This window comes from Photorhabdus hainanensis (genome assembly GCF_018448965.1).
Lineage (GTDB): Bacteria > Pseudomonadota > Gammaproteobacteria > Enterobacterales > Enterobacteriaceae > Photorhabdus > Photorhabdus akhurstii.
Genome location: NZ_RCWD01000019.1, coordinates 1 through 57,671 on the forward strand (window position 1 = coordinate 1; position 57,671 = coordinate 57,671).

A 57,671-nucleotide genomic window follows, 5' to 3' on the forward strand; every position below is an offset into this window, starting at 1 on the left:
GTTGCACCGCATATGGTTGCGTCTCTGTCGCCAGCGTTGCCAGATACTTTTGCTGAGTGACGACGCAGGGGGATTGGGTATCGTCCAAAATAAACCGAACCCGCTCTAATGGATATTCAGGGGAAATAGGGACATAAGCGCCCCCGGCTTTCAGTGCCGCCAAGATACTGATAACCATGTCCAGACTGCGGTCGAGGTAGAGGGCGATGGGGGTATCCGCTTGCACAGGGGCATGATGGTGTTGCTGACAGCGTTCACGGATCACATAAGCCAGTTGGTTGACTCGTTCGTTAAGCTGGCGGTAGGTCAGGGATTCGCCTTCAAACACCAGCGCCACGTTATCCGGCGTGCTTTCCACCTGGGCTTCAAACAGTTGTGGCAGGGTTTTATCCTGTGGGTAAGGCGCGTCGGTCTGATTCCAGCGGTGCAACAGGGTATGGCGCTCCTGGGCAGACAGGATGTCAATTTCGGACAGCGATTGTGTCTGGTCTGCCACGAAGGCTGCCAGCACCCGTTGATAAATCCCCGCCAGTCTCTCGATGGCAGCCTCAGCAAACAGGCTGACGGCGTAGTTCAGACAAGCGGTAATATCAGTTTGCCCATCGGATAGAAACAGGCTCAGGTCAAACTTGGCGGGGCTGTATAACGATTCATCCAGTGTCACCGGCCTGAACGGCAGACGACTGTCTGGCGGATTTTCTTCAAAGTTCTGCAACCCGAACATCACCTGAAAAATCGGATGGCGGGCGGTGTCACGCTCAATATCCAGCGCCTCAACCAGTTGTTCGAACGGCATGTCCTGATGGGTCTTGGCCTCAGTCACTCGTTGATGGGTCTGTTGAATCAGCGCGTCCACACTGGCGGTTTGTTGAAGTGGTATCCTTAAGGCCAGTGAGTTGACAAACATCCCAATCAGGGATTGGGTTTGGGCGTGGTGGCGGTTATCGGTCGGCGTCCCCAGGACGATATCGTTTTGCCCGGACAATTTTGCCAGCGTGATATAAAAGGCGCTGAGCAGTACGGTATACAGGGTGGTTTCCTGCGCTTTTGCCAGCGTCCTTAACTGTTCAGACAGCCGGGTGCTCAGTACAAAATTGAAATCCTGTCCCTGATAATTCACCTGTGTGGGTCTGGGATAATCGGTGGGCAGGGCTAGTGATTCGTAGCCGGACAGGGCCTGTTGCCAGTAGGCGAGCTGGCGTTCACCGATGTCGCCTTGTAAATAGTCCCGTTGCCAGACGGCGTAATCGCCGTAGGTAATCTCCAGCGGGGGAAGCCGGCTGTCATGACCTTCTCGTAAGGAGTGGTAAATCTCCGCCAGTTCAGCCATAAAGATATTGACCGACCAGCCATCAATGGCGATATGGTGCCATAGCATTAATAAGTAGTGCTGACCGGCAAGCTGATAGTGGCGCAGGCGCAGGCTGGGTTCCGCGGTCAAATCAAACGGGGTGGCTATTTCTGCCCGCACCATGCTCAACAGCGTGTCAGTATTTTCACAGGGCTGGGATTGGATAACCAAATTCCCGTCCAGTTTCTGCGGGTAAACCTGTCCATCATCATCGCTGCGGTACACCATTTTCATTACAGCATGGCGTTCAGCCAGCTGGTTAATGGCGGCCTCCAACAGAGGCAGACAGGTATCATTATCCAGTTGAGCCAGATAAGGGATATGGTAGGTATCGGAGCCTTGTTCAAATTGCTCGATAAATAGCATCCGCTCCTGAGCGAACGATAAGGGATAACGCTCCTGTGTCAAATGAGGAATAACCGTATAAATCTGCTGTTCCATCTGGGTTGTCAGGCCCGCGATGGTTTTCAGAGTAAACAACTGCGCCAGTGAGACCTCGGTTGCCAGTATGCGGCGGATAGCGGTGGTCAGTTTAATTGCCGTCAGGGAGTTGCCCCCGATACGGAAGAAATTATCCTCGATGCTGACTCGCTCCAGCCCTAACACGTCCTGCCAAATGGCACACAGTTGAGTTTCCAGCGCATTGCGGGGCGCTACGTACCCCTCTTTATTTTCCCAGACAGGTTCCGGCAATGCCAGCCGATCCACCTTGCCGTTTAGGGTCAGAGGAACGGACTCAATACGGGTAAAGCTGGCAGGCACCATATGTTCTGGCAGGTGGGAAGATAAGTGCCTGACGAGTTCATCGTCTGAGAGTTTCTTTTCCGTCACCAGATACGCCGCTAGGACTTTATGGCCGTTATGATTACGGTCAATCACCACTGCCTGTTTGACTTGAGGATGAGTCGCAAGGGCAGTCTCAATTTCGCCCAGTTCTATGCGGTAACCGCGGATTTTGACTTGGAAATCATCGCGTCCGAGATATTCCAGATTGCCATCCGGCCGCCAGCGGACTAAATCACCGGTTTTATACAGACGGGTATAACCTTTGGTTTTATCTGCTGCGGTAGCAAAGGGGTTTGCTATAAACTTCTCGGTGGTGAGTTCAGGCTGGTTCCAGTAACCTCGCGCGACTCCGGCCCCACCGATATGCAGTTCTCCCGGCGCTCCGACAGGAGACAGATGACCATGACTATCAAGAACATAAAGGCGGACGTTATTAATGGCTTTGCCGATATTTGTTGGGATGACCCCAGGCTGATATATTTTTTCGGTCGCACAAACGGTCACTTCGGTTGGACCATAAGAATTGAGGACATCGCTATGACGGCTGAAATGGTCAAGAAAATCCAGCGAGGGGGATTCTCCGGCTGTTATTAATAACTGCAAGGAAGGTAAGTGCGAGCCGATTAACAGCTTGAGTATGGCTGGCGGTAAGGCAGCGATTTCAATGCCTTCTCGTTGAATGAGTTTTTCAATTGCCGGGGCATGACGTTCTGTTTCGCTGCAAAGATAAAGCGTCAGGCCATTAAATAAACTGGGGAAGAGTTCGAAAACAGAACCATCAAACACATAGGCGGCAAACATTAAGGATTTTTTTCTTTTGGCGGCATCAAAAATTTCTGCCTGTGCCGCCGCCATATGAGCCACATTTTTGTGCTCAATCATGACGCCTTTCGGCTGGCCGGTAGTGCCTGAGGTATAAATGATATAAGCCAAATCTGAGGGCTTGTTTACCGATGCCGGATTGTTTACCGGCTGGTCTGCGGTGATTGTCGGGTCATCCGTTGCTATCAGTATCGGCTGTTCCACGCGTGTCTGACTGTATGCCGTCAGCGTTATCAAGTGTCGCTGTTGGGTCAATATGCAGGAAGTTGCCGTATCATCTAAAATAAACCGAACCCGCTCTAATGGATATTCAGGAGAAATGGGCACATAAGCGCCACCGGCTTTCAGTACCGCCAAAATGCTGATAACCATGTCCAGACTGCGGTCGAGGTAGAGGGCGATGGGGGTATCCGCCTGCACAGGTACATGATGATGTGTCTGACACTGTTCACGGATCAGATAGGCCAGTTGGTTTGCCCGTTGGTTAAGCTGGCGATAGGTTAGGGATTCGCCTTCAAACACCAGCGCCACGTTATCCGGCGTGCTTTCCACCTGGGCTTCAAACAGTTGTTGCAGGGTTTTATCCTGTGGGTAAGGCGCATCAGTCTGATTCCAGCGGTGCAGCAGGGTATGGCGCTCCTGGGCGGATAGGATGTCAATTTCGGCCAGCGATTGTGTCTGGTCTGCCACGAAGGCTGCCAGCACTCGCTGATAAATTCCCGCCAGTCTCACGATAGTGGCCTCAGCAAACAGGCTGATGGCGTAATTCAGACACCCGGTAATGTCGGTTTGCCCATCGGATAAAAGCAGGCTCAGGTCAAACTTGGCGGGGCTGTATAACGGCTCATCCGGTGTCACCGGCCTGAACGGCAGACGGTTGTCTGGCGGGTTTTCTCCAAAGCTTTGTAACCCGAACATCACCTGAAAAATCGGATGGCGGGCGGTGTCACGCTCAATATCCAGCGCCTCAACCAGTTGTTCGAACGGCATGTCCTGATGGGTCTTAGCTTCTGTCACTCGTTGATGGGTCTGTTTAATCAGTGCTTCCACACTGGCGGTTTGTTGAAGTGGTATCCTTAAGGCCAGTGAGTTGACAAACATCCCAATCAGGGATTGGGTTTGAGCGTGGTGACGGTTATCTGTCGGCGTCCCCAGGACGATATCGTTTTGCCCGGATAATTTTGCCAGCGTGATATAAAAGGCGCTGAGCAGCACGGTATACAGGGTGGTTTCTTGCGCTTTTGCCAGCGTCCTTAACTGTTCAGACAACCGGGTGCTCAGTACAAATTTGAAATCCCGGCCCTGATAATTCACCCGCGTGGGTCTGGGATAATCGGCGGGCAGGGCCAGTGATTCATAGCCGGACAGAGCCTGCCGCCAGTAAGCGAGCTGGCGTTCACCGACATCGCCCTGTAAATAGTCCCGTTGCCAGACGGCGTAATCGCCGTAGGTAATCTCCAGCGGGGGAAGCCGGCTGTCATGACCTTCTCGTAAGGAGTGGTAAATCTCCGCCAGTTCAGCCATAAAGATATCGACCGACCAGCCATCAATGGCGATATGGTGCCATAGCATTAATAAGTAGTGCTGACCGGCAAGCTGATAGTGGCGCAGGCGCAGGCTGGGTTCCGCAGTCAAATCAAACGGGGTGGCTATTTCAGCCCGTACCATGCTCAACAGCGTGTCAGTATTTTCACAGGGTTGGGACTGGATAACCAAATTCCCGTCCAGTTTCTGCGGGTAAACCTGCCCGTCATCATCGCTGCGGTACACCATCTTCATGACAGCATGGCGCTCAGCCAGCCGGTTAATGGCGGTTTCCAACAGGGGCAGACAGGCATCATCATCCAGTTGAGCCAGATAAGGGATATGGTAGGTATCGGAGCCTTGTTCAAATTGCTCGATAAATAGCATCCGCTCCTGAGCGAACGATAAGGGATAACGTTCCCGTGTCAGATGAGGAATAACCGTATAAATCTGCTGTTCCATCTGGGTTGTCAGGCCCGCGATGGTTTTCAGCGCAAACAACTGCGCCAGTGAGACCTCGGTTGCCAGTATGCGGTGGATGGCGGCGGTCAGCTTAATTGCCGTCAGGGAGTTGCCCCCGATACGGAAGAAATTATCCTCGATGCCCACCCGCTCCAGCCCTAACACGTCCTGCCAAATGGCACACAGTTGAGTTTCCAGCGCATTGCGGGGCGCTACGTACCCCTCTTTATTTTCCCAGACAGGTTCCGGCAATGCTCGCCGATCCACCTTGCCGTTCAGAGTTAGAGGAATGGACTCAATACGGGTAAAGCTGGCCGGTAGCATGTAGTCCGGCAGGTGGGAAGATAAGTGACTGATTAGCTTGTCGTTTGAGAGTGCGTCTTCCGCTACCAGATATGCCGCCAGTGCTTTATTACCCTCATATTCGCGATCGATCACCACGGCCTGTTTTACCTGTGGGTGCAAAGCGAGTGCAGTCTCAATTTCGCCCAGTTCAATGCGATAACCGCGGATTGTGACTTGAAAATCGTTGCGCCCGAGATATTCCAGATTGCCATCCGGCTGCCAGCGGACTAAATCGCCGGTTTTATACAGGCGGGTGTAACCGCGTTCCTTATCTTTATTGGTGGCAAATGGGTTCTCTACAAAACGTTCGGCTGTCAGTTCAGGCCGGTTTAAATATCCCCGAGCCAGTCCCGCGCCTCCGATGTATAACTCTCCGGGTGCGCCAATGGGGACAAGGTTCCCGGAATGATTTAAGACATAGGCGTACATGTCATTTAATGGCCGTCCAATGCAAGATACTGTTGTGGCGTCGCCTTGGGTTAATTTCTTGTAGGTAACATGTACGGTTGTTTCGGTTATCCCATACATATTGATGAGAGCAGGAGATTGATCGCCGTAATGGTTCCACCAGGGTTTCAATTGAACCGGATTCAGTTTATCTCCACCAAAAATCACGTAGCGAAGGTGGGGAAATTCAGCGCCAATATTCAATGACGCATCAATAAAGGCATAAAATGCCCCGGGTGTCTGGTTTAATACGGTAACTTTCTGATCTGAACAGAGATGACTGAATCTGCCGAAATCCTTCGTACATTCTACGGTCGGAATAATTAAACGCCCGCCATAGAGCAATGCGCCCCATAATTCCCAGACACTGAAATCAAATGTGTAAGCATGGTACAGCACCCAGGTATCATTTTGAGCAAATTGATAATCCCCCTGAGTGGTTGCGAATAAACGCACGACATTATGATGTGTCTGCAACACGCCTTTCGGTTGTCCGGTTGTGCCTGAAGTATAGATAACGTACGCCAGATCTGTGGCTCCGCTGACGGATACCGGATTCTCTGTCGAGAGGTTTTCTGTCACTGTTCGATCATCCGCAGCTATCAATGCAGGCTGTTTAGTCTGTGTCTGCGTATATTTCCCTAGCGTTGTCAGATATCGCTGTTGAGTCACCACACAGGGGGATGCGGTATCTTCTAAAATAAACCGGACCCGCTCCGGCGGATATTCCTGGGAGATTGGTACATAGGCTCCCCCGGCTTTCAGCACCGCCAGAATGCTGATGACCATTTCCAGACTACGATCCAGATATAAAGCCACCAGCGTATCGGCTGGCATGGGTTTATTGCACTGCTGTTGATACTGTTCGCGAATCACTGTGGCCAACTGGTTAGCCCGTTCGTTTAGTTGGCGATAAGTCAGTGTTTTCCCTTCGAACACCAACGCTATGTTGTCTGGTTTGGCTGCTACCTGAGCCTCAAATTTCTGCTGGAGAGTGCGGTCTTGCGGATAGGATATATCAGGCTGTTTCCAGGTATGCAGTAATGTATGACGTTCCTGCTCTAATAAAATAGGTAATTCACTGACTAATGATGTAGGGTTGTTGAGTAAGCTAATAAATAGATTTTGTAATCGTTCAAGTATTCTGTTGACATCCTGCTCACTAAAGTATTTCCGCAGATAATTTATCGTTATTTTTAGTTCCTGAGCATACCCATAGTCTTTCAATCTAAAGACAATAGGATAAATATTAAATACTCCATCTATGTGATGGTGCTGATTCTCGGTGACCTCGAATTCTGACTCAGAAAAACGTTCATAGAGAATAGATATATTGGGTAAAGAAAGCTTATGTTTATGAGCAATTCGAGCAAGGTGAGATTGAGGAAATTTACAGTGATAATAACTATTTTTGAGTTCGGATTCTGTTAATTTGATCTGTTCAATCACACTAGCCGCATGAGAAATATGACAATGCGCCGGATACATATTCGCATGCATCCCAACAACATATTTTTTTGATTTATCCTCTCTTCCATGTGTGATCGTGTTAAAAACCAGCTCTTGTCGCCCTGTGAGTTCAGTCATAATAATGCTGACCAGACTCGAAAAGATGAATAGCGGATTGGTTTTGTATTCTCTACAAAAATTACGCAAATCTTCTTTAATTGGAAGAGGTAGTATTAACGTACAATCATCACTACCTGTATCTTGGTAGCAAGGTGTTAATTGATGTATTTCTTTTTGTTTCAGAAAATCAAACCAATAACTCTTATCTTTTTCATATTGAGTGCTATTTAAATATTTTCTCGACTTGATTATTGTAGTTAAATATTGTGGAATTTCTGACAACCATATTGTTGATGTTCCGTTTTCAAGACATTTGTATAATTTATGGGCATATTCATGAAGTCGATATAACCCGACACCATCAATCATAATATGATGGAATTTAGTGAAAAAGTAATGTTTTTCATTATCTAAGCGAATTAGTGTAACCTGATATGGAGTTTCTTTTAAATAATCAATAGGAATACCTACTTGTTGCTTCATCCAAAGATAGGCTTTCTTTTCAGGATCAAGCTGCATCGAAACATCGTAATACTTGATTAATTCTGGCGTACTCTGATTTTGAATATATTGAATAGCTTCATTATTCGAATTAATTGATATACGTAAACGTAACATATCAATGTGTTGATATAGTAAATTCCACACTTTTTGCAGAATAACGATATCGACATTTTTCTCTATCAATGTATACCAGCCGAGACTGTGTATTGGACTATTCTCATAAAGCACTTGTTCGTAAAACACATCTTCCTGAGAAGGATGAAGACTATATAAGTTCGAATCCAACGAACCCTCAGATGTTCTCATAATCAGTTATACGAATGTATTCCGCTTGTAAGTTATTTGTAGTTTATACCCGTTATCTTTCAAGTCGCCTCTTTGTTGGCTGCGCTCACTCACCCCGGTCACATAGTTATCTATGCTCCCGGGGATTCGCTCCCTTGCCGCCGCGATGCATCTTGAAATCCATAGGGTATATGGTGCGAATGAGTAGATTTCACTACTTTCCTGACTTTAAATTATTTATGTTGCAGCATTAATTTAATAGGCATTGGCATAATCTATCATAGCGTCATTACAGATAATCTCGCAATCTTTCAACACTCTTCCTCATGAAAAAATAGTTAATATAATAATTTATTTGCTAATGATTCACTTTCTATTAATTTTCTATACACTCAAACGCACATATTTGTCACCAGCCTTATTTTTTTAAATTTACTTTCGGAATTATTATTATCTTTATTTATCATATTATAATCATGATTTTTTGCGGCGTAATAATGATTGTTATTGAAATTGGTGTCTATATTGTATAACAAGCTTTTTAATCAGAGCAAGACCGCGAATATTTTTTAATTATGAATAAATCAGTTGATTCGGAGAAATAGCCGTGATCTTATACTCTCTTTTTGGGAGCAGATACCATGTACTTTGAGAGGGAACGCCTAAAAATTTTTCTCAGTAGCCAAATTGAATGAAATAAAGACAACGTAATTCCTGGCAAGATAATGTCGTCATTTTTTCCTGTATCTGTAGAACCGCATGTACCACAGTGATAAGGCAATATGTCGATACCAGTTCTTCCACTGCTAAACCTCGTTATGGGTTACAACTGTGGTACCAGGAAAAACATTTTCTCTCTTAAATTATATTTTTGTAAAGTTAATGTAAATAATTTGTGACTAAAAACACAAAAATAAGAAAAACATTATTCCTTGATTATTAGAAAGAAATAATATTAACAAATTGATTTATAAGAAAATAAAAATAATAACTCTGTAAATATGTTATTTTAGTTAACGATTTGGCCTATTGAATATACATGTATATACAATTATACATTTAACAAATATCCAAAGACCAACAAGGAGCCAGATCGTGACCGCCCAGAATAATAAATTTCGTAATGTCGATATCCGGGCTTTCAGAGGAACACAATTAACAGCCAAAAGTTGGCTAACCGAAGCTCCTCTGCGCATGTTAATGAATAATCTTGATCCGGAAGTTGCTGAAAGCCCTGATGAACTGGTGGTGTATGGCGGTATTGGCCGGGCTGCTAGAGATTGGGAATGTTATGACAAGATTATTGAAACACTGAAAAAGTTGGAAGACGATGAAACGTTGTTAATCCAATCGGGTAAGCCGGTTGGGGTATTTAAAACCCACCGTAATGCCCCACGGGTACTCATTGCAAATTCGAATTTGGTGCCGCACTGGGCGACTTGGGAACACTTCAATGAGCTGGATGCTAAAGGGCTGGCTATGTATGGCCAAATGACGGCGGGTAGCTGGATTTACATTGGCAGTCAGGGAATTGTTCAAGGCACCTATGAAACGTTTGTGGAAGCTGGCCGCCAACATTATAACGGTAGTTTACAGGGTCGTTGGGTGTTAACTGCTGGTTTGGGTGGTATGGGGGGAGCGCAACCGCTGGCTGCGACATTGGCTGGAGCGTGTTCGCTAAATATTGAATGTCAGCAAAGCAGGATTGATTTCCGTCTGCGTACGGGTTATGTCGATGAGCAAGCGAAAGATCTGGATGACGCCTTGGCTCGGATCGAAAAATACACTCAGGAAGGCAAAGCTATCTCTATCGCACTGTGTGGTAATGCGGCTGAAATTTTGCCGGAATTAGTCCGTCGTGGTGTGCGCCCGGATTTGGTCACTGACCAGACAAGCTCACACGATCCTCTCAACGGCTATTTGCCAAAAGAGTGGAGTTGGGAAGAATATCGCCAACGTGCTATTTCGGCACCGGCAGAGGTCATCAAAGCAGCAAAAGCTTCAATGGTGGAACATGTTGAGGCAATGTTGACTTTCCATAAGCAGGGTATTCCTGTTTTTGATTACGGCAACAATATTCGCCAAATGGCATATGAAGTCGGCGTAGAAAATGCTTTCGATTTCCCTGGTTTTGTTCCTGCCTATATTCGCCCGTTATTTTGCCGTGGTATCGGGCCTTTCCGTTGGGTAGCGCTTTCTGGTGATCCACAGGATATCTATAAAACCGACGCCAAAGTTAAAGAATTACTCCCTGATGATCAGCATTTGCATCACTGGCTAGATATGGCGAGGGAACGCATTAGCTTTCAGGGATTACCTGCTCGTATCTGCTGGGTTGGTTTAGGGCAACGCGCCAAACTGGGGCTGGCTTTTAACGAAATGGTGCGCAGTGGTGAACTTTCTGCGCCGATTGTTATTGGTCGCGACCATCTGGATTCCGGCTCTGTAGCCAGTCCGAACCGCGAAACCGAATCTATGTGTGATGGCTCTGACGCCGTATCGGACTGGCCGTTGTTAAACGCCTTACTTAACACTGCCAGCGGCGCTACCTGGGTTTCTTTGCATCATGGCGGTGGTGTCGGCATGGGTTTCTCACAACATGCCGGTATGGTGATTGTTTGTGATGGAACCGATGAAGCCGCAGAACGTATAGCTCGGGTGCTGCATAACGATCCCGCCACTGGGGTTATGCGTCATGCTGATGCAGGCTATGAAATCGCTGTCCATTGTGCCAAAGAGCAAGGATTAAACTTGCCGATGCTTAATACAAAATAAGGAACATTATGAAGCAACTAACTATTTATCCAGGCAAATTGACCCTTGATGAGCTACGTCAGGTTTATCTACAACCGGTGAAAATCACGCTGGATAGTCAGATTTTTCCTGCTATTGAACACAGTGTGGAGTGTGTTAATGCGATTCTTGCTGAAAATCGCACTGCCTACGGAATTAATACCGGGTTCGGGCTATTAGCCAGTACACGGATTGAAAAAGATGATTTAGAAAAACTACAGCGTTCGCTGGTTGTCTCTCATGCTGCCGGGGTCGGTGAAGCGTTGGACGATAGTATGACCCGGTTGATCATGGTATTGAAAATTAACAGCCTCTCCCGTGGTTACTCCGGTATTCGTCTTGCCGTTATTCAGGCATTAATCGCGTTAGTCAATGCGGAAATTTATCCTCATATTCCTTGCAAAGGATCGGTGGGGGCTTCTGGTGATTTAGCGCCGTTGGCGCATATGAGTCTGTTATTACTTGGGGAAGGGCAAGCGCGTTATCAGGGCGAATGGCTGCCAGCCAAAGAAGCGCTGGCAAAGGCCAATTTACAACCCATTACATTAGCGGCTAAAGAAGGTTTGGCGTTACTCAATGGAACCCAAGTCTCTACCGCTTTTGCGTTACGTGGATTATTTGAAGCGGAAGATCTGCTGGCGGCGGCGATAGTTTGTGGTTCTTTATCCGTAGAGGCGGCATTGGGTTCCCGCAAACCGTTTGATGCCCGTGTACATGAAGTGCGGGGGCAACAGGGGCAGATCGATGTTGCCGCATTGTATCGTTATGTATTGGAAGAGAGCAGTGAATTATCAGATTCTCATATCAATTGTCCCAAGGTACAGGACCCTTATTCATTACGTTGTCAGCCGCAAGTTATGGGAGCCTGCTTGACTCAATTGCGTCATGCCGCTGATGTTATTCTGACCGAAGCTAATGCCGTATCTGATAACCCATTGGTGTTTGCTGAGCAGGGAGAAGTGATTTCCGGTGGTAATTTCCATGCTGAACCTGTTGCAATGGCGTCTGATAATTTGGCGCTGGTATTAGCGGAAATAGGTGCGTTGTCAGAACGACGTATTGCGTTGTTGATGGATTCACATATGTCACAGCTTCCGCCTTTCCTGGTTGAGAATGGTGGCGTGAATTCAGGTTTTATGATTGCACAGGTGACGGCAGCGGCGCTTGCCAGTGAAAATAAAGCGTTGGCGCACCCGGCGAGTGTTGACAGTTTACCGACGTCGGCCAATCAGGAAGATCATGTCTCAATGGCGCCGGCTGCGGGGCGTCGTTTATGGCAGATGGCAGAAAATACCCGAGGTATTTTGGCAGTTGAATGGTTATCTGCCTGCCAGGGAATTGATTTCCGTAATGGCCTGAGAAGCAGCCCGATTTTGGAAGCAGCGCGTAGTATCCTGCGAGCGAGAGTAGATTATTATGATCAGGATCGTTTTTTTGCGCCTGATATTGATGCTGCGGTAAAATTATTAGCCGAGCAACATCTCTCCTCATTACTTCCTTCTGGACAGATATTACAGAGTAAAAATAGTCGTTAAACAAACTAATGGCCGGCGCCTGACCGGCCTGATTATCACATTTATCTTTCTCATAAAACCCAATAATAAAAGATAAGAGGGTAAATCATGCAAGCCTCATTACAACTAGAGCGAGGACTCAACGCACGCCATATCCGGTTTATGGCGTTGGGTTCTGCGATTGGTACAGGTCTTTTTTATGGTTCTGCTGAAGCAATAAACATGGCTGGTCCGGCAGTATTGTTAGCTTATTTAGTGGGCGGCGCTGCTGTTTTTATGGTGATGCGTGCTTTAGGGGAGATGGCGGTCCACAGGCCGGATGCCGGCTCTTTTGCCAGTTACGCTCATCAATATTTAGGCCCGTTACCCGGATTTATTACCGGCTGGACTTATACTTTCGAAATGATCATCGTTTGTCTGGCGGATGTGACCGCTTTTGGCATTTATATGGGGCTATGGTACCCGGAAGTACCGCGTTGGATATGGGTACTTAGCATTATTTTCATTATTGGCGCCCTCAATCTTTGCAAAGTTAAAGTGTTTGGCGAAATGGAATTCTGGTTATCGATTCTGAAAGTCGCTGCAATCAGCGCCATGATTATTGCCGGAACAGGTATCATTCTGTTTGGTTTTAGCGGCCATTTTCAGGCGACGGGAGTTCAAAATCTGTGGCAACACGGTGGCTTTATGCCTAATGGGTTGGGTGGCATTATTGAGTCTCTGGCTGTTGTGATGTTTGCTTTCGGCGGTATTGAAATCATCGGTATTACATCCAGTGAAGCTAAAAATCCGGCTAAAATGATCCCGCAAGCGATTAACTCTATCCCGTTTCGTATTCTTCTGTTTTATATATTCACTATTTTTGTATTAATGGCGATTTACCCTTGGAATAGCATCGGCCAAGAAGGTAGCCCATTTGTCGCAATATTTCAGGGGTTAGGCATTGGTTCGGCGGCGAATATTCTGAATATTGTCGTCATTACGGCGGCAATTTCGGCCATTAACAGCGATATCTTTGGCGCTGGTCGTATGATGTACGGTATGGCTGAGAAAGGATTAGCCCATAAAAAATTTATGCATTTAAGCCGTAATGGGGTGCCTTGGGTGACAATCATGGTTATAACGTTGGCATTATTGTGTGCCGTGGTTCTCAATTACTTGCTTCCTAAACAGGTATTCGTCATTGTTGCTTCGATTGCGACTTTTGCCACCGTGTGGGTTTGGTTAATGATTTTGCTATCTCAATTTGCTATGCGTAGAAAAATGTCACCGGGAGAAGTACAGAAATTACAATTCCCGGTACCGATGTGGCCTGTTGCGCCGATTCTGACCATCGTGTTTATGATATTTATCATTGCTGTTCTCAGTTACTTTCCGGCGACACGCATTGCGTTCTATGTAGGAGGAGTATGGATCGTGCTGTTGACATCCGCCTATTATTTATGGATACGAAAAAATGTCATTATTGTGAACCCTCAATCAGTCAAAGAAACACAGTGTTAAATATGTAAAACCAAACCGTCTTGTTGTTGAATAAGACGGTTTATGCCAAAAATTAATTAAGAATCTGCAATAAAACATCCAGGTTGCCTTTTTAATTGCCATTCCTTAATTCATTGCTTGCTGAACATTAGCACTGAAAATTCTATATCATTACCTGATATAAAGCTGATTTGTTTCAATGATCGTGGCAAACTAGCAGGCTAATGAATTTGCAGGGCTGGAGGCGCTTTTGGACAAGATTTTTATCGATGAGGCAGTAGCTGAGTTATATACCATTCAGGATATGTTGCGCTGGTCTGTTAGCCGGTTTAATGCGGCGAATATTTATTACGGGCACGGTACAGACAATCCCTGGGATGAGGCGCTGCAACTGGTTCTTCCATCACTGTTTTTGCCGCTGGATATCCCACAAGAGATGCTAACCACGCGACTGACATCAACTGAACGTCATCGTATTGTCGAAAGGGTACTGCGCCGTATTAATGATCGTATTCCGGTTGCTTATTTGACTAACAGAGCCTGGTTTTGTGGTCATGAGTTCTATGTTGATGAACGGGTTTTGGTTCCGCGTTCACCGATTGGTGAATTAATTAATAATGAATTTGCAGGATTGATCCCTGACCAACCTGCTAATATCCTCGATCTCTGCACGGGTAGTGGTTGTATTGCTATTGCCTGTGCATATGCTTTCCCGGAAGCAGAAATAGATGCCGTGGATATTTCCGCAGATGTGTTGGCCGTGACTGAACAGAATATTCAGAATCACGGCCTTGACCACCGAGTTATTCCGATTCGTTCTGATCTGTTCCGCGATATGCCGCCGGTTAAATACGATCTTATTGTCACAAATCCGCCTTATGTCGATGCCGAGGATATGAGCGACTTGCCGGAAGAGTTTCGCCGTGAGCCTGAGTTGGGTTTGGCGGCGGGTTCAGATGGTTTGAAACTGGCTCGCCGTATTCTGGCGACTGCTCCAGATTTTCTCACCGAACGAGGTGTGTTGATTTGCGAGGTTGGCAACAGTATGGTGCATTTGATTGAACAATATCCTGATGTGCCATTTACCTGGTTGGAATTTGAATATGGTGGCGATGGCGTATTTATGTTGACGCGTCAACAGTTGGTTGAGCATCACGAGCATTTTCGTTTATTCAAAGATTGAATAATTGAATAGGTTGTAGCTGCGGTAATAATGCAAAACGGGCAGAATCAAATAAAAGAACGATTAACAGGAAGGAATTGGGATGGCGGGAAATAGTATCGGGCAATTTTTCCGGGTCACCACTTTTGGCGAATCTCACGGTTTGGCGTTGGGATGTATTGTCGATGGTGTGCCGCCGGGCATTGCAATCACAGAAGCCGATTTGCAAGTTGATTTAGACAGGCGTCGTCCGGGAACGTCCCGTTATACAACGCAGCGCCGTGAGCCGGATCAGGTTCGCGTTCTTTCGGGCGTATTTGAAGGGGTAACAACCGGTACCAGTATCGGTTTACTCATTGAAAATACTGACCAGCGTTCTCAGGATTACAGCGCTATTAAAGATGTGTTTCGTCCAGGCCATGCCGATTACACTTATGAACAGAAATACGGTATCCGCGATTATCGTGGCGGGGGCCGCTCTTCTGCGCGTGAAACGGCGATGCGTGTTGCCGCAGGTGCAATAGCGAAAAAATATTTGTTGGATAAATATGGTATTCGTATCCGTGCCTGTTTGACCCAAATGGGCAATATCCATTGCCAATTGAAAGATTGGGAACAGGTGGAGCAAAACCCATTTTTCAGTCCTGATGAGACTAAACTTGAACAACTTGATGCCTTGATGCGTGAACTGAAAAAAGCGGGGGACTCTATTGGCGCGAAAGTGACGGTTGTCGCGGAAAATGTTCCGGCTGGTTTGGGAGAACCGGTTTTCGACCGTCTTGATGCTGATATTGCTCATGCGCTGATGAGTATTAACGCAGTAAAAGGCGTCGAAATTGGCGATGGTTTCGGTGTTATCAATTTACGCGGCAGCGAAAACAGAGATGAAATAACTGCTCTGGGATTCACCAGCAATCATGCGGGAGGAATTCTGGGTGGTATTAGCAGCAGCCAGCCAATTATTGCTCATATTGCGTTGAAACCGACATCCAGCATTATGGTGCCGGGTAAAACGGTTAATCGTCAGGGTGAAGAGGTGGAAATGGTCACTCGTGGCCGCCATGATCCTTGTGTTGGTATCCGCGCCGTACCGATTGCGGAAGCAATGATGGCTATTGTGTTGATGGATCACTTATTACGCCAAAGAGCACAGTGTGCTGATGTCGAATCCAGCCTTCCTCGCTGGTGAACTTGAGAATGAAGCTAGCCTTGAAAATCCCAGAGACTGAAATGGGTAGCTTGAATATTGATAAGCGGTTGCTGTTGATGGGATGAAATATGGACTGGTTATTGTCGTCAGGTGCGGAAGTTTACATTTTGCTCTTTCTGGTTGCAATGATGGCTGGATTTATTGACTCAATTTCTGGCGGTGGCGGTTTACTAACCATCCCGGCGCTGTTATCCGTTGGAGTCTCGCCGGTACAGGCGCTGGCGACAAACAAGTTGCAGGCAGTGGGCGGTTCCTTCTCTGCCAGCTTCTATTTTGTCCGTTATGGTGCGGTTGATCTCAAATCTCAACGCTTTGCCATATTGATGACATTACTTGGCTCAATGGCTGGTGCGATTATTGTCCAGTTTATAAAGCCGGATTTTCTCTGTCAGCTATTGCCGGTTTTGGTCATTATCATTGGTCTTTATTTCCTTTTGACGCCAGCCATTGGCATAGAAGAGCGCCATCGTCGCTTGACGCCTGTGGCATTCGCCTTGCTTGTCGGGAGTGGACTGGGTTTATATGACGGCATATTTGGCCCCGGTGTCGGCTCATTTTATGCGTTAGCTTATGTCGTGTTGTGTGGCTATAACCTGGCGAAATCCACCGCTCATGCTAAAGTACTGAACTTTGCTTCTAACGTAGGTTCACTGGCGCTTTTTATCCTTGGCGGTCAAGTTTTGTGGGTATTGGGCCTTGTGATGTTGGCAGGACAGGTGATTGGCGCACGGTTGGGTGCAAGTTTAGTTTTGACTCATGGACAGAAACTGATTCGCCCAATGATTGTCATCATCTCCTTTTTGATGAGTATTAAATTACTGAATGATAATCACGGCGATACGATCCGTAGCTGGTTGGCATTTTATTTCTGATTCAGGGTTTTGTTTTTAATTCATGATAATGCATAACTATCAACAACTTATTGATATTTTTAATCGCTGTTTTGGTGATGAATACAACACACGTTTGGTCAAAGGTGATAATGAACCTATTTACCTGCCGGCAGATGAAGAGATCTCCTATAACCGGATTGTATTTGCTCATGGTTTTTATGCCAGTGCATTACATGAAATTGCGCATTGGTGCATTGCGGGTAAAGAGCGCCGGAAATTGGTGGATTTTGGTTACTGGTATTGCCCGGATGGTCGTGACGCACAGACGCAAAGTGAATTTGAAAAAGTAGAAATTAAACCACAGGCACTTGATTGGTTGTTTTGTACTGCGGCAGGTTTTCCGTTTAATGTCAGTTGTGACAACCTTGAAGGGGATTTTGAGCCTGATAGATTAGCTTTTCAGCGTAAAGTTCATGCTCAGATCATGGACTATTTAGCGCAGGGAATACCTACGCGAGCGGAGTGCTTTATTCAGGGGCTGCAATCGTTCTACAATACGCCTCCGTTAAAAGCGGAACATTTTCCTTACCCGGAAGATATATTCGCAGAATGAAACTGAATTTGAGGAAAAATGATGCTCGCTGAGTTTGAAACGCGTATTTTAGCGCAAATTGATGGCATGGTAGATCACGCCAGTGATGATGAATTGTTTGCTGGTGGTTATCTCCGCGGGCATCTCACCTTAGCGGTAGCAGAATTGGAGCAGGAAGGCGCACATACGGCTGAACAGCTTCATGACCGTGTTGAAGAAAGTATCCAAAATGCGATTAAAGCGGGAGAATTGGCGCCGCCGGATCAGATTCTGGTTCTTAATACCTGGCAGCGTCTGCTGGATAATGCTAAAACTCAATAAGTTGAATTAAAGCAATAGAATAGAAAAAACGAGCCACCCCCTAAGAAACCATATGAATTTCTTGGGGGCCAGTGGATCAGAAACGGAGACTTAATGGCGATTTTTATTCCTTTTTCCACCATTCAAGAGCAAGCACGAAGTTTCCTTTCAATTAATTCTTGCGCTTCATCCATTATTTGCTGATGTGGGACAGGTTGGCGCGTATCGTTGAGCGCTTCTTGCACTTTAGCGTGAAACCAAGCGTCGTAAGCTTCTGGATCAGCAGTAAAATCGGCAGGTAACGTACCATATTTGGCGATATAGGTGAGTAGGATGCGTACTGCATCTGATATGGTCAATCCTAAATTTGAGAGATTTTCCGTAGCATCAGCCTTGAGTTTATCGTCTACACGAACGTGCAGTATTGATGTTTGAGCAACCATTTTGTTTCCTCCACTTGTCAGACTTTATTATGTGACGTGATATCTGCAATAGTATTGAGATGTATTGAGCTGCCTCCCAAAAGTTACACAAGCATTTTACTTCTTGGGTAGCGCAGTTCCTTAGGGTCTTTCAGTTTTCACTTTACGGCCTTTCAGTAGTTTTCTGATCCAAAAACGGTTTGGATGAAGAGCTGCCAATGTTTCATTATCCAGTGGTAATGGCTCATCAAAGATCTGCCCGGCAAGAATTTCTGCACTGAGTGGCGCAGAGCATAATCCACGAGAACCTAATGCCCCGATAACAAACAGATTGGAATAGCAGGGTGCATCTGTAATGAGGCTCCCTGTGCGGATTTTTTCTGGCAAATCTTGATAATCTGTCATTATTTTATTGAGATCCGGCACATTTCCCACCATTGGCATATGGTCACGGATAACGCAGCGAATACCTTGACGGGATTGTTTAGCAGAAACATCAACCTGATTTACCCATTCGGCATCAGGTAAACATTTCAGCAATCGATCACGGTTCTCCTGTTGTTCTGTTTCAGAATATTCACTATCAAGCCGATGCCGCTGATAACTGGCGCCGATACAGTGGTGTTGATTGGCTGGATTAGCCGGTGTCATATAACCATCGTAGCAAAGCACATTTTGCAATTGGCTCAGATCAGTTGTGGTTGGGATGTGACTGACCTGACCACGCACAGCAGTTACCGGCAGTTTCTCGGTTTGTTCAAATTTGGGGAGATGATGACCGTTGGCAATCACCACCGTTTTATGCTGTGCGTTTAATGGTTGTCCTTGATGCATGAGATGCAGTTGCCAGCCATGCTGGTTGTAATTGAGCGCGGTAACTTGATGATTGAAGCGACAGAGCATTCCTTGCTGTTGTGCCAATTCTGTTGCTGCTTTAGTGAGTTCAGCCGGGCATAGCCATCCGCCCTGTGGATAGTGAATGCCGTGGTGATGAATATCCAGCCCACATTTTTCACTCAACTGGTGACAATTCATGCCGATGGCGAGTTCATTCGGCCATTCTGTCGCCAGCATTTTCTCAATTTTCTTACTACTTTTTTCATCATAGGCAAGCTGGCTGACGCCACACCATTGATGGTTGAAATCAACTCCTTGCGCTGATAACTGTTCATATTGGCGGCGAGCAAAGGTAAATGCGGAGGTAAAAAATTTTTCTAGCCCGTTATTACTACCGTTCAGTAACGGGTAGAGTGCTCCCTGGCGATTACCAGACGCACCTTGTGCCGGAGCTGCATCTTGGCAATAAAGAGTCACCTGTGCTCCACGGCGCAGTAGCGCAAGTGCGGTGAGAATACCGGCAATTCCTCCGCCGATAATCGCGATATCATCGGTGTGGCTTGCTGCCGGTCGGGCAAACCAAGGTGCTGGTAATGGCTGATACTTCTGAGTTGCCAGAACTCCAGTCAGCATTTCTCTTTTTCGACCGAATCCTTTGATTTTACTGACATTAAAACCAGTCTGTTGTAAGCCGCGGCGGACGATGCCGGCAGAAGTAAAGGTTGCAAAAGTGCCTTCTGGATGGGCAAATTGTGCCATTGCGGCAAACAACTGCTCACTCCACATTTGCGGGTTTTTGGCAGGAGCGAAGCCGTCTAAAAACCAGGCATCTATTTTACCGTGAAGAGTGGAATCCATTGTTGGCAATAGATCATTGACGTCACCGAACCATAAATCCAATGTGACAGCGCCATTTGCCATAATCAGTCGGTGGCAGCCTGCCAGAGGTTGAGGCCATTGCTGGCAAAGTTGCTGTGAAAAAATTCCAAGTTCAGGCCAGCGTTGATGAGCGGCTTTTAAATCATTGGTTTTCAGCGGATACTTCTCAAAACTGATGAAATGTAGACGTTTCAACGGCGCATTAGGATTTTGCTGTCGAAATACATCAAATGATTGCCAGAGCGTCAGAAAATTTAATCCTGTTCCGAAGCCGGTTTCCGCGATTACACAATTAGAACGGGAATGAGTACTGAATCGTTGGGGAAAGCGGTTGCCATTAAGAAATACATAACGGGTTTCTTCCAGCCCATCCTGATTTGAGAAGTAAACGTCATCAAACTGCGTTGAAACTGGAGTACCTTGATCATTCCAACTTAGGGTTGCGGTACAGATAGCAGAATTTTTCACGGTAATGCCTGCAATATTACTGATAATAATGCGATTTTAGCGAGGTTGAGATTGATGTACCACCTGACAGAAGAAAAGAGTGAAAAAGTGCTGATTTGAACAGCAGCCAGCGCCTGTATTTGGACAAGCGCTGGACATTATTGGGCATTATATCAACAATCATTCTGTTCAGCTCTTCGCCAGGTACCCGGCGGCCAAACACAAAAGCCCTGCGGCAATGCCTTCAACCCAGCGACGGCGATGATCGCTGAATGAACCTTTTTGCCCCATGTGTTGCCAATATGAGTTACCAATCTGTACCCGAACGAAATATTGACTTTGGCAAAGAGAATTGCTGAGGAGACATTTGCTTTGATATGGAATGTTTCTCTATGGGGAAAACATTTCATATGTTCATTATTAAAGAGTAAATAATTTTACACACGATACCTTATTATGAGTAAGTTCTCCTTATAATAAAGCCGGGATGCCCAAGGAAATAATGCCCCGCCAGCGAAGCGGGGTTTGTATTTATAAATGAATGTGAAATTCGCATAATTCTTTAAATTCTTTTGATTGCCTCTCTTTTAAATGTGATGAAATCGTATCAGTCATTGATATCATTTTGCGCTTGGCCGCTTCTTATTAGCTCGTTTTAAGTAATCTGAGTTTTGCATAGGTGTAGGTATGAATACATCTTTTGAATTGAATTCGGCAATCTCCTTAATATTACTTCTGTATATAGACTCTAATAATCTCTGATTCCTACTGGATATAATCATAATTAGCCCATAAAGTGTCATGAATGCGCCAATTAGAATATGATTTTGTTGTGAAGTAATTGGTTCAGTGTTGTTAAAATTGTTGCTATATTGTGACAGAGTGTTTGTGTCCATATTAAAAGCCACTAGGACCCATATGATACCAACGCTCAGTAGAAGATAACCAAGTCCTCTCATTATTAACCCCCATTAGGATTATTGGGTAAAGTTACTTAGGTCTTACAATGAACCGACCATTTGCATATAACGTAGCATAATTACCATCATCTTTTGTGTGAATAATGGCTTTATCTGTTGATAAAGTTGAAAACTTTCTGTTCTAAAACGTTTATTGCTGTAAATTTGGTTATTTTACGTAATTCAGTCACTAATATAACATAGGGATTGATTCATTTCATGAAAATTTTATTCATCCTTATTATTCTCTGTTATTAAATTTTTTTGCTAATTAGCAAAAAAATTAATAAAAATAACAAGTATATAAACTTATATATAAATATAAGCCTACTAATCATTATTCGGATGCTTGATAAACTCATATATATTGCATTGATATTATTATCCTTAGTCTAAATTTTTGATGGAAATTAAAAGTATTTTATGATTTTATTGTTCACCAAAATAATTCCTATCTGAAATTTATTTTTGTCTATTAAAGCCCGAATGCTTTTTACTGTATTCTATGAAAGTTAACGGTTATTTTGACGTGAAAACATATTGGGGTTTTTAGAGAGATGAATTTTTCTTCGTAATTTTATCCTGATCGGACTTGTTCAGCGTACAAGTGTACGCTAGAGTGCTACATAGCATAGATAGAAATCCCGCGGATAAACACATTTAATGAGGTATTTGATGAAGCGTGTAGTGATCACTGGCTTGGGTATTGTTTCCAGCATTGGTAATAATCAGAAAGAAGTACTGGCATCTCTGAAAGAAGGCCGCTCCGGGATAACTTTTTCTGAGAAATTCAAAGAGATAGGAATGAGAAGCCATGTCTGGGGGAATGTAAAACTGGATACCGCCGGGTTAATAGACCGAAAAATTCAGCGTTTCATGAGCGATGCCTCTGTTTATGCTTATCTGGCGATGGATGAAGCAATTAAAGATTCTGGCCTGACTGATGATCAGGTTTCCAATATTCGTAGCGGATTGGTAGTGGGTTCTGGTGGTGGCTCTCCATATAACCAGGTTGCGAGTGCTGATGGTATGCGCGCTCGTGGTTTACGCGGTGTGGGGCCTTATATGGTAACCCGCGCAATGGCTTCCGGTGTGTCAGCTTGCCTTGCGACTCCTTTTAAAATCAAAGGGGTAAATTATTCTATCAGTTCTGCCTGTTCTACTTCTGCTCATTGCATTGGTCATGCGGCTGAACTTATTCAGTTAGGAAAACAGGATATTGTTTTTGCCGGTGGTGGTGAAGAGCTGTGCTGGGAAATGAGCTGTGAATTTGATGCAATGGGCGCACTTTCAACTAAATACAACGAAACTCCAGAAAAATCGTCCCGCACTTATGATAAAAACCGTGATGGTTTTGTTATTGCTGGCGGCGGCGGTATTGTTGTTGTGGAAGAATTAGAGCATGCACTGGCGCGTGGCGCACACATATACGCTGAAATTGTTGGTTATGGTGCAACATCGGATGGCGCAGATATGGTTGTTCCATCTGGCGAAGGTGCGGTTCGTTGTATGAATATGGCATTGCAAGGTGTGAAAGGTTCCATCGATTATGTGAATACGCATGGTACTTCTACTCCTGCGGGTGATTTGAAAGAGTTGGAAGCGATCAGGGAAGTCTTTGGTGATACAACACCGGCAATTTCTGCAACAAAAGCGATGACTGGTCATTCACTGGGCGCTGCCGGTGTACACGAAGCGATTTATAGCCTACTGATGTTAGAACATGATTTTATTGCGCCGAGTATTAACATTGAAGATCTTGATGATAAAGCGGCAGGCATGAATATCATCACTAAACCTACTGAGCAAAAGTTGAATACGGTGATGTCCAATAGTTTTGGTTTCGGTGGCACTAATGCTTCTTTGGTGATGAGCAAGTATTTAGGTTGATTCCCCCATCACAGATTATTTCGGACCAAAAATGGTCATTACTTGATACATCTTAGGTGACTGCGTATAGCGGATCACCTTTGTGTATAGTCCCGTTTCTGCGTGTTGTTTGTATCTTGTTTATACCCGTCATCTTTCAAGTTGCCTCTTTGTTGGCTGCGCTCGCTCACCCCGGTCACATAGTTTGCTATGCTCCCGGGGATTCACTCCCTTGCCGTCGCGATGCACCTTGAAATCCATAAGGTATATTCGTTTATATAAAGTAAATTCAAACCTATTTTGCTTAGTGTTGATTTTGTCTGAAATATAATGTGAATACGGAAATATATTCTTGTTGTGATAGAAAAGCCCATAATATCTTTATGATAATTATGATTTTTTAATATTATGGGCTTTTTCTTAATTATGCTTTATTTTCAGTAGCTACTTGCTGAATACGGCGCTTACGGACAATTCGTAATATTGGTGGAATAACCAAAACCAGAGTTGCCAGTATCAATAAACTCTGAGCAATTGCACTACTCCACAGAATGCCAAATTCCCCGTTGCTAATAGAAAGCGCGCGACGTAAGTTTTGTTCCAGCATTTCTCCTAATACGAAACCGAGGATTAATGGCGACATCGGAAAATTCATTTTCCTCAGAATATAGCCGAAAACGCCCAACCCTACCATCAATAGAAGATCAAACGTCGTGCTATGTATGGCATATACACCGACCGCTGAAACAGTCGCAATAGCTGGAACAAGCAACCAAAGTGGAATAGTGAGCATCCGTGTAAACAGACCTATCATTGGGATATTCATAATCAGCAGAATAATATTGGCAATTAATAAAGCCGCAATTAACCCCCAGACAATATCCGGCTGCTCAGTGAACATTCCCGGCCCAGGCGTAATATTGTAGAGCGTTAATGCCCCCATCATGACGGCCGTGGTACCTGAACCTGGCACTCCTAATGTTAGCATTGGAATAAAGGAGCCGCAGGCCGAGGCATTATTAGCTGCTTCTGGCGCTGCTACGCCGCGAATATCGCCTTTACCAAATGAGTCGCTATTCCCACTGAGTTTCTTCTCAGTCATATAGGTAATTGCGCTGGCAATTGTCGCTCCTGCGCCAGGTAAAATACCGACAAAGAAACCGATAAAGGATGATCTAAGCGTTGGTATGGCGCATTCAGCCGCTTCCTTGCGATTGAACAGCAGGCGGCCTGTTTTGCGAATAATGGTTTTGCCGGTTGAGGTGTTTTCTAACATCAGCAGAATTTCGCTGACAGAAAACAGACCTATTACCACAACAATAAACTGTATACCATCTGATAGATGAACACTGTCGAAAGTAAAACGATAAACCCCGGTGTTGGCGTCTACTCCGACAGTAGCCAGACTCAATCCTATTAATGCTGCTAATAGTGATTTCAGCGGATTCTGGCTCATCATGCTACCCAGACAAGCAATGGCGAAAACCATAAGTGCGAAATATTCAGCAGGGCCGAAAGCTAGTGACCACTGCGCCAGTAATGGAGCAAATAAAATAATGCCGAAAATCGCCAGCAAAGAACCACAGAAAGAACTCACCGCGGAAATAGACAGCGCCACACCCGCACGGCCCTGTTTGGCCATCGGATAACCATCTAGCGCAGTCATAATGGCAGCGGCATCACCAGGAACATTCAGCAGAATCGATGATATACGCCCACCATACTCACAACCGATATAAACGGTTGCCAATAAAATCAGGGCAGATTCAGCAGGCAGCTTTAAAGCGAAAGCCAGCGGCAGCAGAATCGCAACGCCATTAATCGGCCCAAGCCCCGGCAACAACCCAACAATCGTACCGACAAAACAGCCAATTAAAGCAATAATCAGGTTTTGCGGCACCATTGCAACTTCAAAACCTTGGCTAAGATACATCCACGTTTCCATAAGTTCTCCGTCAGTTGAGCCAGCTACCGAGAGGCAGGGTTACGTCAAGTAAGCGGTCAAAGGCGAAATAGAGCGTGACGCCAAGGAACACCCCGGAAATGATTGCGGCAGGCAGTGTTGCGTTAAACAACAGTGCGACACTGAATGTCAGCAGCGCTGTCGCGAGAGGGAACCCCAGCCACTCAAATGCCCAGCCATAGATAACTAAAGAGATAATCAACAGCATTAGGCGACGGATAACGGGGGCGCTAGGCCAATTGCTCTGTTCTGGTTTTTTGAAAAGCAGCAGTAAGGCACAGAGCGCCATCAGAGACAGAATGATCATTGGGAAAGGTCTGGGTCCCAAAGGTTCATAAGTGTATTCGCTCTGAATGCCCCAACCAATGACCATCCCAATGGCGCAGAGCACTAGCCAGATAGCAGCAAAGATACGATCGCTCATAATGATGACTCTGTTATTTGGCTAAACCAAAAGCTCTGGCTTGTTCACGATATTGTTCAACCTGTTTTTTCACATAGTTGTCCAACTCTTTGCCGGTCATGTTGAATTCGAACAACCCACGGATATCACGTTGTTTTTTAAAAGCATCTGTTTGTTGTAGTCTATTAAAAGTATCAACCCACCATTGGTACTCTTCGTCAGAAACTTTTGGACCCATGTAAAATCCGCGAATAATCGGCCACACCAAGTTATAACCTTGCTCTTTGGCAGTAGGGATATTGGCTAAATCGCCATCTAGTCGTTTATCTGCATAAACAGCTAAGACCCGGATTTTGTCTCCATTCAGGTAAGGAACCATCTCGCTCAGATCGCCAGAAACCGCTTGAATATGATTACCCAGCAGAGCGGTGACAGGTTCGCCGCCCCCTTCAAAGGCGACATAACGCATCTTGTGAGGATCAATGCCGACTTCTTTTGCCAGCAGTGCGGTTTTCATCCAGTCCTGACTGCCAATGGAGGCTCCGGCGCCAAATACAATGTTATTAGGATTATCCTTGAAAGCGTTCATCAAATCGTTCAGGGTGCGGTAAGGTGAATCGGCACGGACAGCGATCATCCCATAATCAGTCCCAACACTCGCCAGCCAGCGCACATCATTAACGTTATAGCGACCAAATTTTCCCTGAGATAAATTGAGCAGAGAGCCGCCGGAGAAAGCGACAATGGTTCCCGCTTCAGCAGGTCGTTGTGCGACGATAGCATTGTAAGCGACAGCGCCAACACCTCCGGGCATAAAGGTGACGCGCATAGGCTTGCTGATCTCTTTCGTATCCAGTAGTGAAACTTGGATCAGCTTGCAGGTCAGGTCAAACCCGCCACCCGGTTTTGCAGGAGCAATACATTCGGTCTTGCCAGGCGCACTGACAGCAAAAACACTACTTGCGCCAAATAGCAAAGCGGTTGCCGTTAATATCTTGATCGTTATAGCTTTCATTTGTTTACTCTCATCAATACCTGTGTAAGATATACCACTACAACCAAACTTGGTTAAGTCAATTAGTAATAACAAAACCTTTCATTTACCTTTCATTAACAAGAAAAGTTGCTGATATGTGATTTTAATCGCTTAAATTTGCGTGGTGTTTCGCATTAATGAGCTAACAAATAGCTACAGGCTTTCTTTTTTGTTTTGGTTTGTTGTAAGTTTCTCGTAGTTTTGAGGTTGTACTGTTTTGTTTGCGAGAATTTTACATTCAGCTAAAAGGGGGGCATGAAAACGGTAATTCTTTATTTGTGCAATCTGTTAAATTAAACGGAGAATGTATTGAATATAATAAGACTTTATCTTACGGAAATCTGAATTGAGGAAATGATGAAAAAATTGATTCTTTGTAGTGCTGTGGGGAGTGCAATGGCTTTTGCTTTGGCGGGATGTAAAACGGAACTTAGTACTTCGGTATCTATTAACCAGTTGTTATCTGAACAAGTTAAAACAGTGACATCTGATTTGTTGGTTGAAGTCAGTGCTTGTGGTGATTATAAGGATTCCAGACAACCATCAAAATCTTTGTTAGACGCTCAGGAAAAAGTACCCGCTATTTTCGCCAATGTGGAATACGTGGAGTGTTTTAGAAAAAATATGGATTCGTTTGCTCACTTTAAAGTTCCCGTGAGTGTAGGGAACTCAAGTATAACTGATTCTACTAAGGGTATTCATCTTTACGGTGATGGCGCAGATATCTTGGTGATAAGCGTACCAAAAGAGATGAAGAAGAAAATTAGCCAGATAGATAGCTCAATGGCATCAAAGACCAAAATCTCAATTAATATTAAGAATGATACAGATAAGGTTTTAAAAATGACGGGCTTATCCGCATTTCTTAATGATAAAGAGCCGATGGTGATATCGAATTTTAGTTTGAAAGTAGGCAGTGAAATAAAACTCACTTTGTCTAATGTCTCTGTGGCGTCTGCATTGGATGAACGTTTTGATTTTACCCCGGTGCTTATGGCAATATCTGAGTAAATGGAAGTGGTAATAGAAATCTATTACTTGATTCGGTATGACAGAATATCTTGTTATTGATAGCGCGGTATTTTGTCATGAAAATGGAATTGAGTCAGCGTCTGACTATTTTTCAGGAAAATAGGTATGGCGATATAAACTGAAAATATAGTTATGCTTGTAATTATATTTATATGAATCGGTTAGATATTTAAAATATGCGCTTACTTTTAGTGGAAGACCACCCGGAATTATTGCACTGGTTGCAAAAAGCACTGAGTAGTGCGGGGTTTGCTGTAGATGTTGCGAATGATGGCATCATCGCTGATCAATTATTGCAGACAGAAAACTATGCGTTGTTGATTTTAGATGTTTCTTTGCCGAGGCTGGATGGCCTTTCATTGTTGATTCGTTTGCGTAAACGTGGGCAAAATTTGCCGGTATTATTATTAACGGCGAAGGCTGATGTTTCTGAGCGAGTGAAAGGGCTTAATTCTGGTGCTGATGATTATCTGACGAAACCTTTTGATTTACAGGAATTGGAGGCACGTATCCGGGCATTACTTCGGCGTAGTGCAAATGTGTTACAGGAGACGCTGACATTCGGCTCCCTTGTTTATCAGGATGATGGTTACTTTGTCCTGAACGATGAGCCATTGGCTTTGACGCCACGGGAACTTTCGGTTTTGACAACATTGTTCCATCGTCGAGGGAGGCCAGTTTCTAAACAACAGCTATTTGAACAGGTATTTGCATTGTTAGATGAAGCAAACCCACAAAGTATTGAACTTTATGTACACCGGATTCGGAAAAAATTGTCGGGCAGTAATGTGGGAATCAGTACATTACGGGGGTTAGGTTATCGTCTGGAGTGCCAGAAAGATGAGATGGTTTAAAGTACCGAACTCATTGTTTCATCAGTTACTCTTGTTTTTTGGCGTTCCGCTATTTTTGTTGGGTTGTTTATCGGTTTGCACTCATTATCTCAGTGCGGAGAATGCGGCGACATTGGCTTATGACCGTACTTTATTGGCATCGGCTCGAACTGTGGCAGAACGGCTGGCTGTTCAGAATAATCAATTGATTGTCGATGTACCTTATGTAGTTCTGGATAGTTTTGAGCGAAATATGAATGATAGGTTGTTCTATCAAGTATTATCTCCTGAAGGGAAAACCATTTCTGGCTATGATGATTTGCCTTTGATACCTAAAGATACGCTTCGTTCCAATTTATACACCGCTTTGGTTTATTTCTATGACGCTGAATATCACGGCCATCCTATTAGGGTTGCCGCCCTTTATCAGCCGATTAATGAAGGAGGGATGATGGGAATGGCGTTGATACTGGTCGCCGAAACAGTGGCTTCCCGCCATTATCTTGCGCAACAATTATTAATATCATCTTTGATGAGCCAGGGAACAGTGGTTGGGTTGACTCTGATTCTGGCTTACTTTCTGTTGAAGCAGCTACTGAAACCATTGCATAAACTTTCTGGCGTCATGGTCCGTCGTCCCGCTAATGATCTCACTCCATTACCGGATATGTTGCCTTGGTCAGAACTTTCCCCATTATTATATGCATTTAATCGTTATATAGAGCGACTGAAACTGATGGTGAGTCGGCAGGAGAGGTTCAGCGCGGATGCTTCTCATCAACTAAGAACGCCATTAACGGTATTAAAAACTCAAGTAGCGGTAGCGCTTGCCAGCACTGATCCGGAGCAATGGAAAGAAAGTTTACAGGCCATTGATAATACATTGGACAATACTATCTCTCTGACGGATCGTTTATTACAACTCTCTCGTTTGAAAGCGCATGAAAAGGAGGCCGTGAGGGATTATAAGCCGGTCAATTTGGTTGAATTGTTGCAACAGGCGTGTTTTTCTCGTTTGCAACAGGCTGAAAGTAAGCATATTGATTTGGGTTATGAAGGAGAAAACGCTCAATGGATCAAGGGGGAACCTGTATTACTGACAGAAATGTGCGCTAACTTATTGGACAATGCGATTAAATATACGCCGGAAGGTGGCATTGTCACGGCTAGGGTGATTCTCAGCCCTTGTAAGGCATATTGTTATTTGGAAGTGGATGACAGTGGGCCGGGGATTGCTAAAGAGGAAGTTAATTTGTCTCTAATGGCTTTTAATCGTCTTGATAATGCCGCTGGGCATGAAGGGGCAGGGCTGGGATTAGCCTTGGTCAAAGACATCAGTATTTATCATGGCGCTCATCTCCAATTATTGCCCAGTGAAATACTGGGCGGTTTATTGGTCAGAATTCCTTTTAGGCTTTCTGACGATTAATTTCCTGAGATTTTTCTGTCTTACGTCTAATAAGAGGAGTACGTAGTTGCTGTGCCAACATAACGCCCAATAACGTTATGCCGCCGCCAATCAAATGGTAACTGTGCATCTCTTCATGCAGAACCAGAATAGCGATAATTGCGGTAAATACCGGGGCCAGATTCATAAATATGGAAGCAGTATTAGCGCCAAGCTTTATAACGCCTTGTATCCATAAGTAGGGAGCGAGAATTGAGGCCGGAATACCAGCGAATAGGACTAACGAAATATTGTTGGTGTTTAGTTGAACATCTTTTGCTAACAAAAAATTGGGCAGTAATAACAGGACGCCAAAAGCGATTTGCACATACAGAGATTGCCAGTTGGGTAATGGAATAGACCAACGTTTGGTTAATACGCCATAGAGTGCGTAGGAGATGGAAGCAATCAACATCATCAACTCTCCGTGACCTAAACCGTGTTGTAGCAATAATATAGGATCACCGGCGCTAACCAACCAGACTAAACCAAACAGAGATAAAACAGTACCGAGAGCAATACCGACAGTGGGGATAACACGTAAAACAAATATACTGATGATGACAGTTAAAAGAGGAATTAATGAGTTAAGAGTTCTATATAAAATAGAAGAATTAATCTTTAAATTTCATTTAAAAACAGTATGTTAAATGTGAATGTCACATAAAGCATAAAAATAAATTATAATAAATGCAATTCTTATCTATAATAAAAGAGTCCTTTGAAATATCGTTCTTTTGCCAACATAACTAACTTTTTATATTTAAGGGGTTAAATATGCCAGCAGCTCAAGCTTATGCTCCACCCGGTTTTTGGGGGCCTTGGATTGATTTACAAGGATGGTTCGGTAGCAGCCACAGTGTTAGATATACTTTCGATACAGAATCACAGGCTCCATCCACTTTTTCCGTTGAAATACAATATGTAGATGAACCAACACTAAAAACTATACAAACTATGGGTCCTGGTGATTATCTGGTCCGTAGTAACGGAGGAATAGGAATAGATAGAATAAGATGTAAAAGTCATTCTACAGGGCAAAACATTAGAATTACTTGGTAATTTGTTTTAATATACTGTTAATTTCAGCCCTACTCGGATTTTAAGTAGGGCTTATTTTCTGTGAAATCGTTCAATTCAATATAGTAGGATCAAAATTATGAGAAATTTATTGGTTATTATGTTACTTCTATCTGTCATAACAGGATGCTCCAATAATCTAGATAAACAAGTACAAATAGAAGAGGGGCTGAAATTTTCATTTTCATCCGGTGGAGAATTTGTTTTAACTCAAGCCTGTACAGATCAAATTGATTATTTAGGGGCAGATAAAGGTGGCAATAACCAATTAGCAATAGTGATGAAAAAAGATAAATCTTGTTTTCCCCATTTTGATACTTTGATCAATAAGAATATTGGCACCCAAGTGACAGTATCATTTAGAGGTACACATATTATCTCGAATACCATTCAAACTACCTTAGGTCCTTCATTCAGAATATCGATAAAAGATGCAGAACAAGCTATGAATATTGTGAACGCGTTAAAAAATTAAATAGTAATCACTTTTTCATTAAGAAAATCAACTTCATCATAGGGCATGGTTTAAAGTCTTTATGCGTAGGTTCTGGTTGCCAATAACGGATCGTGCTTGCAGAACATACGTTGTCACGGCGTTGCCGACAAGAATTAGGTATGTCATTTAGCGAGTGGCGACAACGGTTACGGTTTTTACATGCTATTTCTTTACTGGAACAAGGGAAAACAGTGAATGAAGTCGCTTTTGATGTGGGGTATAGCTCATCTTCTGCTTTTATCGCGGTGTTTCAGCAATTGGCGGGTACGACACCGGACCGTTTCAAGAAAAGTTAATAATAAAAGAAACCGTTATTATGGGTTTTGTTATGATTCAGTGGCAAAATAGCCGGCTACGTCCGTTTTACGCCACAGGATGGAATCAAGTGAAGATTTTGGTTGATGAAAATATGCCTTATGCTGAACAACTATTTCAGCCATTGGGGGATGTACAAGCTATTCCGGGGCGTCCGGTGCCGGAGGGGGCATTGGATAACGCAGATGCCTTTATGGTCCGTTCGGTGACTAAGATTGATGAAGAACTGCTGAAAGGCAGCACGATAAAATTTATCGGTACGGCTACCGCAGGGACTGACCATGTGGATCAGTCGTGGTTATCGCAGGCAGGAATTGGGTTTTCAGCGGCGCCGGGATGTAATGCCATTGCTGTGGTTGAATACGTTTTCTCAGCGTTAATGTTGCTGGCTGAACGTGATAGTTTTGAGCTTAAAGATAAGGTTGTAGGCATTATCGGGGTCGGTAATGTCGGCAGTAGACTGGCGGAACGGTTAGCTGTTCTTGGTGTGCGGACACTTTTATGTGATCCACCAAGAGCTGCCAGAGGGGATGTTGGTGACTTTTGGCCGTTGGAGAAACTGGTTAAAGAGGCGGATATTCTGACATTCCACACGCCATTGAATACATCGGGTCCATATAAAACCCATCATTTAGTGGATGCTGAATTATTGTCAGCTTTGCCAGATAATCGCATATTGATTAACGCCAGCCGCGGTGAGGTTGTTGATAATCAGGCTCTGCTTGGCGTGTTGGAACATGGCAAGAAACTTCGTGTTGTTCTGGATGTTTGGGAGCCGGAGCCTGACTTATCCCTGCCATTATTGGAATTAGTTGATATTGGTACACCGCATATCGCAGGTTATACCCTTGAAGGTAAAGCGCGTGGTACCACACAGGTATTTGAAGCTTACTGTGGATTCCTCGGCTACCCTCGCAAAGTGGCTTTATCTGATCTATTGCCGGAGCCGGATTTCAGCCGGGTTACCCTGCATGGCAATGTGACTCAAAGCACACTAAAGCGGTTAATGCATTTAGTGTATGATGTGCGCCGCGATGATACGCCATTACGGCAAGCGGCCGGTCAAAAAGGGCAATTTGATTATCTGCGCAAAAACTATTTAGAACGCCGGGAATGGTCATCCTTGACGGTATGTTGTGATAACAAAGAGAGTGCTGAGTTGTTAGCCGCTCTTGGTTTCAGTACAGAACTGATTTAATTCGTGCAGAAATATATCTGCATGTCAGAAATATAGATGGAGAAAACCAACATGTCAGAAGGTTGGAATATTGCCCTGTTGGGTGCGACAGGGGCAGTAGGTGAAGCGATATTGGCGTTATTACAAGAACGTCAGTTTCCCGTTGGTGAATTGTATCCTCTCGCCAGTGAGCGCAGTGCCGGTGAGAATCTGCGTTTTAATGGTAAAAATTTTGTTGTTGGCGATGCCGCTGATTTTGACTGGTCACAGGTACAACTCGCTTTTTTCGTGGCTGGATTAGAAGCCACAGCACGATATGTTGAAAAAGCGACAGAAGAAGGTTGTCTGGTGATTGATAGCAGTGGGTTGTTTGCTATGGAACCGGATGTACCTTTAGTTGTTCCGGGTGTTAACCCTCATGCATTGGCGGATTATCGCAACCGTAATATTATCGCTTTGGCGGATAATATGACCAGTCAGGTACTGACAGCCATTAAACCGCTGGTGGATGCCGCTGGAATTGCACGTTTGCATTTGACTAACCTGTTCTCTGTTTCTGTTCACGGCAAAGCGGCGGTTGATGAATTAGCCGGGCAGAGCGCCCGTTTACTTAATGGCATCCCACCGGAGCCAGGTCGTTTTAGTAAACAACTGGCATTTAATCTTTTGCCGTTGCCAACAGATGTTGACGGTTCTGTGAGTGAAGAGCGTCGCCTTGTGGATCAAATACGCAAAGTTTTACAGGATGAGGGGTTACCCATTTCAGTGAGTTGCGTTCAGTCTTCCGTTTTTTATGGTAATGCTCAGGTAGTCCACTTGGAAACCTTGCGTCCGGTCGGGGTGGAAGAAGCTCGAGAAGAATTAGAGCGGATGGTTGATATTAACATTGCAGATGAAGGCGATTATCCGACGCCGGTGACGGAAGCATCAGGTAATGATGCGCTGAGTATTGGTTGTCTGCGCCATGATTATGGTATGCCGGAAGTATTACAATTCTGGTCTGTGGCCGACAACATCCGGTTTGGTGGCGCATTGATGGCTGTTGAAACAGCGGAAAAACTGATTCAGGAGCAATTTTACTGATGTTTGGTACAGAACAAATAGAATCTGTGCCAGGTTCAAAAATGAAAATTGCATTGGGTATTGAGTACGATGGCAGTCGATATTATGGCTGGCAACGTCAGCAAGAAGTGAAAAGTGTCCAAGGATGCCTTGAAGAAGCATTATCAAAAGTGGCCGATGAACCTATATCGGTATTTTGTGCTGGTCGGACTGATGCTGGAGTACATGCGACAGGGCAAGTTGTACATTTTGAAACGGCTGTTCAGCGCAAGGATGCCGCATGGACAATGGGTGTGAACGTGCACTTACCGCCGGATATTGCTGTTCGTTGGGTAAAAACCGTGGATGAGCGTTTTCATGCCCGTTTTAGCGCAACTGCCCGGCGATACCGTTACATTATTTTTAATCATCGTTATCGTCCGGCGGTGCTGGCTAATGGCGTAACCCATTTTCACTATCCACTGGATGAAAAGCGGATGCATCAGGCAGCGCAATGTTTGTTAGGGGAAAATGATTTTACCTCTTTCCGTGCAGTGCAATGCCAATCTAAAACACCTTGGCGTAATGTGATGCACATTAATGTCAGCCGTTATGGGCATTATGTCGTCATAGATATCAAAGCCAATGCTTTTGTACATCATATGGTGCGTAATATAGTCGGTAGCCTGATGGAAATTGGTTGTGGGAATCAGGATATTGACTGGATGGCCCAGTTGCTTGCTTTAAAAGACCGGACGAAAGCCGCTGCGACGGCAAAAGCGGCAGGGTTGTATTTGGTTGCTGTTGATTATCCGGCGCAATTTGATTTGCCTGGCGCCGCTATGGGACCTCTGTTTTTGGCAGATAATCTGATTTAACATTTGTTAGTTGCCGACACGGATGTTTTGGCATAGCGGGGAATATGATGGAATTTCTGACTCATTTTATTGATTTTGCTAAATTTATTATTGATTTCATTCTCCATATTGACATTCATTTAGCCGAACTGGTCGCACGATATGGTCATTGGATATATGGCATTCTGTTTCTGATTTTATTTTGTGAAACAGGATTAGTGATTACGCCGTTTCTGCCGGGAGATTCACTGTTATTTGTCGCCGGTGCTTTAGCGGCTTTGGACTCAAATGATCTGAATGTACATCTCATGGTGGTATTGATGATTATTGCGGCTGTTATTGGCGATGCTGTGAACTATGCTATTGGTCGCATTTTTGGCGAAAGGTTATTTATTAATCCAAATTCAAAAATTTTCCGCCGCAGTTATCTAGATAAAACACATGAGTTTTATGAAAAACATGGTGGGAAGGCAATTATTTTGGCGAGATTTGTACCGATTATCAGAACATTCGCACCATTTGTTGCAGGTATGGGGAAAATGTCTTATCGTCGTTTTGCTGCTTATAACGTGATTGGCGCACTAGTTTGGGTACTGTTATTCACCTATTCTGGTTATATATTCGGTGATATGCCAATGGTACAACAGAATTTGAAACTGTTGATTGTCGCTATCATCTTTATCTCAATCCTGCCCGGAGTGATTGAAATTTGGCGTCATCGTCGTGCGGTGATGAAGCAGAATAGTGATAACCGGTAACAGGTTTGAGCAGTTTTTTATCCACACTGTAATAGCATTGTGGTTTAATGGCACACAAATAACAAAACTGGCATAAGCCAGATTCAGACGGAAAGATCATTCAATGAGCTGGATTGAAAAAATTCTTAATAAAAGCAACATTACCCAAACTCGTAAAGCGAATATCCCGGAAGGGGTTTGGACTAAATGTGATAGTTGCAGTCAGGTGCTCTACCGTGCTGAGTTAGAGCGCAATCTTGAGGTTTGCCCTAAATGTGATCATCACATGCGTATTTCGGCGCGTACCCGATTGGCTACATTCCTTGATGAAGGAGCAACGACGGAATTAGGAGAAGAATTAGAGCCAAAAGATATTCTTAAATTCCGCGATTCCAAAAAGTATAAAGATCGTATATCAGCGGCGCAGAAACAAACCCAAGAGAAAGATGCCCTGATCGTGATGAAAGGCGCTCTGAGTGGTATGCCGGTTGTTGTTGCTGCTTTTGAATTTGCATTTATGGGCGGTTCTATGGCTTCGGTTGTTGGAGCCCGTTTTGTCCGTGCCGTAGAACAAGCGTTGGCAGACAATTGTCCTCTGATTTGTTTTTCTGCCAGTGGCGGCGCTCGTATGCAAGAAGCATTGATGTCATTGATGCAGATGGCGAAAACCAGTGCTGCTTTAGCAAAAATGCAAGAACGTGGTTTGCCTTATATCTCTGTCATGACCGATCCGACAATGGGCGGTGTTTCAGCAAGTCTGGCGATGTTGGGTGATATCAATATTGCTGAACCAAAGGCATTGATTGGTTTTGCCGGGCCGCGAGTTATTGAGCAGACTGTCCGTGAAAAATTACCGTCCGGGTTCCAGCGTAGTGAGTTTTTGCTGGCAAAGGGAGCGATTGACATGATTGTTCGTCGTCCTGAAATGCGTGACACACTTGCCAGTTTACTTTCTAAACTCACTCATCAGTCGCAGCCGGGTACTAAGCCAATTGTTGCTGAATTTGTGGCAGAACCCGCTGATGTCGAGGCGGATATTCAAATAAACACCAATAAAGAAGATGTCTGACACTTTACAAATTCCTCAAGCCACGTCGCCATTGATGACGTGGCTTTCCTATCTTGGGAACCTGCACGCTAAGGCCATTGATATGGGGCTTGAGCGTGTGGGGAAGCTTGCCCAAACGTTAGAATTGGTTAACCCTGCGCCCAAGGTGATAACTGTATCCGGCACTAATGGCAAAGGAACCACCTGTTGCACGATAGAATCTATTTTGTTGGCGGCCGGGCTGAGAGTGGGTGTTTACAGCTCTCCGCATCTTGTATGTTATACCGAAAGAGTGCGTATTCAGGGGAAAGAGTTACCTGAACAGGAATTCTGTCGTGTATTTGCGGATATTGAATCTCGTCGCGGCGATATTTCGCTGACTTATTTTGAATATGGCACATTGGCGGCTTTGCAACTGTTTAAACAAGCTTGTCTGGATGTGGTTATCTTAGAAGTAGGCTTAGGTGGGCGGCTGGATGCGACAAATATTGTAGATGCCGATATTGCCGCTATTACCAGCATTGCACTTGATCATATTGATTGGTTGGGGTCGGACCGCGAGCATATTGGTCGAGAAAAAGCGGGGATTTTCCGTAAAGATCATTTTGCTGTAGTGGGTGAACCGGATATGCCATCTTCTGTCGCGGAAGTTGCGGGCGAATTAGGCGCCAAGTTGTTTCGCTGTGGCGTTGATTGGCGTTTCTCTCAGCAGGATAAAAACTGGCGCTGGCAATCTGATGATAGGCTATTTAGCAATCTACCTTTGCCAAATGTTCCTCTGATGAATGCAGCGACGGCAATGGGTGTTATTTGTTGTCTGTTACGACAAGATGATAAAGTCAGTCGGGCTATTAATGAGCGTGCAATCCATCAAGGGTTGCAAAATGCACAGTTGCCGGGGCGTTTTCAGATAGTTCGTGAAAATCCCCTGTTGATCTTGGACGTGGCGCATAATCCCCATGCGGCGGCTTATCTGGTACAGAAACTGGCCCAATTACCCCGCCAACCGGGTAGCAAAACCCTGGGTGTCGTGGGTATGTTAGGTGATAAAGATATTGCCGGTACACTGACTTGCCTGTCACGGCAAATAAATGAGTGGTATTGCGCTCCGTTGACTGAATTGCGTGGTGCGGATGCACAGACACTGGCGCAGTATCTTGAACAGCCACGGCTATTTACTGATGTGGAAAGTGCCTGGCATCAGGCGATGGCTGATGCTGATGAGCAAGATATTGTTGTCGTTTGTGGTTCATTCCACACGGTAGCGCATGTCATGGAGGCTCTGGACAGGGAGAAGGGAAGTGGCAAGTAGATTTCAGAATCGTTTGGTTGGAACAATTGTCTTGGTAGCATTGGGTGTTATTGTGCTGCCTGCGTTGTTAGACGGCAACAAGAAATATAACGAAGATAAATTTGCATCAATTCCCCTGGTTCCAAAGCCTGGAGATGAGCAAGAAATTGAATCTATACCTCCTCTTAATCCACCAATATTATCAGTGCCTCTGGAAGATGAGACAGAGGCATTGCAGCCAGAAACATTGGAGCAGCCGGAAATACCATTGGTTACTACTCCTAATCCCACGCCGATAATCCCTCCTGCTGTTCAGTCAGAAGTGAAGCCTCAACCACAGATTAAGCTTGAACCAAAACCAGAGACTAAGCCGCTCGCTCCGGCGCTTAAACCTAAACCAGACATCAAGCCAGAGCCGAAACCTGAAGTTAAACCGGTTGAAACCGCCCCGCAAGGGCAGGCTTATATCGTACAACTGGGTGCTTTAAAAAATGCCGGAAAGGTAGATGAAATCGTCGCCAGACTACGTTTGTCCGGTTATCAGGTTTATACGGTTCCTTCATCTCCGGTTCAGGGGCAATTAACCAGAATATATGTTGGCCCGAATGCCTCTAAGCAACAACTTGACTCGGCATTATCAGAATTGAAAAGCTTGACTGGATTACAAGGGCAAGTAAGGAGCTATCGGCCATAATAGTTACAAATTGTAATAATGTTACAGATTGTAATAAAAAGTGGGCGGATACCTATGTGACGAATAGGACAACGATCATGAAGAAGTAAATCTTAATGATTGCGGTGATGATGATTACTCAAATTCGCCGCCCAATTATTTTCAGTGGGATGGGAAATCTTGCTACGCAAACGTTTTCGTTTTCTGTTAGAATGCACTTGAAACGGATGCCGAGGTGTCTATTTTGGAATTAAAACATGGTTTGGATTGATTACGTTATTATCGCCGTTATTGGCTTCTCGGCATTAGTTAGCCTGATTCGTGGGTTTATTCGTGAGGCATTATCGCTGGTTACTTGGGGATGTGCTTTCTTTGTGGCAAGCCATTTTTATACTTACTTAGCGGTCTATTTCACCCGTTTTGAAGATGAATTGGTGCGTAACGGGATCGCTATCGCGTTGCTGTTTATCGCTACTTTGATTGTCGGTTCCGTGGTGAACTATGTGATAGGTTCTCTTGTGCAACGGACTGGATTGTCAGGTACTGATCGAGTACTGGGGGTCTGCTTTGGGGCATTGCGTGGTGTACTGATTGTCGCGGCTATTCTGTTTTTTCTGGATACATTTACACCATTGGCTCGAAGTGAAGATTGGAAACAGTCACAATTGATCCCACAGTTCAGTCATATCATTAGGTGGTTCTTTGACTACCTGCAAAATGCGTCAAGTTTCTTGCCGGAGAAATATACCTCTCCGTTTGGCTGATGAGGAAAAACTACATGTGCGGTATTGTTGGTATCGTCGGTTTTACACCGGTTAACCAGTCGATTTATGATGCGTTGACGGTGCTTCAGCACCGTGGGCAAGATGCTGCGGGCATTGCCACTATTGATGGTAACAATGGGTTTCGTTTACGCAAAGCCAATGGCTTAGTGAGAGACGTATTTGAAGCTCGGCATATGCTGCGTTTACAGGGAACGATCGGGATTGGTCATGTTCGCTACCCGACAGCGGGCAGTTCCAGTGCATCGGAGGCTCAACCGTTTTATGTGAACTCTCCATTTGGTATTACATTGACACACAATGGTAATTTGACGAATGCTCATGAGTTGAAGAAAAAGCTGTTTGAGGATGCCCGTCGCCATGTGAATACCACGTCAGATTCTGAGATTTTGCTCAATGTTTTTGCTAGTGAACTGGATTGCTTCCAGCATTATCCATTGGAACCTGACAATATTTTTGCGGCGGTAGCGGCAATGCATAAACAGGTGAGTGGCGCTTATGCCTGCATTGCGATGATTATTGGTCATGGATTAGTGGCTTTCCGTGATCCGCATGGTATTCGTCCGTTGGTTTTAGGTAAGCGCACCTTGGATGATGGCCGTAATGAATATATGGTCGCTTCTGAAAGCGTTGCATTGGATACGCTAGGCTTTGAATTCCTGCGGGATGTCGCATCAGGTGAAGCAATTTATATTACTGAACAAGGTCAGCTATTTACTCGTCAATGTGCTGAAAATCCTTCTCTGACCCCCTGCTTATTTGAATTTGTCTATTTAGCTCGCCCAGATTCTTTTATTGATAAAATTTCGGTTTATAACGCCCGCATACGGATGGGGCATAAGTTAGGGGCGAAAATCGCCCGTGAATGGGAAGATTTGCATATTGATGTGGTGATTCCAATCCCTGAAACATCTTGCGATGTCGCGCTAGAAATTGCCCGCATACTTGGTAAACCTTATCGTCAGGGATTTGTGAAAAACCGCTATGTCGGCCGGACATTTATCATGCCTGGGCAACAGGAGCGCCGGAAATCAGTCCGCCGTAAACTGAATGCTAATCGCGCGGAATTCCGTGATAAAAATGTGCTATTGGTGGACGATTCTATCGTACGTGGTACAACGTCAGAACAGATTGTTGATATGGCTCGTGAAGCGGGCGCGAAGAGAGTTTATCTTGCTTCGGCAGCACCGGAAGTGCGTTTCCCGAATGTCTATGGCATTGATATGCCCAATGCAAATGAACTGATTGCTCATGGGCGTGAAGTGGATGAAATTCGTCAGCTTATTGGTGCGGATGCATTGATATTTCAGGATTTAACCGATCTGATCGACGCTGTTCGTGAAGAAAACCCGGATGTTGATGGGTTTGAGTGTTCAGTATTCAATGGTGTTTATGTTACCAAAGACGTTGATCAGACTTATCTCTATTATCTGGAGAATTTGCGTAAAGATGATGAAGTAAAGCTGAATAATCAGAATGAAATCGAAAACCTGGATATCTATAATGAAGGTTGATGGCCTTCGGGTTTAAATAGCTGTTCGGTGTTTGATGAGGAAAAAATGAAAAGATTGATAGTAGGGCTTACAGGAGCAAGCGGGGCTATTTATGGCGTAAGGCTACTGCAAGTTTTACAACCAGTTGAAGGAATAGAGACACATCTGGTTATCAGTCGTTCCGCCCGCCAGACACTGGCGCTTGAAACAGATTATAGTTTACGAGATGTGCAGGCGCTGGCTGATGTTGTATATGACAACAGAGATATTGCCGCTGCCATCTCTTCAGGTTCATTCAAAACTTCGGGCATGGTCATTCTGCCATGCTCAATAAAAACCCTTTCAGGTATTGTTCACAGCTATACTGATGGATTAGTGACCAGAGCGGCAGATGTTGTATTAAAAGAAAGTCGTAAGTTAGTGCTTGGGGTGAGAGAGACGCCGTTGCATTTGGGGCATCTCAGGCTGATGACTCAAGCGGCGGAAATTGGCGCGGTGATTATGCCGCCTGTGCCTGCATTTTATCATCAGCCTCAACAGATTCAGGATATTATTGACCAGACAGTTAACCGAGTGCTTGATCAGTTTGATATTGAGCTGCCTCATGATCTATTTACCCGCTGGCAAGGGGCTAAAAGCGTTGAGATTTAGCATTTAGCAGGTCTTCAAGTGCCTCTTTTAGCTGAAAATAGCGGAAGCCAAAACCCGCTTGTTCCAAATTATGCGGTATAGCCTGTTGTCCGCCTAGTACCAGTGCCGAAGCTTCTCCCATCAGTAATTTCAGCACAAAAGCAGGTGTTCGAATAATAGCAGGGCGATGCAATACTTCTCCCAATGTTGCGGCAAATTGATCATTATGTACTGGATAAGGGGCGGTCATGTTAAAAGGACCGCTCAAATCAGGCGTCATTAACAGGTAATAGATGCCATTCACCATATCGTCAATATGAATCCAGGGCAGATACTGTTTCCCGCTCCCCATAGGGCCGCCAAGCCCAAGACGGAACAGGGGAAGCATTTTTTTCAGCGCTCCGCCGTTTTTTGCCAGTACAACACCAGTACGTAAAAGACAAACCCGGGTTTTATCACTGGCTGCCTGTAATGCAAGTTGTTCCCACTGCTTACATAGCTGATGAGTAAATTCATCATGAGGCGGCTCGTGTTCTGTGACGACTGTTTGATTCTGATCCCCGTAATAGCCCACCGCAGAGCCGGAAATAAAGACCTCCGGTGGTGTCTGGCTGGCATTAATCAGCTTGCTGAGTTGCTCTGTTAATGTCCAGCGACTCTGGCACAGCTTCTCTTTTTGCGTTGAAGTCCATAGCTTGTTTGCTATGGGTTCGCCAGCAAGATTGATTACGGCATCAAAATCGTTGAGATCGGTTTTATCTTTCAGGCTGGTCCAGCATTCAGCTTGATTGCTGAATAGAGAATAAACTTTTTGAGGTGAGCGGCTTAGAATAGTAATGGAATGGGATAGGGAAAGAAGTTGGCAAACCAGACGGCTACCAATCAAACCTGTTCCGCCAGTGATTAAAATACGCATAACCACTCCTATAACCTAAATTGTTGATATAAGAACTGTTGTTGATATAAAAACTATAGCATATAGCAGAGATATAAGGGCTGGTGGTTAAAGATATAGCTATCTGTCAGTCGGATCAAGTTTTGCGGGGAAATAGTTACCCCGCAGACAGGTATTAGGCTTTGCTATAGGCAATTTGAGTGGCGGGACGTTGACTGATAGCATCAAACCATTTTTTCACCGCCGGATAATCGTTCAGATCAATATTCTGACGTTCATAGGCACGAACCCACGGATAAGTTGAGATATCAGCAATACTGTATTCCTGACCGCCCAGATAGGGTGTTTTTTCCAATTGGGTATTCAGGACTTGATACAAGCGCTTTGTCTCTTCCTGATAACGATTAATCGCGTAAGGGACTTTCTCCGGCGCGAAGTGACTAAAATGGTGATTTTGTCCTAGCATTGGTCCAAAGCCGCCGACCTGCCAAAACAGCCATTGCAGGCTTTGAATACGCTCACGCATATCTTTGCTGAGTAACTTACCCGTTTTTTCTGCCAGATAAGTAAGAATGGCGCCAGATTCGAAAATGGCGATAGGTTTACCCCCATCGACTGGTTGCTGATCAACGATGGCGGGAATCTTATTATTAGGCGAAATGGCAAGAAATTCAGGTTTGAATTGATCCCCGGCGCCAATATCAATTCGGTGAATATGATAGGGAAGACCCGCTTCTTCCAGGAAGAGGGTGATTTTATGGCCGTTTGGCGTTGGAGCATAATACAGATCGATCATGGAACCTCCAGTGGAACACGTAATTGCGTCACACATTACCATTAATTTGTGCAGCGTGTAAGGTATGTTGATACCCTTCCTGGCCTAAGACCAACGTGATCTTCCTGAGCAGTACGACAGGAAGATCATGAATAAAGAAATGATCAGTTTTTCTTCTGGAGAAAAGCGTACTTATTTGGAGCTTGTTTTTATGCTGCCATCCGCGTTAACTGTTGCCCGACTTCCGCCGTACAGATCTTTCCTGAAAGTAGAGTAATCTGTGTGGACATCATCACGACTTTCTAGTTCTGCCAATACTTCCTGGCTGGATACGCTAAACCCTTTGGCATGGATAGGAGAAGAAAAGGGTTCGGTATAGAGATTCAATCCCCACTGAGGCGCTAAACCGTGGTTAGCCGCGCCTAAATTAACTTCAATCATAGAGTGATGATTATCATCAACCAGATAACCCGTTGCTAGCCACCGAGTCAGTTCTTTCATTTCCCGATCCCCACGTTGAATGGATTGCTCTGGTGATTCGCCGTTAGTAGGCGTACCTAAAGCAAGATCATTTTTCAGGCCCGCGCCCAGCAACCTGGCCGCAGTAATAAAACGATCCGTAGTACCCGAAGGCGCGGCGACAGTCGGCAAATTGTGCAAAGCGGCATCCTTGGAAAATCCTGTATTTTCTTTCACATTCCAGACAGAAAAACCGTTGCCACGTTGTACGATAATGTTTTCCTTAGCTAACTCTTGATGTGCTTTGATAGGTTCTGAACGACCAAATTGATAGTCAGTTCTATCCAGCCGGTTGCGAGGATTTAAACTGGCAAACGCCAGCTCTCGGTTGGTCAGACGATTATCGGCCTCAAGTGAAGCGGTGGTTGCCCAGACACTATCCTTATCAGGCGCTGCCGTTCTGAAATCTCTCTGGACTTCTGTAAGGCTATTGCCGGCCAGAGCCGGGTTACTGATAACTTCTTGCCCGTCTTTCTGTTTAGTTACCTGATATAATTCGGGATTTTCAGAGGCATTAAGTTTATTTTCATTTTTAAAAGTGTAGAGATTCAATTGATCAGGTAAGGGCTTTTCCTTAGTGGAACCGCGGGCAGGTGCAAAGTTTTTACTTTCCAAGTAACCAATATCAATTATATCCTTGAATTCTGATTTCAATTCAGGTGATGAATAAATTTTCTCCAGAGTGTCCCGGAAATAAGCTGAGTTAGTGAGATCATAATAAGCAGTGGCCTTCTCCCTCAATGTTAGCGGTTCTGTATCTGCCCTATCAGGTCTCACGCCATTCTGCCGTGCTTCACTAATGATTCGAGTAAATCCACCTGCGCCAAGCTGGCCGACAATACTAAAACCGGGCTTATCTCCGGTATAGGCATTAAGCATTTTAGTAACTGCGGTTAACTCATTACCTTCCGCCCGAACAAAAAGTTTGACCAGATTGGACAAGAGAGAATCAACTGTTTTATGGGCGGCGGTGCTTTCGCTGGCTAAACGAGAAATATTAGTTTCAATTTGTTTGTTAGTTACGACGGATTTTTCATTCCAACGTGTGATAACCGAGGTTGGCGCTGTCAGTGGATTATCAATGGTATTATTTAATAATGGCTCGCAGCAATGGCTAGTTTTATCTGTTGCCGTTGGTTGATGCAATTCAGTTTGATGAATATCGATTCTGGTGTTAGCTCTCTGTATTGAAAAATCTGGCATATTTTTTCTCCGTTATTTTATTCTATTTTCTGTTGTGAACTCTTTGAATTTACAGTCTGAAAAAACGTGTCAAACAAAAATATCGTGGGCCGAAGCGGAAGTGGTGGGTTTAGTTTCTGGAAAAGGAAGTTCGGCTCTTATTTTTTGCAGGTTTCCCAGAATATTAGCCAAGTCAGTAGCATCGATTCGTTCTATATCTTGTAATAAACAGAGACGAATAGTTTGCGTCGGTTGATGTAATGCAAGCCATGCTCCTCCAAGCATATTTATATTACTGTTTAATGAGAGCCAAAATTCCGCATCACTATTCACAAACGGAGCCACTGTATGATGGAAAGTCAGCATCGATCCTGTTGAATCTACTTCTAACCACCAGGGGCCATAATCACCAATGTTCAATTGCACTGCGCCGGTGGAAAGATTCAACATAATGTTGGTTTGAGCGGCAAAATCTGCGCATAATTTTTCTAATTTGGACATCAATAAATCTCATCAAAAAAATTAACAGTAAAATATTGCCACAAATTATGTGGTAGGAGCGTGGGATCGTCTATCAAAAACAGGCAATGATATTGTAGGAATTAATCAGATAGATGGGTTCTTGGTCGGATGTCAACATACGGTGAGGGTTGGTTTTTATGAAGAATGTGGTGATAAACCTGACGGAGTAAAGCGACATACTAATACTGAATTCGGCGATGATTTCCGAGTCTTGGTAGATTAAGGAGCTAGTTCGGACATATTGCGTAATGATTATTTTATATGATGATTATGGCAAGAATATGGAAGTGTCAGGCATTGCTATTATATAGATTATAAATAATTGACATAATATTTATGTCAATAATAAAGTGCTGATATATTGTCACTTGATCTTCTTCGCTATTTTTGTTTGGGATAGATAGGCTGTTTTTATTATTTGATTCATTAAGGATAAAATTTAATGATTAATCATGATAGTAAGTAAGGATAATACTTTTCTCATGTAAATCAAACTATTATTTCTTCTTTTTTTTGATGATGATAATTCTATATCAGGATAATGAGTTTTTGGTTTTTATTTTTTGTGGATTTAGTATTTGTGAAATTAAATAAATCAATGATCTGCATTGTTATTTGGTTGCCATTTTTTACCTTATGTTTTTCATAATGATATTCGTTTTGCATTTATTGAATTTTATTACAATTGCAGACTTGAGTGAATGAATTTTCTCTCCCACTATTATTGATGTATCGACCTAATAATAAGTGTCGAATTAATATTCCAGAATAAAAAGAGGGAGATAATAATTATGAGCGAATTATGCCCACGTGATATTATTGATAGCCAAAAAACTACAGAAAATTGGGTGGAGTTCCAATTAGTTGATGAACAAGGTAATCCATTAGTGAATATGCCTTATCGTCTGATAAGTAGCGGGAGGTTTCGAGATGAACGCAAAGGTGTGACTAATAATCAAGGATTGCTTAGGGAAGAAAACTTATCACCTGATGCGGTGACGTTATATATCAGCGCTCAACCATTAGCTGATGAAATGGAACAACGTCCATTACGGGAAAAACGCAGTATTAGGGCGTCAGTTGTCAAACCAAAAGCGGAAACGGAAGGTCATCAACACCATTATGTGACGATTGGACAGATAAGTGATGGCTTGCCTGTCATTGATAAATGGATAGAAGAGAAACCGCCACGCTATCATTTCCCGGATTCGGTACCGAAAGGTTTTCGTGTCTTCTCAACAAACTGCCGGTATGTTTTGGAAGTATGTCCATTTCGTGCATGGGTACTATTGTTACATCATCAGAAAGATTATTCCTTGGTGAATGCTTATAATTTGGCACTAATGGGATTACTGTCATATTTTGATGATAATGTCGATATAGTTGGTTCTATTACTCATTTTTTTAACCGACAGATGCTGGATATATCTCAATTGCCTGGTAAGGTGGAAAAAATAGCGCGTACTCCCATTGTTTATGATGTGCCATTTAGTGAACGTTATACTGATGTTGTATTTATTGATTCAAAAGCAGGTGAAAGCGGGATAGGAGATACGGAATTATTTTATGCAGCTAACCAACAGGATATTATTATCAGTTGGCGGGGGACGGCGAGTGTTGATGACGCCATTACTGATATTATGTATCAACCATTGAAATTGGGTTGTGAACCAGATGGTGTATGCAGTGGTTTTATTAATAATGGTAAAGTTCACAGGGGATTTTGGGAGGCGTTTAATCTTATTGGTCAGTTAAAAATTCCCGGTTCTGATGAAAACATGTTTGATAAAATTATTAATTTAGCTAAAAACCGAAACGTATTTGTTTGTGGACATAGTTTAGGTGGCGCTTTAGGGTTATTGCATAGCGCCCAACTGAAAGAATATCATCCTTGCTTGTATAGCTATGGGATGCCTCGGACATTAACCCGCAGCGCGGTACAAGAATTAGAAGATATTACACATTACCGTCATGTGAATGAAAATGATTTGGTTCCCTCTATGCCTCCGGAAAAGGATTTGGATAACTGGCTGTATAATTATTGGGGACCATTGGGTTATCTATTTAGCGCTATTGAATTGTTGGGTTTGACAAAAGGTCAGGAAGTTTTTTTACATCATGGAGAAATAGTTCATTTTTATAAGGCTGATCTTATTATTGAGACTTTAAAACAGGATGATTCAAACAACTTTATACGGCTTACAGAGGTATTGCCTGTCATGGCAAAATTGTATTTGATTCCGTCACTGAATCATGAAACTGAAGATAATATGAAGGTGGCATCGGAGATTCAAAAGGAGTTTTTCAAACAGATAAGTAGTGCTGATAGGGATAAATGGTTCCCACGTAATGCAAATCCGACCTTAAAATATGCTTTAGGTGTCCCTGATCACCGTATGCTTAACTATATTCATTACATTGGTGATAGAATTGCAGAATTGTTTGCTCCCGATAAATATTATTTTTATCAAGAACAGAAACAATTATTTGAAAAAACAATGAATGAAAGGAATGATATTATTCCTGATATTCGGCAACGCAATACGCTGTTTTTGAATATGGATAACCAATTAGAGCTAGCACTTATTGATACTCTGCAAGATAAACGCGATATTTTGGCCTTAACACGTTATACCAATATTGCTACGCGGATTGAGAAAGAATTATGATGAAACAGAGGTGAATAAATTAAATATTAAGATATTAATTAATTGAAATTTATAACCAAATAAATAGAACGCCAGAAAATAATGCCGCCATAATGAGGAATATGGACGGACGACGGTTTGAATTTCTCTTTTCTAATTTTCAGGGTTGATAAGATGAAGCTGTCAACCCTGTTATCATTACCAGTAAAAACCTTATCAGACTACAGTTTCTTTACAGTTCTATTTCAAGTTTAGCGAAAAGGTTGCATGAGCCGTCTGAAACGAATAACTTCGTAGGGTCCCTATCGATTTGGTTGTTTTGAGTAGAATAAACATTTTGTAGATTTACAAGTTCTTGCTAATAAAAAAGGTTTTTGAAGATGGAACAAGAGAATGTAGTGAGTGTTGAGTGGATCGATATCGTTAATGAAAATAATGAAGTCATTGCTCAGGCTACGCGTCGACAAATGCGTGCCCAACGTTTACGACACCGTGCGACTTATATCGTTGTTCACAACGGCATGGGAAAGATTTTGGTTCAACATCGTACAATAACTAAAGATTTTTATCCGGGAAAGCTGGACGCGACCGCAGGCGGTGTTGTGATGGCGGGTGAAAATATGTTGGATTCTGCCCGGCGTGAAGCAGAAGAAGAGTTAGGTATTGCCGGTGTGCCTTTTGCAGAACATGGTAGTTTTTATTATGAAGCAGAAGATTGCCGTATTTGTGGCGCATTATTCAGTTGCATCAGTCATGGTCCGTTTGCTTTACAGGAAGCGGAAATTGATGATGTGTGCTGGTTGACGCCGGAGGAGATAACCGCTCGCTGTGATGAATTCACTCCTGATTCGCTGAAAGCGCTTTCTCTGTGGCTGACACGTAATAATGATTTTGATGCAATTATTGTCAATAGAAAAAAATGAGAATAGCCTAAAAAGAATTATCTAATTAATCTGAGTAAAAATTAATGAGGTTGTACGTTCTTATTGATGAAATGCGGGAGGGTGGCTGGCGGCCATCCTCCAATACGACCGCACCGTTCTTTCGAGATTTTGGGCAAACTGTTAATAACGTGCTGTAAAATATGTGCCTGCGACACAAGCGCCACTCTATTTAAGCGGTAAGTAAATATCCGTCAGTAATTCATGTGTAGCGACTTCATGCACAAAATTAAAATAATGAAAGTACAGTGGGAAATCGCGTAGCTCTTCTCCGCTGGCAGGTAGCCAGTCGCGATACAAATATCGCGCACTCTCTGATAAAGAATCATGTGAACCATGATGGCGAGCCACGGCACAGCGTCCACCGGGTATGACGCCGTTAGTCACTCCGAACAGATTATCCTCTTGGATTGGCGCCTCGACTGTGCCGCAAATATCAAAGCGGAAATCTTCTCCTTTTATCGTTGCCGGATCGTGTGGAGCGATACCGTAGGTTTGACTGCTGGTAACAGGTGACAGTCCTGTGGTTTTGCGCCATTCGATAAAACGTGCGGCGGTTGCATTGACCAACTCGGGTTGACCGTGATGGGACAATATAGCAACGAGTGTTTCTGGAAAATTAACAATTTTTACATTCATGGTTTGTCTCCTGATATGTTTTTGTTCAGGCATACGCTGGTGCCAATTTATCCAAGCCGGTTGTTTACGGAACTGGCTTGGTGTCAGACCAAATGACTGTTTGAAGGCTCTGCTGAACGATTCTGGATTCTGAAAACCTGCGTCCAACGCAATATCGATGATTTTTTCTAACGGATTGAATGCCAGACGGTAAGAAGCACGCTTTAACCTCATTAATTGGATATAGCGTCCTACAGGTATACCGCAGTAATTGGCGAACTGCCTATGAAAGTGATAACGCGAAAAATTCGCTACCTCACTCAGTTGTTCCAATGTGAGCGGCTCATCCAAATGGCGCTCAATATAATTAAATACCTGATTGAATCGTTTGACGTAGGCGTCAGTTTTATCATTGTGCATTGCATCCTCCAATTAGAGAGCACTATGCCTGAACATAAGAGACATTGCCTGACTGATATTGCTGACTTTTGCGTTAAGCCGGTGTGGAAAACGTTATTTCAAATGAAATTCTAATCGTGTAAGTAAGGAAATAACAGCACATAGCAGGGCAATGAATTTAAAGCGTATTAGGTAGTAAAATAGTATAAAGATTTTAATCCTCTTGATCTTATTAATGAAAATAACCGGGTTATTTAGGGATGAGAAACTCTATGGGGATATAATTGTTATTATTGAAGAATAGATAGTGTTTAAAAAATTAGGTTTGAATAATGGTTAGTATTTAGAAGATAGAATATCTGGGGAAGAAAAGACTATTTATTGTTCTATTATTGTGATTTAATGGATTTGGTTTGATTTGATAGAAGTCGTAAAGATATTGTATGGCCCAGATAATCTGGGTATCCGCTATGATATACCCTATGGATTTCAAGATGGATCGCGACGGCAAGGGAGCGAATCCCCGGGAGCATAGGTAACTATGTGACCGGGGTGAGTGAGTGCAGCCAACAAAGAGGCAGCTTGAAAGATAACGGGTATAAAAGCATTTCTCGATATTAGCGTGCTTTAATAGGTATTATCAGGAATTAGGATCATGTGGGACCAAATCATAGCTATCTGATTCAGCCGTGGATGAGGACCTTTTTATATAACGGTTATCCATTGGAGTTTAGAATCAGCATTCTAAGGTTAAGGGCTTACAATGTTCTTTTGGACAGGATCATGGAATGGTTATCACATTGTTTGGGGATCGCATGAGTCAAAATTAACGAGTTATAGAGGTTTAACATGGCATTTTCATCAAGACAGAGTTTGCATTATTTAGAACTCAAAATTAAAGAATTGCATGAGATATCATCCAAGCTTAATTTTAGATATCTTTCTGATGCTAGAAGCGGAAGTCGTTTCCTTTTTGAAATAAATGAACTCATCAGAACGGTTAATCATGAGATAGGTACAAATTGCTTGTCTGTTGATGGTGGTATTGCAATCTTGCAAGATGAAATAGATAACCTGAAGAGACAGGAATTTGACTTGTTAATGAATGATAGCCAGATATATATGATTGTTCAAAAAGAAAAAAAAGAAGAAGAGGATGAAAAAACCAATTTAACTTTGAAACGAATTGGTTTTGTTAGCGGTGGTTCTCAGATTTTTGCCGGTCTTGGAGTATGTGTGGCCTCTCTTGGCGCCGCTTGTGCCGGTTTTGGTGTACCTCTACTGATACAGGGAGGAAATAATGTTTATGAGAATGGGTATTACCTGTTATTAAGAAAAGAGGTTTCAGGTCCGGTAAGAGATGTTTATACCCTATGGATTTCAAGATGCATCGCGACGGCAAGGGAGTGAATCCCCGGGAGCATAGGTAACTATGTGACCGGGGTGAGCGAGTGCAGCCAACAAAGAGGCAACTTGAAAGATAACGGGTATATCGTGATGCAGCTAAAACGCTTGGTTATAGTGAAACTGATGGTGATAGAGTTTACGGCTATGTAGATCTGGCGTTGTCTGGGTACGGAATGGCAAGATCTGTTGTGAGGCCCGGAACTTTTCGTTTATTTCGGTATATAAAAACTGATTACATCAGAGGGTGGCAGGTGATGGGGAGGATACCTTTGATTGCTGAGTTTTTTGGTGATGCTGCGACTGGTTTCAGTATTTATTTGATTTCTAAAGGTGAAAAAAATGAGTGATGATGTGACGTTATCCTATTACAATGTTTTTTTTGTAATTATTTATTACGCAACTTCTATTTTTATATTTATTATACTTCTTAAGCTAAGGGGGTATTTAAAGACCCATATCCGAGAGGTGATTTTTTCTATTTTTCTTTTGATTGTTAATGCTGTTCAATATAATGTTTTGGCAAATGGTGGTATTCTGATATATATATTCCCACATTATTTTAGTATTTACGATTATAGATCAATCCGGTTTGGTGCTTTGTTTTTCTTTATTGTATATTGTTTTCTAATGCCTGTGAGTAAATCTTATAGCGAGGAAGAAGAAAAGCAAAGCGGAGATAATGATAAAAAAAATGAATGATGATGTGACATTATCCTATTACAATGTCTTTTTTGTAATTATTTATTACGCAATATCTATTTTGGTGCTTATTGTACTGTTTAAGCTGAATGAATATGTCAGGGGCTATATTAGAGAGGTGATTTTTACTGTTATTATTGTGGTTGTTGGTGCTATTCAATATGGTATTTTTGTAAATGGTGGTGTGCTGGTATATATATTCCCACATTATTTTAGCATTGACGATTATGATTCAATTAGATATGGTGCGAATTTTCTTTTATTTTTATATCCTTGTCTTCTTATTATGGATAGACCCTATAGTAAAGAAAAGGAAAGCAGAGATAATGGTGAAAAAGATGAGTGATGGTATAACGTTATCCAATTATAATATCTTTTTTGTAATTATTTATTACGCAATGTCTATTTTGGTGCTTATTGTACTGTTTAAGTTGAGGGAATATGTAAGGGGTCATATTCGAACGGTGCTTTTTACTGTTATCTTTGTGATTGTTAATACTGTACAGCATAACATTGCTGTAAATGGCGGTGTACTGGTATATATATTTCCACATTATTTTAGTATTTATGATTATAGATCAATCCGGTTTGGTGCTTTGTTTTTTGCAATTGCATATTCTTGTCTTCTTACTATGAATAAACCTGATAGTGAAGAAAAAGAAAAAGAAAAAGAAAAAGAAAAAGAAAAAGAAAAGAATTGATATTTATTCAATGGATTACAGAGTGAAGTTTATTTTGAAGTTTATCTAAATACCTCCCGTTTGGGAGGTGGTATTTTATTGAGAGTTAATATACCGTATCTTCCCATATACTATAACCGCCGGTTCCTGCGATAATATGGTTCCACGTTATACTTTTATATATTAACGATAGCGTTTCTTGAGGTTGCTGGTCATTATTTTCTAAAGAGTTGGGATGGAGTACACTGTATTCCAATATTTGAGCTCCGATTAGCTTTAAATTAAAATATAATTCTAATCCTCCATTTAAACTTGTCCGATAATGGTTAATAAAACAATCCATTACTTCATTATTGGAAATTGCAACACCTAACAGAGGCGTTGATTTATCAATGGGTTTTCTAATTATCACCGGTTGATGTTTAACGTTTTTCTTACGTAACATTGAGTGGCTCAAACCGTAAACCAGAATTTCATCTTGATGGTTAACTTGGTATTTATTACCAATCGAGTCAATTGATGAACAACCCGCGGAGATGAGTCCCTGATTTCGCCCTTTTATCGTCAAATAAATTAACGGCCTATCCCAATAGGGCTATTTTATTTGCCCTTCTTTACCATAAAGAGCGAACCTGGGCAGTGCTCAAAATCCTCACGTACTACGTGTACGCTCCGGTTTTTCCGCGCTGTCCGTGTTCAAACTGCCTGCAACAATTACGCCTATTGGGATTGGCACTAAATCAGCCAAAATATATTTACTCCTATGTCATTGGTATGAATGATGTAGATAAGAAAGTAGTTTGGTTGTCAGACTCGTCTCTTTTTCTTCTAACTTTCGTCATGCTGCCAAGAAGGTAAAACATAAGTATGCTTGCCTGTTTGGAAAGCATATTTAAAAATATTCCAAGTTAGTATCAAAGAGGAGAATGCTAATCAAGGTTCTTTCCATTCCTCAAAAATAGCGCAATTCGATCAAAAGTCAACCTTTTTGGTTGGTTTTAAAACAATTGTTTGTTGGCGATATCGGTATTATTAACACGACATTCAGTAATGCAGATTGTGACTTTGAGAGATTCTGTTGGGAATTATTACTTGTTGATTTTAGTGATAGGCAAGGAAAACGTAGCGTTATTCTTGGAGAATAAATATGAATAGAGGTTTATAAAGAAAGAACATGGAGGAGAATGAGGAATATTGATGCCGTGTTAGCCCCGCGAGTTGCAAATATATACTGCTTCAAAGTATAGTCCTGAGAAGTAAAAACATGATCAGAGTGTACTGGTTTATTATGAGAACCCTGTAAATTAATAACTTATTAATCTGCGAGATGTTAGAGCTGAATTTGGAACTATATATGGCAGTGTAAAGTGGGGGTATTCTATATGTTACAGAAGGTTATGTGTGGTTACACCATACCGATAAGCAAGTTCAAAGCCAATCCTAGCGCGGCTTTGGCGGAAGCCCAAGGAGATGCTATTGCTGTCTCATCAAACAATCAGATCCAGTTCTATGCCGTGCCTGCACATATGTATGAAGAGATTATTAATTTTGTTGAGTTTGCTCAACGAGGGACAACTGAATTAAAAAACATTCCTGCTAATTTTACTGGTGAAGGTTTGGATATGGATCAGGTTGCTACTGAGATGGCAACGAAACTCAAACATGGTTCCCTGTACTTAAGGCCGATAAAAAAGTGAATCAGAAAGCAGAACCTGGGATTCAACCAAAAAAGAAAGAGTTCAATAAGATAAAGGCAGATAATTCTGTCAGGAAACTATCATCTGCACAGAAGCAAGATCGCGATGCTCGTTTCTCAGCACGTCGAAAAGCTTTAAAGGAGTCAATCCTATCAGATTCAATCTGGTTGACCTCAGAGGCTGTTTCAAATGGATATAGATTTAAATCCAGCAATAAGAGTGCAGGGCCAAACAGATGGAAAAACAGTAATAAGATTTTTGCGATTACGATTGATGGTAAAGATTATTTTCCTCAATATGCTTTAAATGAAGATTTTAAACCGCTTGATATTATTAAGAAAATCATCACATTATTTGGTGATAAAAAAACCTCTTGGGGATTGGCTGTTTGGTTTGGTTCGAATAATAGTTGGTTAGGTAATAAGAAACCTAAAGAAGTTCTGAGAACAATGCCAGAGCAAGTACTTATTGCCGCTAGGGAAGAACTGGAAGGGGGAGGGCATGGTTAAGAGAAAAGACCAAAAATTACAGGGAGCGAATCCCCGGGAGCATAGAAAACTATGTGACCGGGGTGAGTGAGTGCAGCCAACAAAGAGGCAGCTTGAAAGATGGCGGGTATATTTATTTTATTTCCGGCATCACACCTATAAATGATCTCTTCTTCCTTGGTTCAGACATTAGGGATTCAAGATGCTCAACACATTGTAGATAATGAGGAGTTTGCTTGTGTATGTTAGCCGCGTTTTCATCAACATAGGCTTCATAAATATAAAAGCGGGTAGGGATATTTTCATCACGTAATACATCAAAACGTAAATTGCCTGCTTCTTTAATTGACCCCAGATGATTAAGGCGAAAAACTTCAATAAATTCGTCTAATTTGTCCTGCTTAACATTAATTTCAACCAGAGTTACGTGCATCTTATATTCTCCTTACTGCCTATCCCAATAGAGCTATTTTATTTGCCATTTTGAACCTGGGCAGTGCTCAAAATCCTCACGTACTACGTGTACGCTCCGGTTTTTCCGCGCTGTCCGTGTTCAAACTGTCTGCAACAATTACGCCTATTGAGATAGGCTCTTATTGTTTTTCACTTAAAAATAACTCGTAAGCTTTGCTGGCATTCTCATTCTGGTGTACGACTGCTTGAACCGCTTTTAACATGGCGACCGGCGCTTCGGATTGGAATATATTACGGCCCATATCAACACCGGCAGCCCCTTGATCAATGGCCTGGTAACACATCTCCAGAGCCTCTTTTTCTGGTAACTTTTTACCACCCGCAATGACAATAGGAACCGGGCATCCGCTGGCAATACGCTCAAAACCTGTATCGACATAGTAAGTTTTAATGATTTGGGCGCCCATTTCGGCGGCAATGCGCGTCGCCAGAGAAAAATAACGTTGATCCCGAACCATATCTTTACCAACGCCGGTGACTGCCATTGTTGGCATACCGTAACGCATTCCCTGATCGACTAATTTGATAATGTTCTTAATTGATTGATGCTCATATTCAGAGCCGATATAGACCTGAGCGGCTACGGCACAGACATTCAGGCGTAAAGCGTCTTCCATCGCGACCGCGACCGCTTCATTGGAAAGCTCTGTCAGAATCGAGTTGGCGCCGGAAGCACGCAGGACCACCGGTTTATTAGTCGCGGGTGGAACCTGACTACGCAGAATGCCACGGGTACACATCAAGACGTCGGTATGGGGGAACAGTGGAGCGATATTGATATCGATACGTTCAAGCCCGGTTGTTGGCCCCTGAAAATAACCGTGGTCGAAGGCCAACATCACCGTTCGATTGGTTTTGGGATTAAAAATGCGGGAAAGTCGTGATTGCATTCCCCAATCCAGTGCGCCACAGCCTTTCAGTTCAAACAGGCTGTTTTTCTGCGGGATATCAATACCAAAATCTTTACCATCTTTAATATCATCTAAATCTGCCATTTTTCTTCTCCTAACTCACTTACATTGGACCAGCAACCATGCATGGCAGAGATTGCTGGACAGTAGCATTAGAAATCGTATTGATTGATATTGTCTTTGGTGAAAATGACTCGTTCAGGCAGAACAACAATACCGTTTCCTTTGGCCTCATAGCGATAACCCTGAACGCGGTTTGGTACAATTTCAACAATGCCAATATCGGGAATATCTAGTTTATCGCCGACATTTAAATCACCCTTCTTGAGTAATTCATTGGCGACATGAATTGATATTTTGCCTTGATTGACCACATCCCAAAGCCCGAATTGCTTGACGGTTCCGCGTTCGACATAAGGACGCATGACATTGGGGGTGCTGAAACCGACGATCGCAACATCTTGTCGTTTCAGATTTTCTGCCGCTTGTGCCGCAGCAGGCAGGGCGTTGGCATCCGGGGCAATAATGGCGTCCAGATCACTCCAGGCTTTTAAGATCCCTTCTGCGGTTTGTAAGGATTTAGTTGCATCGTTATAACCAAACTGGGTGGTGACAATTTCCCAACCTGGGTGTTCCGCGGCAATTTTATCTTTGGCTTCTTTTACCCATTGGTTTTGATCCGTTACCGTTGGGCTGGAGTAGAAAAACGCGACTTTAGCTTGCTTTTTTTGCACTTGGTTGGCAGCCATGTCCACCAGCATTCCGCCCAACTGACTTGGCGTTCCCTGATTGATATAGATAGAACGGCATTCCGGCGAGGTGTCTGAATCCCAGGTTAGAATTTTCACCCCCCGTTGCATGGCTCGTTTCAACGCGGGGCATAGGCCATCCGGTGAAACAGCCGAGACCACAATAGCGTCATAGCCTTGGTTCACGAAGTTGTTGATAAGCTGAACTTGCCCGGCAACACTGGGTTCTGTCGGTCCATCATAGGTAACATTGACACCCAGGGCTTTCCCGGCGGCTACCGCGCCTTGGCCGCCACTGGTAAAAAAGCCGACACCGACCAGTTTAGGGATAAAAGCGAT

General features: G+C 43.5%; 47 protein-coding genes and 3 pseudogenes (1 of these 50 running past the window's edge). 34 read left to right on the top strand and 16 right to left on the bottom strand.

The annotated features are described in order from the left end of the window. Positions 1-8,095 (bottom strand): non-ribosomal peptide synthetase (locus EAE92_RS12855; protein WP_246545176.1); only part of this gene is annotated, 8,095 nt, incomplete at its 3' end. Between the two features lie 1,095 nt (positions 8,096-9,190). On the opposite strand from EAE92_RS12855, the gene hutU reads away from it, so the two are divergent. From hutU to EAE92_RS12895, 8 genes are all read left to right on the top strand, one after another. Beyond that, positions 9,191-10,870, top strand: a complete 1,680-nt coding sequence (hutU, locus tag EAE92_RS12860; protein WP_214068370.1) for a urocanate hydratase — start codon at positions 9,191-9,193, stop codon at positions 10,868-10,870. Between the two features lie 8 nt (positions 10,871-10,878). After that, complete coding sequence (hutH, locus tag EAE92_RS12865; protein ID WP_214068371.1) at positions 10,879-12,423, top strand: histidine ammonia-lyase; 1,545 nt, start codon at positions 10,879-10,881, stop codon at positions 12,421-12,423. A gap of 87 nt (positions 12,424-12,510) precedes the next feature. Further along, a complete protein-coding gene (locus tag EAE92_RS12870; RefSeq protein WP_214068372.1) occupies positions 12,511-13,905 on the top strand; it encodes an amino acid permease in 1,395 nt (464 codons plus the stop codon). A 229-nt stretch (positions 13,906-14,134) separates the two neighbouring features. Continuing rightward, positions 14,135-15,067 (top strand): 50S ribosomal protein L3 N(5)-glutamine methyltransferase, encoded by a 933-nt coding sequence (prmB, locus tag EAE92_RS12875; protein WP_214068373.1) that lies wholly within the window; start codon positions 14,135-14,137, stop codon positions 15,065-15,067. Between the two features lie 82 nt (positions 15,068-15,149). Beyond that, positions 15,150-16,235: a chorismate synthase gene (gene aroC, locus EAE92_RS12880; protein ID WP_214068374.1), complete on the top strand. Its 1,086-nt coding sequence runs from the start codon at positions 15,150-15,152 to the stop codon at positions 16,233-16,235. A gap of 89 nt (positions 16,236-16,324) precedes the next feature. Further along, a complete protein-coding gene (locus EAE92_RS12885) occupies positions 16,325-17,128 on the top strand; it encodes a sulfite exporter TauE/SafE family protein (RefSeq protein ID WP_036814025.1) in 804 nt (267 codons plus the stop codon). Positions 17,129-17,150: 22 nt separating this feature from the next. Then, entirely contained in the window at positions 17,151-17,702 is a 552-nt protein-coding gene (locus EAE92_RS12890; RefSeq protein WP_214068375.1) for an elongation factor P hydroxylase, read from the top strand. A 21-nt stretch (positions 17,703-17,723) separates the two neighbouring features. Next, on the top strand, positions 17,724-18,002 hold the full coding sequence (locus tag EAE92_RS12895) for a YfcL family protein (RefSeq protein ID WP_036778735.1): 279 nt from the start codon (positions 17,724-17,726) through the stop codon (positions 18,000-18,002). Between the two features lie 122 nt (positions 18,003-18,124). On the opposite strand, the gene EAE92_RS12900 is transcribed toward EAE92_RS12895, so the two are convergent. Further along, positions 18,125-18,424, bottom strand: coding sequence for a type II toxin-antitoxin system RelB/DinJ family antitoxin (locus EAE92_RS12900; RefSeq protein ID WP_214068376.1), 300 nt, complete (start codon positions 18,422-18,424; stop codon positions 18,125-18,127). 120 nt (positions 18,425-18,544) lie between these two features. Further along, positions 18,545-20,587, bottom strand: coding sequence for a bifunctional tRNA (5-methylaminomethyl-2-thiouridine)(34)-methyltransferase MnmC2/FAD-dependent 5-carboxymethylaminomethyl-2-thiouridine(34) oxidoreductase MnmC1 (gene mnmC, locus EAE92_RS12905; protein WP_214068377.1), 2,043 nt, complete (start codon positions 20,585-20,587; stop codon positions 18,545-18,547). A 1,613-nt stretch (positions 20,588-22,200) separates the two neighbouring features. Here mnmC and fabB point away from each other — a divergent pair. Beyond that, on the top strand, positions 22,201-23,415 hold the full coding sequence (fabB, locus tag EAE92_RS12910) for a beta-ketoacyl-ACP synthase I (protein ID WP_214068378.1): 1,215 nt from the start codon (positions 22,201-22,203) through the stop codon (positions 23,413-23,415). A gap of 403 nt (positions 23,416-23,818) precedes the next feature. On the opposite strand, the gene EAE92_RS12915 is transcribed toward fabB, so the two are convergent. The 3 genes from EAE92_RS12915 to EAE92_RS12925 are packed head-to-tail and all read right to left on the bottom strand — an operon-like array spanning position 23,819 to position 26,775. Beyond that, positions 23,819-25,339: a tripartite tricarboxylate transporter permease gene (locus tag EAE92_RS12915; RefSeq protein WP_214068379.1), complete on the bottom strand. Its 1,521-nt coding sequence runs from the start codon at positions 25,337-25,339 to the stop codon at positions 23,819-23,821. A gap of 10 nt (positions 25,340-25,349) precedes the next feature. Then, on the bottom strand, positions 25,350-25,781 hold the full coding sequence (locus tag EAE92_RS12920) for a tripartite tricarboxylate transporter TctB family protein (protein ID WP_036778752.1): 432 nt from the start codon (positions 25,779-25,781) through the stop codon (positions 25,350-25,352). 13 nt (positions 25,782-25,794) lie between these two features. Continuing rightward, positions 25,795-26,775, bottom strand: coding sequence for a Bug family tripartite tricarboxylate transporter substrate binding protein (locus EAE92_RS12925; protein WP_214068380.1), 981 nt, complete (start codon positions 26,773-26,775; stop codon positions 25,795-25,797). 378 nt (positions 26,776-27,153) lie between these two features. On the opposite strand from EAE92_RS12925, the gene EAE92_RS12930 reads away from it, so the two are divergent. The 3 genes from EAE92_RS12930 to EAE92_RS12940 all read left to right on the top strand — a co-directional run bounded on the left by EAE92_RS12930 (position 27,154) and on the right by EAE92_RS12940 (position 30,090). Then, a complete protein-coding gene (locus EAE92_RS12930; protein WP_246545178.1) occupies positions 27,154-27,807 on the top strand; it encodes a DUF7424 family protein in 654 nt (217 codons plus the stop codon). Positions 27,808-28,004: 197 nt separating this feature from the next. Continuing rightward, positions 28,005-28,682, top strand: a complete 678-nt coding sequence (tctD, locus tag EAE92_RS12935; RefSeq protein ID WP_214068382.1) for a transcriptional regulator TctD — start codon at positions 28,005-28,007, stop codon at positions 28,680-28,682. After that, on the top strand, positions 28,669-30,090 hold the full coding sequence (locus EAE92_RS12940) for a sensor histidine kinase (protein WP_214068383.1): 1,422 nt from the start codon (positions 28,669-28,671) through the stop codon (positions 30,088-30,090). Before tctD ends, EAE92_RS12940 begins: the two co-directional genes overlap by 14 nt. Here the strand turns inward: EAE92_RS12940 and EAE92_RS12945 are convergent. Further along, positions 30,071-30,700: pseudogene (locus EAE92_RS12945) on the bottom strand (DMT family transporter); the annotation flags it as partial. The gene EAE92_RS12940 and the pseudogene EAE92_RS12945 overlap by 20 nt on opposite strands. Positions 30,701-30,885: 185 nt before the next feature. Between EAE92_RS12945 and EAE92_RS12950 the strand changes: the two are divergent. The 13 genes and pseudogenes from EAE92_RS12950 to EAE92_RS13010 all read left to right on the top strand — a co-directional run bounded on the left by EAE92_RS12950 (position 30,886) and on the right by EAE92_RS13010 (position 41,749). Next, complete coding sequence (locus tag EAE92_RS12950; protein ID WP_214068384.1) at positions 30,886-31,170, top strand: colicin Z C-terminal domain-related protein; 285 nt, start codon at positions 30,886-30,888, stop codon at positions 31,168-31,170. Positions 31,171-31,267: 97 nt separating this feature from the next. After that, positions 31,268-31,663: a hypothetical protein gene (locus tag EAE92_RS12955; RefSeq protein WP_214068385.1), complete on the top strand. Its 396-nt coding sequence runs from the start codon at positions 31,268-31,270 to the stop codon at positions 31,661-31,663. A 101-nt stretch (positions 31,664-31,764) separates the two neighbouring features. Next, positions 31,765-31,980 (top strand): annotated as a pseudogene (locus tag EAE92_RS12960) (helix-turn-helix domain-containing protein); the annotation flags it as partial. A gap of 89 nt (positions 31,981-32,069) precedes the next feature. Continuing rightward, positions 32,070-33,197, top strand: coding sequence for a 4-phosphoerythronate dehydrogenase PdxB (gene pdxB, locus EAE92_RS12965; protein ID WP_214068417.1), 1,128 nt, complete (start codon positions 32,070-32,072; stop codon positions 33,195-33,197). 51 nt (positions 33,198-33,248) lie between these two features. Continuing rightward, positions 33,249-34,259, top strand: coding sequence for an aspartate-semialdehyde dehydrogenase (locus EAE92_RS12970; RefSeq protein ID WP_214068386.1), 1,011 nt, complete (start codon positions 33,249-33,251; stop codon positions 34,257-34,259). Between the two features lie 41 nt (positions 34,260-34,300). After that, complete coding sequence (gene truA / locus EAE92_RS12975; protein WP_214068418.1) at positions 34,301-35,095, top strand: tRNA pseudouridine(38-40) synthase TruA; 795 nt, start codon at positions 34,301-34,303, stop codon at positions 35,093-35,095. A gap of 47 nt (positions 35,096-35,142) precedes the next feature. Beyond that, positions 35,143-35,832 (top strand): DedA family protein, encoded by a 690-nt coding sequence (locus EAE92_RS12980; protein ID WP_246545180.1) that lies wholly within the window; start codon positions 35,143-35,145, stop codon positions 35,830-35,832. A gap of 103 nt (positions 35,833-35,935) precedes the next feature. Then, positions 35,936-36,880: an acetyl-CoA carboxylase, carboxyltransferase subunit beta gene (gene accD / locus EAE92_RS12985; RefSeq protein WP_214068387.1), complete on the top strand. Its 945-nt coding sequence runs from the start codon at positions 35,936-35,938 to the stop codon at positions 36,878-36,880. Further along, positions 36,873-38,171, top strand: a complete 1,299-nt coding sequence (gene folC, locus EAE92_RS12990) for a bifunctional tetrahydrofolate synthase/dihydrofolate synthase (protein WP_214068388.1) — start codon at positions 36,873-36,875, stop codon at positions 38,169-38,171. The genes accD and folC overlap by 8 nt, the downstream gene beginning before the upstream one ends. Further along, a complete protein-coding gene (dedD, locus tag EAE92_RS12995; RefSeq protein WP_214068389.1) occupies positions 38,161-38,844 on the top strand; it encodes a cell division protein DedD in 684 nt (227 codons plus the stop codon). The genes folC and dedD overlap by 11 nt, the downstream gene beginning before the upstream one ends. Positions 38,845-39,080: 236 nt before the next feature. Then, positions 39,081-39,587, top strand: coding sequence for a colicin V production protein (gene cvpA / locus EAE92_RS13000; RefSeq protein ID WP_214068390.1), 507 nt, complete (start codon positions 39,081-39,083; stop codon positions 39,585-39,587). A 14-nt stretch (positions 39,588-39,601) separates the two neighbouring features. Beyond that, positions 39,602-41,119, top strand: coding sequence for an amidophosphoribosyltransferase (purF, locus tag EAE92_RS13005; RefSeq protein WP_214068391.1), 1,518 nt, complete (start codon positions 39,602-39,604; stop codon positions 41,117-41,119). Between the two features lie 45 nt (positions 41,120-41,164). Then, positions 41,165-41,749, top strand: a complete 585-nt coding sequence (locus tag EAE92_RS13010) for a UbiX family flavin prenyltransferase (protein ID WP_046396071.1) — start codon at positions 41,165-41,167, stop codon at positions 41,747-41,749. On the opposite strand, the gene EAE92_RS13015 is transcribed toward EAE92_RS13010, so the two are convergent. From EAE92_RS13015 to EAE92_RS13030, 4 genes are all read right to left on the bottom strand, one after another. After that, positions 41,730-42,644 (bottom strand): TIGR01777 family oxidoreductase, encoded by a 915-nt coding sequence (locus EAE92_RS13015; RefSeq protein ID WP_214068392.1) that lies wholly within the window; start codon positions 42,642-42,644, stop codon positions 41,730-41,732. The two genes, EAE92_RS13010 and EAE92_RS13015, sit on opposite strands and share 20 nt — an antisense overlap. 154 nt (positions 42,645-42,798) lie before the next feature. Continuing rightward, positions 42,799-43,419: a GSH-dependent disulfide bond oxidoreductase gene (gene yfcG, locus EAE92_RS13020; protein WP_040149674.1), complete on the bottom strand. Its 621-nt coding sequence runs from the start codon at positions 43,417-43,419 to the stop codon at positions 42,799-42,801. 171 nt (positions 43,420-43,590) lie between these two features. After that, positions 43,591-45,120: a hypothetical protein gene (locus EAE92_RS13025; RefSeq protein ID WP_214068393.1), complete on the bottom strand. Its 1,530-nt coding sequence runs from the start codon at positions 45,118-45,120 to the stop codon at positions 43,591-43,593. A gap of 69 nt (positions 45,121-45,189) precedes the next feature. Then, on the bottom strand, positions 45,190-45,600 hold the full coding sequence (locus tag EAE92_RS13030; protein ID WP_105399566.1) for a type III secretion system chaperone: 411 nt from the start codon (positions 45,598-45,600) through the stop codon (positions 45,190-45,192). Between the two features lie 812 nt (positions 45,601-46,412). Here EAE92_RS13030 and EAE92_RS13035 point away from each other — a divergent pair. Both EAE92_RS13035 and yfcD read left to right on the top strand, forming a co-directional pair. Further along, the gene (locus tag EAE92_RS13035) at positions 46,413-48,290 is read left to right on the top strand and encodes a lipase family protein (protein ID WP_214068394.1); all 1,878 of its coding nucleotides are present in this window, start codon (positions 46,413-46,415) and stop codon (positions 48,288-48,290) included. 359 nt (positions 48,291-48,649) lie between these two features. After that, positions 48,650-49,192, top strand: coding sequence for an NUDIX hydrolase YfcD (gene yfcD / locus EAE92_RS13040; protein WP_036778799.1), 543 nt, complete (start codon positions 48,650-48,652; stop codon positions 49,190-49,192). Between the two features lie 186 nt (positions 49,193-49,378). Here the strand turns inward: yfcD and EAE92_RS13045 are convergent, their stop codons facing one another. Continuing rightward, positions 49,379-50,248: an AraC family transcriptional regulator gene (locus tag EAE92_RS13045; protein ID WP_214068395.1), complete on the bottom strand. Its 870-nt coding sequence runs from the start codon at positions 50,246-50,248 to the stop codon at positions 49,379-49,381. Positions 50,249-51,076: 828 nt separating this feature from the next. On the opposite strand from EAE92_RS13045, the gene EAE92_RS25010 reads away from it, so the two are divergent. The 5 genes and pseudogenes from EAE92_RS25010 to EAE92_RS13070 all read left to right on the top strand — a co-directional run bounded on the left by EAE92_RS25010 (position 51,077) and on the right by EAE92_RS13070 (position 53,034). After that, the gene (locus tag EAE92_RS25010) at positions 51,077-51,637 is read left to right on the top strand and encodes a DUF4225 domain-containing protein (RefSeq protein ID WP_214068396.1); all 561 of its coding nucleotides are present in this window, start codon (positions 51,077-51,079) and stop codon (positions 51,635-51,637) included. A gap of 89 nt (positions 51,638-51,726) precedes the next feature. Beyond that, positions 51,727-51,981, top strand: a pseudogene (locus EAE92_RS25015) (DUF4225 domain-containing protein); the annotation flags it as partial. Next, positions 51,974-52,333: a hypothetical protein gene (locus tag EAE92_RS13060; RefSeq protein WP_214068397.1), complete on the top strand. Its 360-nt coding sequence runs from the start codon at positions 51,974-51,976 to the stop codon at positions 52,331-52,333. The pseudogene EAE92_RS25015 and the gene EAE92_RS13060, both read left to right, overlap by 8 nt. Then, complete coding sequence (locus EAE92_RS13065) at positions 52,326-52,679, top strand: hypothetical protein (RefSeq protein ID WP_214068398.1); 354 nt, start codon at positions 52,326-52,328, stop codon at positions 52,677-52,679. Before EAE92_RS13060 ends, EAE92_RS13065 begins: the two co-directional genes overlap by 8 nt. Beyond that, positions 52,672-53,034: a hypothetical protein gene (locus tag EAE92_RS13070; RefSeq protein WP_214068399.1), complete on the top strand. Its 363-nt coding sequence runs from the start codon at positions 52,672-52,674 to the stop codon at positions 53,032-53,034. Before EAE92_RS13065 ends, EAE92_RS13070 begins: the two co-directional genes overlap by 8 nt. 85 nt (positions 53,035-53,119) lie before the next feature. Here the strand turns inward: EAE92_RS13070 and EAE92_RS13075 are convergent, their stop codons facing one another. After that, a complete protein-coding gene (locus EAE92_RS13075) occupies positions 53,120-53,587 on the bottom strand; it encodes an Hcp family type VI secretion system effector (protein WP_214068420.1) in 468 nt (155 codons plus the stop codon). Positions 53,588-54,395: 808 nt separating this feature from the next. On the opposite strand from EAE92_RS13075, the gene EAE92_RS13080 reads away from it, so the two are divergent. Continuing rightward, complete coding sequence (locus EAE92_RS13080) at positions 54,396-54,710, top strand: antitoxin of toxin-antitoxin stability system (protein WP_065390355.1); 315 nt, start codon at positions 54,396-54,398, stop codon at positions 54,708-54,710. After that, the gene (locus EAE92_RS13085) at positions 54,707-55,219 is read left to right on the top strand and encodes a hypothetical protein (protein ID WP_052105906.1); all 513 of its coding nucleotides are present in this window, start codon (positions 54,707-54,709) and stop codon (positions 55,217-55,219) included. The genes EAE92_RS13080 and EAE92_RS13085 overlap by 4 nt, the downstream gene beginning before the upstream one ends. A 112-nt stretch (positions 55,220-55,331) precedes the next feature. Here EAE92_RS13085 and lsrG read toward each other — a convergent pair whose 3' ends face one another. The 3 genes from lsrG to lsrB all read right to left on the bottom strand — a co-directional run. Continuing rightward, positions 55,332-55,631, bottom strand: a complete 300-nt coding sequence (gene lsrG, locus EAE92_RS13090; RefSeq protein WP_065390357.1) for a (4S)-4-hydroxy-5-phosphonooxypentane-2,3-dione isomerase — start codon at positions 55,629-55,631, stop codon at positions 55,332-55,334. Positions 55,632-55,791: 160 nt separating this feature from the next. Then, positions 55,792-56,667: a 3-hydroxy-5-phosphonooxypentane-2,4-dione thiolase gene (gene lsrF, locus EAE92_RS13095; RefSeq protein ID WP_011147358.1), complete on the bottom strand. Its 876-nt coding sequence runs from the start codon at positions 56,665-56,667 to the stop codon at positions 55,792-55,794. Positions 56,668-56,735: 68 nt separating this feature from the next. Beyond that, a protein-coding gene (gene lsrB, locus EAE92_RS13100; protein WP_214068400.1) for an autoinducer 2 ABC transporter substrate-binding protein LsrB crosses the window boundary here: on the bottom strand, positions 56,736-57,671 show its 3' portion. Its footprint extends 84 nt past the window's final position; only the last 936 of its 1,020 coding nucleotides appear in the window; its start codon lies beyond the right edge, outside the window; it ends in the stop codon at positions 56,736-56,738.

Excerpts from the sequence above, each read along its gene's own strand:
- EAE92_RS12970 (WP_214068386.1), top strand. The coding sequence starts at position 33,249 with ATGTCAGAAGGTTGGAATATTGCCCTGTTGGGTGCGACAGGGGCAGTA.
- EAE92_RS12930 (WP_246545178.1), top strand. The coding sequence starts at position 27,154 with ATGAAAAAATTGATTCTTTGTAGTGCTGTGGGGAGTGCAATGGCTTTT.
- tctD (WP_214068382.1), top strand. The coding sequence starts at position 28,005 with ATGCGCTTACTTTTAGTGGAAGACCACCCGGAATTATTGCACTGGTTG.
- EAE92_RS12955 (WP_214068385.1), top strand. The coding sequence starts at position 31,268 with ATGAGAAATTTATTGGTTATTATGTTACTTCTATCTGTCATAACAGGA.
- EAE92_RS13080 (WP_065390355.1), top strand. The coding sequence starts at position 54,396 with ATGTTACAGAAGGTTATGTGTGGTTACACCATACCGATAAGCAAGTTC.
- fabB (WP_214068378.1), top strand. The coding sequence starts at position 22,201 with ATGAAGCGTGTAGTGATCACTGGCTTGGGTATTGTTTCCAGCATTGGT.
- cvpA (WP_214068390.1), top strand. The coding sequence starts at position 39,081 with ATGGTTTGGATTGATTACGTTATTATCGCCGTTATTGGCTTCTCGGCA.
- EAE92_RS12915 (WP_214068379.1), bottom strand. The coding sequence starts at position 25,339 with ATGGAAACGTGGATGTATCTTAGCCAAGGTTTTGAAGTTGCAATGGTG.
- EAE92_RS12885 (WP_036814025.1), top strand. The coding sequence starts at position 16,325 with ATGGACTGGTTATTGTCGTCAGGTGCGGAAGTTTACATTTTGCTCTTT.
- hutH (WP_214068371.1), top strand. The coding sequence starts at position 10,879 with ATGAAGCAACTAACTATTTATCCAGGCAAATTGACCCTTGATGAGCTA.
- EAE92_RS12870 (WP_214068372.1), top strand. The coding sequence starts at position 12,511 with ATGCAAGCCTCATTACAACTAGAGCGAGGACTCAACGCACGCCATATC.
- EAE92_RS13070 (WP_214068399.1), top strand. The coding sequence starts at position 52,672 with ATGAGTGATGGTATAACGTTATCCAATTATAATATCTTTTTTGTAATT.
- yfcD (WP_036778799.1), top strand. The coding sequence starts at position 48,650 with ATGGAACAAGAGAATGTAGTGAGTGTTGAGTGGATCGATATCGTTAAT.
- EAE92_RS13035 (WP_214068394.1), top strand. The coding sequence starts at position 46,413 with ATGAGCGAATTATGCCCACGTGATATTATTGATAGCCAAAAAACTACA.
- EAE92_RS12980 (WP_246545180.1), top strand. The coding sequence starts at position 35,143 with ATGGAATTTCTGACTCATTTTATTGATTTTGCTAAATTTATTATTGAT.
- EAE92_RS12950 (WP_214068384.1), top strand. The coding sequence starts at position 30,886 with ATGCCAGCAGCTCAAGCTTATGCTCCACCCGGTTTTTGGGGGCCTTGG.
- yfcG (WP_040149674.1), bottom strand. The coding sequence starts at position 43,419 with ATGATCGATCTGTATTATGCTCCAACGCCAAACGGCCATAAAATCACC.
- EAE92_RS13030 (WP_105399566.1), bottom strand. The coding sequence starts at position 45,600 with ATGTCCAAATTAGAAAAATTATGCGCAGATTTTGCCGCTCAAACCAAC.
- EAE92_RS12890 (WP_214068375.1), top strand. The coding sequence starts at position 17,151 with ATGATAATGCATAACTATCAACAACTTATTGATATTTTTAATCGCTGT.
- EAE92_RS25010 (WP_214068396.1), top strand. The coding sequence starts at position 51,077 with ATGGCATTTTCATCAAGACAGAGTTTGCATTATTTAGAACTCAAAATT.
- truA (WP_214068418.1), top strand. The coding sequence starts at position 34,301 with ATGAAAATTGCATTGGGTATTGAGTACGATGGCAGTCGATATTATGGC.
- EAE92_RS12940 (WP_214068383.1), top strand. The coding sequence starts at position 28,669 with ATGAGATGGTTTAAAGTACCGAACTCATTGTTTCATCAGTTACTCTTG.
- EAE92_RS12925 (WP_214068380.1), bottom strand. The coding sequence starts at position 26,775 with ATGAAAGCTATAACGATCAAGATATTAACGGCAACCGCTTTGCTATTT.
- EAE92_RS12895 (WP_036778735.1), top strand. The coding sequence starts at position 17,724 with ATGCTCGCTGAGTTTGAAACGCGTATTTTAGCGCAAATTGATGGCATG.
- EAE92_RS12920 (WP_036778752.1), bottom strand. The coding sequence starts at position 25,781 with ATGAGCGATCGTATCTTTGCTGCTATCTGGCTAGTGCTCTGCGCCATT.
- EAE92_RS13025 (WP_214068393.1), bottom strand. The coding sequence starts at position 45,120 with ATGCCAGATTTTTCAATACAGAGAGCTAACACCAGAATCGATATTCAT.
- EAE92_RS13010 (WP_046396071.1), top strand. The coding sequence starts at position 41,165 with ATGAAAAGATTGATAGTAGGGCTTACAGGAGCAAGCGGGGCTATTTAT.
- aroC (WP_214068374.1), top strand. The coding sequence starts at position 15,150 with ATGGCGGGAAATAGTATCGGGCAATTTTTCCGGGTCACCACTTTTGGC.
- purF (WP_214068391.1), top strand. The coding sequence starts at position 39,602 with ATGTGCGGTATTGTTGGTATCGTCGGTTTTACACCGGTTAACCAGTCG.
- EAE92_RS12900 (WP_214068376.1), bottom strand. The coding sequence starts at position 18,424 with ATGGTTGCTCAAACATCAATACTGCACGTTCGTGTAGACGATAAACTC.
- folC (WP_214068388.1), top strand. The coding sequence starts at position 36,873 with ATGTCTGACACTTTACAAATTCCTCAAGCCACGTCGCCATTGATGACG.
- lsrG (WP_065390357.1), bottom strand. The coding sequence starts at position 55,631 with ATGCACGTAACTCTGGTTGAAATTAATGTTAAGCAGGACAAATTAGAC.
- EAE92_RS13045 (WP_214068395.1), bottom strand. The coding sequence starts at position 50,248 with ATGCACAATGATAAAACTGACGCCTACGTCAAACGATTCAATCAGGTA.
- EAE92_RS13060 (WP_214068397.1), top strand. The coding sequence starts at position 51,974 with ATGAGTGATGATGTGACGTTATCCTATTACAATGTTTTTTTTGTAATT.
- EAE92_RS13015 (WP_214068392.1), bottom strand. The coding sequence starts at position 42,644 with ATGCGTATTTTAATCACTGGCGGAACAGGTTTGATTGGTAGCCGTCTG.
- accD (WP_214068387.1), top strand. The coding sequence starts at position 35,936 with ATGAGCTGGATTGAAAAAATTCTTAATAAAAGCAACATTACCCAAACT.
- EAE92_RS13065 (WP_214068398.1), top strand. The coding sequence starts at position 52,326 with ATGAATGATGATGTGACATTATCCTATTACAATGTCTTTTTTGTAATT.
- lsrF (WP_011147358.1), bottom strand. The coding sequence starts at position 56,667 with ATGGCAGATTTAGATGATATTAAAGATGGTAAAGATTTTGGTATTGAT.